At 75.0% G+C, this 57413-nt stretch carries 47 protein-coding genes, 1 tRNA gene, 2 pseudogenes and 1 riboswitch (2 of these 51 running past the window's edge); of the genes and pseudogenes, 19 read left to right on the top strand and 31 right to left on the bottom strand.

Annotation, left to right across the window (positions count from 1 at the left end; translation table 11 throughout):
- The 3 genes from ACF053_RS16280 to ACF053_RS16270 form a co-directional block, all read left to right on the top strand.
- A protein-coding gene (locus tag ACF053_RS16280) for a transcriptional regulator (protein ID WP_391954492.1) crosses the window boundary here: on the top strand, positions 1-587 show its 3' portion. The gene continues 307 nt to the left of window position 1, outside the view; the window shows 587 of its 894 coding nt (coding positions 308-894); the start codon falls outside the window, past its left edge; it ends in the stop codon at positions 585-587.
- Positions 588-626: 39 nt separating this feature from the next.
- A complete protein-coding gene (locus ACF053_RS16275; protein WP_391954491.1) occupies positions 627-1064 on the top strand; it encodes a roadblock/LC7 domain-containing protein in 438 nt (145 codons plus the stop codon).
- A 112-nt stretch (positions 1065-1176) separates the two neighbouring features.
- On the top strand, positions 1177-1548 hold the full coding sequence (locus ACF053_RS16270) for a hypothetical protein (protein WP_391954490.1): 372 nt from the start codon (positions 1177-1179) through the stop codon (positions 1546-1548).
- A gap of 136 nt (positions 1549-1684) precedes the next feature.
- Here the strand turns inward: ACF053_RS16270 and ACF053_RS16265 are convergent, their stop codons facing one another.
- Positions 1685-2248 carry a hypothetical protein gene (locus tag ACF053_RS16265; protein ID WP_058945475.1) on the bottom strand — a complete coding sequence of 188 codons (564 nt, stop codon included), beginning with the start codon at positions 2246-2248 and terminating at the stop codon, positions 1685-1687.
- A 91-nt stretch (positions 2249-2339) separates the two neighbouring features.
- On the bottom strand, positions 2340-3197 hold the full coding sequence (locus ACF053_RS16260; protein ID WP_391954489.1) for a MurR/RpiR family transcriptional regulator: 858 nt from the start codon (positions 3195-3197) through the stop codon (positions 2340-2342).
- Between the two features lie 134 nt (positions 3198-3331).
- On the opposite strand from ACF053_RS16260, the gene ACF053_RS16255 reads away from it, so the two are divergent.
- From ACF053_RS16255 to ACF053_RS16235, 5 genes are all read left to right on the top strand, one after another.
- On the top strand, positions 3332-3733 hold the full coding sequence (locus ACF053_RS16255) for a hypothetical protein (protein WP_391954488.1): 402 nt from the start codon (positions 3332-3334) through the stop codon (positions 3731-3733).
- 332 nt (positions 3734-4065) lie between these two features.
- Positions 4066-4500, top strand: a complete 435-nt coding sequence (locus ACF053_RS16250; protein WP_391954487.1) for a hypothetical protein — start codon at positions 4066-4068, stop codon at positions 4498-4500.
- A 102-nt stretch (positions 4501-4602) separates the two neighbouring features.
- Positions 4603-6057 (top strand): hypothetical protein, encoded by a 1455-nt coding sequence (locus ACF053_RS16245; protein ID WP_391954486.1) that lies wholly within the window; start codon positions 4603-4605, stop codon positions 6055-6057.
- An 11-nt stretch (positions 6058-6068) separates the two neighbouring features.
- Positions 6069-6680, top strand: coding sequence for a hypothetical protein (locus ACF053_RS16240; RefSeq protein ID WP_391954485.1), 612 nt, complete (start codon positions 6069-6071; stop codon positions 6678-6680).
- A gap of 219 nt (positions 6681-6899) precedes the next feature.
- Complete coding sequence (locus ACF053_RS16235; RefSeq protein ID WP_391954484.1) at positions 6900-7742, top strand: histidine kinase; 843 nt, start codon at positions 6900-6902, stop codon at positions 7740-7742.
- A gap of 565 nt (positions 7743-8307) precedes the next feature.
- Here ACF053_RS16235 and ACF053_RS16230 read toward each other — a convergent pair.
- Complete coding sequence (locus ACF053_RS16230) at positions 8308-9693, bottom strand: cystathionine beta-synthase (RefSeq protein WP_058945012.1); 1386 nt, start codon at positions 9691-9693, stop codon at positions 8308-8310.
- A 116-nt stretch (positions 9694-9809) separates the two neighbouring features.
- Here ACF053_RS16230 and ACF053_RS16225 point away from each other — a divergent pair.
- From ACF053_RS16225 to ACF053_RS16215, 3 genes and pseudogenes are all read left to right on the top strand, one after another.
- Positions 9810-10811 (top strand): annotated as a pseudogene (locus tag ACF053_RS16225) (SGNH/GDSL hydrolase family protein); the annotation flags it as partial.
- A gap of 388 nt (positions 10812-11199) precedes the next feature.
- Complete coding sequence (locus ACF053_RS16220; protein WP_391954483.1) at positions 11200-12420, top strand: acetyl-CoA C-acetyltransferase; 1221 nt, start codon at positions 11200-11202, stop codon at positions 12418-12420.
- Between the two features lie 255 nt (positions 12421-12675).
- On the top strand, positions 12676-13599 hold the full coding sequence (locus ACF053_RS16215) for a hypothetical protein (RefSeq protein ID WP_391954521.1): 924 nt from the start codon (positions 12676-12678) through the stop codon (positions 13597-13599).
- 130 nt (positions 13600-13729) lie between these two features.
- On the opposite strand, the gene ACF053_RS16210 is transcribed toward ACF053_RS16215, so the two are convergent.
- Positions 13730-14086 carry a hypothetical protein gene (locus tag ACF053_RS16210; protein WP_391954482.1) on the bottom strand — a complete coding sequence of 119 codons (357 nt, stop codon included), beginning with the start codon at positions 14084-14086 and terminating at the stop codon, positions 13730-13732.
- 99 nt (positions 14087-14185) lie between these two features.
- Between ACF053_RS16210 and ACF053_RS16205 the strand changes: the two genes are divergently transcribed.
- Positions 14186-14416 carry a DUF4287 domain-containing protein gene (locus tag ACF053_RS16205; RefSeq protein WP_058945016.1) on the top strand — a complete coding sequence of 77 codons (231 nt, stop codon included), beginning with the start codon at positions 14186-14188 and terminating at the stop codon, positions 14414-14416.
- A 152-nt stretch (positions 14417-14568) separates the two neighbouring features.
- On the opposite strand, the gene ACF053_RS16200 is transcribed toward ACF053_RS16205, so the two are convergent.
- Both ACF053_RS16200 and ACF053_RS16195 read right to left on the bottom strand, forming a co-directional pair.
- Positions 14569-15447: a Bax inhibitor-1/YccA family protein gene (locus ACF053_RS16200; RefSeq protein WP_391954481.1), complete on the bottom strand. Its 879-nt coding sequence runs from the start codon at positions 15445-15447 to the stop codon at positions 14569-14571.
- A gap of 151 nt (positions 15448-15598) precedes the next feature.
- Positions 15599-15680 (bottom strand) — tRNA-Leu (locus ACF053_RS16195).
- 349 nt (positions 15681-16029) lie between these two features.
- On the opposite strand from ACF053_RS16195, the gene ACF053_RS16190 reads away from it, so the two are divergent.
- The gene (locus ACF053_RS16190; RefSeq protein WP_391954480.1) at positions 16030-16851 is read left to right on the top strand and encodes an ABC transporter ATP-binding protein; all 822 of its coding nucleotides are present in this window, start codon (positions 16030-16032) and stop codon (positions 16849-16851) included.
- 79 nt (positions 16852-16930) lie between these two features.
- On the top strand, positions 16931-19462 hold the full coding sequence (locus ACF053_RS16185) for an ABC transporter permease (RefSeq protein WP_391954479.1): 2532 nt from the start codon (positions 16931-16933) through the stop codon (positions 19460-19462).
- Between the two features lie 207 nt (positions 19463-19669).
- On the opposite strand, the gene ACF053_RS16180 is transcribed toward ACF053_RS16185, so the two are convergent.
- Together ACF053_RS16180 and ACF053_RS16175 are read right to left on the bottom strand one after the other, a co-directional pair.
- A complete protein-coding gene (locus ACF053_RS16180; protein WP_391954478.1) occupies positions 19670-21001 on the bottom strand; it encodes a class I SAM-dependent methyltransferase in 1332 nt (443 codons plus the stop codon).
- Positions 21002-21472: 471 nt separating this feature from the next.
- Positions 21473-22852: an NAD(P)/FAD-dependent oxidoreductase gene (locus ACF053_RS16175; protein WP_391954477.1), complete on the bottom strand. Its 1380-nt coding sequence runs from the start codon at positions 22850-22852 to the stop codon at positions 21473-21475.
- A 465-nt stretch (positions 22853-23317) separates the two neighbouring features.
- Here ACF053_RS16175 and ACF053_RS16170 point away from each other — a divergent pair.
- A pseudogene (locus tag ACF053_RS16170) lies at positions 23318-23510 on the top strand (type II toxin-antitoxin system Phd/YefM family antitoxin); the annotation flags it as partial.
- A gap of 74 nt (positions 23511-23584) precedes the next feature.
- Here the strand turns inward: ACF053_RS16170 and ACF053_RS16165 are convergent.
- The 11 genes from ACF053_RS16165 to ACF053_RS16115 all read right to left on the bottom strand — a co-directional run bounded on the left by ACF053_RS16165 (position 23585) and on the right by ACF053_RS16115 (position 35333).
- Positions 23585-24499 (bottom strand): Ppx/GppA phosphatase family protein, encoded by a 915-nt coding sequence (locus ACF053_RS16165; protein WP_391954476.1) that lies wholly within the window; start codon positions 24497-24499, stop codon positions 23585-23587.
- On the bottom strand, positions 24496-25098 hold the full coding sequence (locus tag ACF053_RS16160; RefSeq protein WP_391954475.1) for a DUF501 domain-containing protein: 603 nt from the start codon (positions 25096-25098) through the stop codon (positions 24496-24498). The genes ACF053_RS16165 and ACF053_RS16160 overlap by 4 nt, the downstream gene beginning before the upstream one ends.
- 30 nt (positions 25099-25128) lie before the next feature.
- Positions 25129-25602 (bottom strand): FtsB family cell division protein, encoded by a 474-nt coding sequence (locus ACF053_RS16155; protein WP_391954474.1) that lies wholly within the window; start codon positions 25600-25602, stop codon positions 25129-25131.
- Between the two features lie 94 nt (positions 25603-25696).
- Entirely contained in the window at positions 25697-26977 is a 1281-nt protein-coding gene (gene eno, locus ACF053_RS16150; RefSeq protein WP_391954473.1) for a phosphopyruvate hydratase, read from the bottom strand.
- 311 nt (positions 26978-27288) lie between these two features.
- Positions 27289-27966 (bottom strand): transglycosylase family protein, encoded by a 678-nt coding sequence (locus ACF053_RS16145; protein ID WP_391954472.1) that lies wholly within the window; start codon positions 27964-27966, stop codon positions 27289-27291.
- A gap of 4 nt (positions 27967-27970) precedes the next feature.
- Positions 27971-28144: riboswitch (cyclic di-AMP (ydaO/yuaA leader) on the bottom strand.
- 260 nt (positions 28145-28404) lie between these two features.
- A complete protein-coding gene (locus ACF053_RS16140; protein ID WP_391954471.1) occupies positions 28405-29460 on the bottom strand; it encodes a transglycosylase family protein in 1056 nt (351 codons plus the stop codon).
- A 113-nt stretch (positions 29461-29573) separates the two neighbouring features.
- Complete coding sequence (locus ACF053_RS16135; protein WP_391954470.1) at positions 29574-30839, bottom strand: cytochrome P450 family protein; 1266 nt, start codon at positions 30837-30839, stop codon at positions 29574-29576.
- Complete coding sequence (locus ACF053_RS16130) at positions 30836-33139, bottom strand: hypothetical protein (protein WP_391954469.1); 2304 nt, start codon at positions 33137-33139, stop codon at positions 30836-30838. Before ACF053_RS16130 ends, ACF053_RS16135 begins: the two co-directional genes overlap by 4 nt.
- Before the next feature lie 48 nt (positions 33140-33187).
- Positions 33188-34171 (bottom strand): nucleoside triphosphate pyrophosphohydrolase, encoded by a 984-nt coding sequence (locus tag ACF053_RS16125; protein WP_391954468.1) that lies wholly within the window; start codon positions 34169-34171, stop codon positions 33188-33190.
- Between the two features lie 9 nt (positions 34172-34180).
- Positions 34181-34831 (bottom strand): SurA N-terminal domain-containing protein, encoded by a 651-nt coding sequence (locus tag ACF053_RS16120; RefSeq protein WP_391954467.1) that lies wholly within the window; start codon positions 34829-34831, stop codon positions 34181-34183.
- Positions 34832-34913: 82 nt separating this feature from the next.
- Entirely contained in the window at positions 34914-35333 is a 420-nt protein-coding gene (locus tag ACF053_RS16115) for a GtrA family protein (protein WP_391954466.1), read from the bottom strand.
- 732 nt (positions 35334-36065) lie between these two features.
- Between ACF053_RS16115 and ACF053_RS16110 the strand changes: the two genes are divergently transcribed.
- Positions 36066-36884, top strand: coding sequence for a hypothetical protein (locus ACF053_RS16110; RefSeq protein WP_058944887.1), 819 nt, complete (start codon positions 36066-36068; stop codon positions 36882-36884).
- 393 nt (positions 36885-37277) lie between these two features.
- Here ACF053_RS16110 and ACF053_RS16105 read toward each other — a convergent pair whose 3' ends face one another.
- From ACF053_RS16105 to ACF053_RS16095, 3 genes are all read right to left on the bottom strand, one after another.
- On the bottom strand, positions 37278-38831 hold the full coding sequence (locus tag ACF053_RS16105; RefSeq protein ID WP_391954465.1) for a serine/threonine-protein kinase: 1554 nt from the start codon (positions 38829-38831) through the stop codon (positions 37278-37280).
- Positions 38828-39526: a hypothetical protein gene (locus tag ACF053_RS16100; RefSeq protein WP_391954464.1), complete on the bottom strand. Its 699-nt coding sequence runs from the start codon at positions 39524-39526 to the stop codon at positions 38828-38830. The genes ACF053_RS16105 and ACF053_RS16100 overlap by 4 nt, the downstream gene beginning before the upstream one ends.
- 119 nt (positions 39527-39645) lie before the next feature.
- Positions 39646-41742 carry a class I SAM-dependent DNA methyltransferase gene (locus ACF053_RS16095; RefSeq protein ID WP_391954463.1) on the bottom strand — a complete coding sequence of 699 codons (2097 nt, stop codon included), beginning with the start codon at positions 41740-41742 and terminating at the stop codon, positions 39646-39648.
- A gap of 233 nt (positions 41743-41975) precedes the next feature.
- On the opposite strand from ACF053_RS16095, the gene ACF053_RS16090 reads away from it, so the two are divergent.
- Positions 41976-42782 carry a DUF4190 domain-containing protein gene (locus tag ACF053_RS16090; RefSeq protein WP_391954462.1) on the top strand — a complete coding sequence of 269 codons (807 nt, stop codon included), beginning with the start codon at positions 41976-41978 and terminating at the stop codon, positions 42780-42782.
- Positions 42783-43077: 295 nt separating this feature from the next.
- Positions 43078-43863 (top strand): hypothetical protein, encoded by a 786-nt coding sequence (locus ACF053_RS16085; RefSeq protein ID WP_391954461.1) that lies wholly within the window; start codon positions 43078-43080, stop codon positions 43861-43863.
- 22 nt (positions 43864-43885) lie between these two features.
- Here ACF053_RS16085 and ACF053_RS16080 read toward each other — a convergent pair whose 3' ends face one another.
- The 4 genes from ACF053_RS16080 to ACF053_RS16065 all read right to left on the bottom strand — a co-directional run bounded on the left by ACF053_RS16080 (position 43886) and on the right by ACF053_RS16065 (position 50310).
- On the bottom strand, positions 43886-44635 hold the full coding sequence (locus tag ACF053_RS16080; protein ID WP_391954460.1) for an N-acetyltransferase: 750 nt from the start codon (positions 44633-44635) through the stop codon (positions 43886-43888).
- Between the two features lie 154 nt (positions 44636-44789).
- Positions 44790-45521 (bottom strand): HNH endonuclease family protein, encoded by a 732-nt coding sequence (locus ACF053_RS16075; RefSeq protein WP_391954459.1) that lies wholly within the window; start codon positions 45519-45521, stop codon positions 44790-44792.
- Positions 45522-45776: 255 nt separating this feature from the next.
- A complete protein-coding gene (gene mfd, locus ACF053_RS16070) occupies positions 45777-49307 on the bottom strand; it encodes a transcription-repair coupling factor (RefSeq protein ID WP_391954458.1) in 3531 nt (1176 codons plus the stop codon).
- Between the two features lie 421 nt (positions 49308-49728).
- Positions 49729-50310 (bottom strand): phospholipase, encoded by a 582-nt coding sequence (locus ACF053_RS16065; protein ID WP_391954457.1) that lies wholly within the window; start codon positions 50308-50310, stop codon positions 49729-49731.
- Between the two features lie 474 nt (positions 50311-50784).
- Here ACF053_RS16065 and ACF053_RS16060 point away from each other — a divergent pair, with 474 nt between their 5' ends.
- Entirely contained in the window at positions 50785-52425 is a 1641-nt protein-coding gene (locus tag ACF053_RS16060) for an MFS transporter (RefSeq protein ID WP_391954456.1), read from the top strand.
- Here ACF053_RS16060 and ACF053_RS16055 read toward each other — a convergent pair.
- The 5 genes from ACF053_RS16055 to ACF053_RS16035 form a co-directional block, all read right to left on the bottom strand.
- Complete coding sequence (locus ACF053_RS16055; protein WP_391954455.1) at positions 52403-52678, bottom strand: hypothetical protein; 276 nt, start codon at positions 52676-52678, stop codon at positions 52403-52405. The genes ACF053_RS16060 and ACF053_RS16055 overlap by 23 nt on opposite strands.
- Positions 52675-53022, bottom strand: coding sequence for a hypothetical protein (locus ACF053_RS16050; protein ID WP_391954454.1), 348 nt, complete (start codon positions 53020-53022; stop codon positions 52675-52677). Before ACF053_RS16050 ends, ACF053_RS16055 begins: the two co-directional genes overlap by 4 nt.
- Before the next feature lie 95 nt (positions 53023-53117).
- Positions 53118-54302: a helix-turn-helix domain-containing protein gene (locus ACF053_RS16045; protein WP_391954453.1), complete on the bottom strand. Its 1185-nt coding sequence runs from the start codon at positions 54300-54302 to the stop codon at positions 53118-53120.
- Positions 54303-54355: 53 nt separating this feature from the next.
- The gene (locus tag ACF053_RS16040) at positions 54356-55003 is read right to left on the bottom strand and encodes an HAD family hydrolase (RefSeq protein ID WP_391954452.1); all 648 of its coding nucleotides are present in this window, start codon (positions 55001-55003) and stop codon (positions 54356-54358) included.
- Positions 55004-55578: 575 nt separating this feature from the next.
- Positions 55579-57413, bottom strand: partial view of an SUKH-4 family immunity protein gene (locus ACF053_RS16035; RefSeq protein WP_391954451.1) — the 3' portion only. The gene runs 880 nt beyond the window's last position; 1835 of the gene's 2715 nt are visible here — the last part of the coding sequence; its start codon lies beyond the right edge, outside the window — the gene reads right to left on this strand; its stop codon occupies positions 55579-55581.

The following is a 57413-nucleotide window of genomic DNA, read 5'->3' as shown; positions in this document are numbered from 1 at the left end:
CCCGGTACGCCGGACCCGGCCGCCCGGTGCCCGCCGCCGCGGTCGAACGCGAGACGCTGCGCCGCCGCGAACTGCTCGACAGCGTCTGGCCGTACCCCGCACTCGACGCCGCCCCGGTCGTCCCGCGCCCCGCCGCGCCCGGCCAGACGGTCACCGCCCGCGGCCGCGCGCTCCTCGCCCGCGCGGACGGGGTGCGCACCCCGGCGCAGCTCGCGTGGGTGCTGGGGCGTCCCGCCTTCCACACGCTGCTGGAGATCCGGCGGCTGGCCGCCGCCGGGCTGGTCGAGACGCCCGATCCCGTGCCGCCCTCCGCACCCACCGGCGACACCACCGCCCCCCAGCCGACCGGATCCCCGGCCCACCGGCCCACCGGCCTCCCCGACGGGCCGCCCGGCCTGCCCGGCGGCCTGCCCACCGGGCTCCCCGCCGCACTTCCCGGCCGACTGCCGCCGGGCTTCCCGGCCCACCGGCCCGCCGCCCCGCCCGCACCCGAGCACGCGCCGCCGAGCAGCCCCACCACCGCGACCGATCCCCCCGACATCGCCCTGCTCCGCCGAGTCCGTGACGCTCTGGAGGCACGCCTGTGACCACCCGCTCCACCCCCCTGCCCTCATGAGGGGGGCGTCATGAGGCGCGCCCTGCGGCAGCGCGCCGAGAGGAGACAACTGATGACGGCCGAACCGTACGTACTCGGCGAGCTGCGCCGGCTGCGCGCCCGCGTCCCCCAGCTGACGGGGGCGCTCGCCGCCAGCGTCGACGGGCTGGTCCTCGCCCAGGACACCGGCGACGTCGAACCGGAGGGCGTCGCCGCCCTGACGGCGGCCGCCCTCGGCGTCGCCGTGCGGCTGAGCGACGCCACGGGTCGGGGCGGGTTCCGCGAGCTGCTCGTCCGCGGCGAGCACGGCTACGTGGCGACGTACGCGGCGGGCGGCACCGCCGTCCTGACCCTCCTCGCCGAGCCCCGCGTCAACGTCGGTCGGCTCCACCTGGAGGGGCGCCGCTCCGGCGCCCGGATAGCGGAGCTGGTCGACGGCGCCCTGGAGCGGCCCGAGACCACGCCCTGACCGCCCCCGGCCCCTGCCGGCCGAACCCCTGCCCCTGACCCGCTGGACCCGCCGGACCCGCCGACCCGCTGAACCCCTCGATCCATCCCCGTAGGAAAGGAAGTGCGCGTACATGAACGCGGAGACCGCCCTCAAGGAAGCCACGACCCTCATCGACGGCGCCATCGGCGCCGCGCTCGTCGACTACACGAGCGGCATGGCCCTCGGCACGGTCGGCGGCGGCAAGGACCTGGACCTGACCGTCGCCGCGGCGGGCAACACCGACGTGGTCCGCGCCAAGGTGCGCACCATGGAGATGCTCGGCCTCAACGACGAGATCGAGGACATCCTGATCACGCTGGGCACCCAGTACCACCTGATCCGGCTGCTCAAGGGACGCGGCACCAACGGCCTGTTCCTCTACCTGGCGCTGGACAAGGGCCGCGCGAACCTGGCGATGGCCCGCCTCCAGCTCAAGCGGATCGAGGGCGAACTGGAGGTCTGAGCCCCGCCCCCGCGCCGCGCGGTCACGGCGCGGCGCGCGGTGCCGGGGCGGCGCGCGCGGTCACGGCGCGGCGCGCGGTGCCGGGGCGGCGCGGCCCCCGCCGCGTCCACAGCGCCCGCCGCCCGCCCCGCCGGGTTCAGCGGCGCCGCGCCCCACCGGGCGCGGCGTCGCCGGCGGCGATCCCCGTCGTCCGGTACGCGGTGACGCGCGGCCCGGCCGGACCGCCCGCGCCCAGCCGGTCGACCGGCACCCACAGCAGCAGGTCCCCGGCGCCCTCGCGGCGCCCGAGCCACGACGCCTTCAGCCACAGCCCGGCGCCCAGGCCGGCGACCAGCAGTCCGACCGCCCCCGGCACCAGGAACGACGAGCCCACGGCCACCGCGAAGGCCAGTAGCAGCCACCACCGCCGGGCCCGCCGCCAGACGCGCACGGTCACGGCCCGGTCCTGCAGGACGTCGGCGCGGGCGGCCCGCCCGGCGGCGTCGGCGAGCCGGACGTACCGGCCCCGCCGGGTGAGGGCGGCCACCGCCGCCGCGACCAGGAACAGCGCGGCCCCGGCCAGCAGGCCGATGCGCCGCCCGGTCAGCCCGGGCACCAGCGCCCCGACGCCGGCTCCGAGGATCCCCGACCACCACAGGGGCGCCGCCCCGGCCCGTACCGCCACGGCCACCCGCGCCAGCGCCTGTCCTCCGCGCGCCACGTCCGTCCTCCTCCTGCTCGGCTCAGTTGAGGTGCGCGCGGCAGGGTACAGCCGGTCGGTGAGATTTCCGTGAGAGGCGCCGGACGGGCGCCTACTCGACGAACAGGCCCCGCGCGGCCGCCCCCGCGTCGAACTCCTCCAGGCGCGCCTGGGCCTCGGGCAGGCCGTCGCACATCGCCTCCAGCAGCGCCCGGCCCAGCAGCATCGGCGCGCACGCCGTGTCGAAGGCGAGCGCCGTGCCGACGGCGGCCGGCAGCAGGACGTCACTGTGCCCGGCGACCGGCGCGAACGCGGAGTCGGCGACGGTCACCACGGCCAGTCCGGCGCCCCGGGCGTACTCCAGCGCCTCGACGACCTCCCGCGGGTGGCGGGGCAGGGCGAAGCAGAGCAGGGCCGTGGCGCCGGCGCGCACCGCGGCGTCGACGCGGTCGGTGAGCATCGAGCCGCCCTCGTCGAGGAGGCGCACGTCGGGGTGGACCTTGGCGGCGAAGTAGGCGAAGCCGCGTGCCTGGGCGGCGGCGGCCCGCAGGCCCAGCACCGGCAGCGGGCGCGAGGCGGCGAGGAGCGCGCCGGCCCGCTCGACGGGCGCGGGGTCGGCGAGGAGTTCCGCGAGGTGGCGCAGGTTCTCGATCTCGGCGTGCACGGCCTGCTGGTACTCGTTGGCGGGCGGGCCCTCGGCGGCGCCGTCCCCGGCCGGGCGGCCGGGCTCGGCGGGCGCGACCTCGCGCAGGTGGCGGCGGAGCGCCGGGTAGCCGTCGAAGCCGAGCGCGACCGCGAAGCGGGTCACCGACGGCTGGCTCACCCCGGCCAGTTCGGCGAGCTCCACGCTGGACAGGAACGGCACGTCGGCGGCGCGGCGCACCATCCAGTGGGCGATGCGCCGCTGCGTCGGCGTCAGCCGGTGGCCGTCGAAGAGCGTCTGGAGCCGTGCGCCCGGGGTGTCGCTCATCCGGACCCCTCCTCCACCTCGAATCCATTCAGTCACACCTGTGACTGAATAGACCATATGCAAGAGGGCGGCCCCCACGAAACCGGGGGCTAACCCCACCGACAGACCCGCCCCCACGGACCTAGCGTGGGGGCATGGACGCCCACGACACGGACCTCAGGCGCGACCTGGACGCCACCCTGCACGCCCGCCGCGAGCTGGGTGACGCGTACGAGACGGCGCTCGTCGAGTCCTTCCTGGAGAAGGTCGACGAGCGGCTCGACGCCTCGATCGACCGCCGCGTGCGGCGCCGGCTGGCCGAGCGCCGGCTGGACGCGGCCCGCGACGACCCGGGCGGCCCGCGGGAGGACGGCGGCGGCTACGGCGAGCGGTTCGGCTTCGCGACGGTCTCCCTCGTCCTCGCCGTACCGCTCTCCGCGATCGGCGCGGCCCACGCGGGCCTCAAGGGGCTGGTGGTCGCCTGGCTGGGCATCGTCGGCGTGAACGCGCTGCACGCCCTGCGGGACCTGCCCCGGCCGTTCGCCGACCGCGGCTAGCGTGTGCCGGCCGCGGCCGGCGTGTACCGACCGGCCCACGTGTGCCGACCGGCCGGCGTGTACCGACCGGCCCGCGTGTGCCGACCGGCCCGCGTGTACCGACCGGCCCTTTCCGGACACCCCCGGGACCCGACCGGCGCGGCCCCACCGACCCCACCAGCCCCTCCACCTTCTCTACCGGATTCTCACAAGTCGGCAATTCCCGCAGCGCACGGCCGAGTTGATACCGGGAACCGCAGCCGCTCCCCCTGCGTGATCTTTTCTGGTGCCTTACGGTGCCGGACATAGAATGCGACGCAAAATCGTGATCGAGCATCGGGGGTCGGCGCACCATGGGGTTCGACGAGGAATGGGCCCAGCTGCGGGCCGAGGCGGCGGAGCGGCAGGACACGGCGATGCGGCTGAACCAGCTGCCGGCCGACCAGGGCGGCTCGGGCGGGACGGGCGGCGGGAAGCTGGTCTCCTCCCCCGCGGAGAAGAACGCGGCGGCCAACACCATCGAGACGCGTCTCGTCCCGGACACCAAGAAGGCCACCGACTTCGCCGACGAGGCCACCTCGACGGCCATCGGCAGCCTGAAGGACTGGCAGACCTCGACGGGACTCAAGACGGTCCAGGAGACCTGGGACAAGCAGGTCAAGACGCTCGTCGGCCGGCTGAACCGCGAGAAGGGCGCCCTGCGCGCCACCGTCGCCACCCTCGGCGGGGTCGACGTCGAACGCCGCCAGCGCATCCAGAGCGTGCCGTCGAGTCTCGACGCGTACTGAGCCGCGCCCTCCGCGCGCGCCGGGCCCCGGCCCCGGCGCGTACCGAGCCGCCGCCGCGCGCCCCCGAACCCGCCCACGCCCCGCCGCCCGTAGGGAAAGAGAATGCTGACGTACCACGACGTCATGTCCGCCGACTTCGGTCCGCTCAACGCCGCAGCGGACAAGTGGCAGAAGATGGCGGACGAGATCCACAAGGTGGAGAACGCCTACCGGGACAGCGTCCAGAAGATAACGATGGGCCAGACCTGGCTCGGTGACAGCGCGACCGCGGCGCACACGAACTTCGCCGCGACCCGTTACGAGTACCAGGCGGCCCAGACCCAGGCGAAGGCCACCGCCACCCTGCTGCGCAACGCCCACCAGCAGTTCACCGAGCTGAAGAAGCAGCTGGAGAACGCGCGCGCCGACGCCGTGAAGGACGGCATGAAGGTGTCGGAGCAGGGCAACGTCGCCTACGACTGGGACAAGCTCACCCCGGCCGAACGCGAGGCCGCCCGCCACGACCCCGACCACGCCTCGTCGGTCCGCGCGAGCGAGCAGTCGTGGCAGGAGTACATCAAGGCGTGCGTGAAGGCCGTCGACGACGCCGACAAGGACCTGAAGAAGGACTTGGAGTCCGCCGTCAAGGACGGGGTCGGCGGCAAGAACGACGAGACGCTCGGCACCGGCTTCAACGGCGACGCCGGCAAGGTCGCCGCCGCCGACGACAAGCAGAAGCAGGAGCGCCTGGAGCTCGCCTCGCTGGCGATGCGCGACGACGAGACGCTCGAGGACTGGATGCAGCGCCTCCAGCGCGACGGCGTCGAGAAGCTCACCGGCAGCAAGCGGCTCGCCGACCTCTTCGCGGGCGTCCAGAAGGGCACGGTCACCGCCGGCGCCTTCGCCCTGGCCCTGGGCACGGGCGCCAAGAACGGCTGGAAGCTCTTCAAGTACGCCAAGGACGGCACGAGGGTCACCGCGCCCGGCACGGGCATCGCCAGCCGCATCAACGAGCGGATGATGCTCTCCTCCTCGGGCTTCTGGAGCAAGCTGCCGCCCAACGTCGTGGGCGCCCTGACGGGCTCGGAGGAGGCGGCCGCGCTCGGCGGCTACATGACCAAGGGCGGACGCTTCTTCATCCCGACGGCGGCCGAGGCCAACCTCGCCCGGGTCGCCGCCAACGGCGGCCTCGCCAACGCCGCGAAGGCCGCGGGCTGGATCCGCGGCGCGGGTGTGGTGGGCGCCGCGGCGGGCACCGCCTTCGGCATCGCCAACCTCAGCACGTACACCCCCGAAATGATCAAGGAGGACCCCGCCAAGTTCGCCACCGACCTCAGCGGGACCACCTTCAACGCCTCCCTCACGGTCCTCGCCGTGGCCCCGAACCCGATCACGGCCGGTGTGGCCATCGGTACGGGCCTCGTCTACGCCGGCTGCCTCGTGTGGGACAACCACGAGGCCATCGGCAAGGGCCTGGAGAAGGCGGGGGACTGGGTCGGGGACAAGGCCTCGGACATCGGGGACGGCATCGCCAGCGGCGCCAAGAAGCTCGGCAGCGCCCTCAACCCGTTCGACTGACGAGGGAGACCATGCACACCGCCATCACCCCGTTCACGCTCTCCCCGTGGAAGGCGCGCGAGCCGGGCGGCCGTCGGCAGCACGGCTGGCAGGGCACGTCCCCGGAGCTCGGCGGGATCCGGGTCGTCTGCCCGGCGTCCCCGCACGCCACGGGGGTGATCGTGGCGCAGGTGACCGGTGGGCGGGTCCCCGTCGCCTCGTTCGAGACCCGCGGCATCCACACCGAGGTCGTCAGCAGGCCCACCCTGAACCGGGCGACCTGCCGGGTGGGCGACGGGCTGGTGGCCCTGGAGCGCAACCGGTGGGCGCTGACCCACCGGGGCCGCTCCCTGCGCCTGCGGTACCTGGGCGACGACTACCGGCTGACGGCGATCGACAAGCGCGCGTACCGGCTGACCCGGCGGCCGGACGCCGAGGACCCCGGCGCGGTCCTCACGGTGCGGCAGTCCGGCATCGCGGGCGGCCGGAAGCTGACCGTCCGGGCGACGGGACGGGTACTGCCCGCCGACGTGTCCCTGGCGGTCCTGTTCTCCGCCGTCGACCGGTCGGTCCTCACCCGCCGGGGGGCCGTGCGGGCCGGGATCTCCCGGATGTTCGGGTTCTGGGCGGAGACGACGTACTGACGACGTACCGAAGAACGTCCCGGCGCGGGCGGACCCGACAGGACCCGACACGATCCGACCGCGAACCGACGCGGCCGCCCCGATCCGATCGACCCGGCCCCGACCGGACCCGACCGCCCGGACCGCGAGCGACCGACCCGACCTGACCGGCCGGCCCACCGGCCCCACGAACGCGCTCCCGCCGGCCGCGGCGAGCGACTGACTACCAAGTGAGTGTGTATGCCTTCCTTTGACGTTTCCCGGTCCCGCTTCCGGCTCTCCGACGAGCACCTCATCGTGCTCGGCGAGCTCGGCTCGGGCGCCGAGGTCCCCGGCGAGTTCGCCGAGGCCCACAAGGAGCTCGTGGCCTGCGGCCTGGTCGACGCGGAGGACCGGCTCGCCCAGCCGCTCCTGCCGCTGGTCAGGACCTTCCTCTCGCCCGGTGTGGTCGTCTCCCTGGAGACGGCCGGCCGCCAGGGCAAGCTGGAGCACGGGATGTTCATCGGCGAGGAGGACGTCGTCGCCTTCGAGGCGTGGCCGGGGAACCCGGAGTCCGAGTACTCCCTCGTCGAGCCGAAGACCCTGGTCTGGAAGCTCGCCGACATGGTCGCCCTGCGGCAGTCGCGCACGGCGCGGGAGACGGCCCTCACGGCCGTCGACACCACGGTGGCGACCGTGGACGCCGGCTTCGCCGCGCTGGAGCGCGCGGCGACCGCCCCGACCGGGGACGAGGAGCGGCGGATCGTCCGCGAGGCCCTCGGCGCCGGTGGCGCCCTCGCCGAGCCGGCCCTGTCGCTCCTCGCCGAGCTCATGTCGGAGCTGCGGGCGAGCTGGCGGATGACCGCCGCCTGGCGGGGCCGCCACGACGGGCGCGACGGCGTCGAGGGCCGCGGGTTCGCCGTGTGGGACTGCGGTCCGCTCGGCTACTGGCTGCGCGAGCTGCCCGAGGAGCCGCTCCCCGCCGACCAGGTCACGCCCGGCAGCCCCTTCCGGCTGGTCCGCACGGACGCCAGGACGGTCTGGAACCGCATCACCGACCTCCTCCCCGACCAGTCGGAGCTGCGGGCCGCGGCGACCCGCTGACGGCCCCGGCCGCCACCGGTACGGCGGACGGCGCCCGACAGGCGGACGGCCCGGCGCACCCACCCGGCGGACCCGCCCACGGCCCCGCAGCCGCCGGTACGGCGGACGGCGCCCGACGGGCAGACGGTCCGGCGGACCGGCGGACCGGCGGACCCGCCCTGCGGACCGGCGCACGGCCCTGCGGCCCGCCACCGGTGCGGCGGCGGGCCGCCCGCCGCGGCGCGCCGCGCACGGCGGCACGGACGGCCGGCACCGGCGAAACGGTGCCGGCCGAATCGGTGCCGGAAACGACGGGGAGCCGGTCCCGTGGGACCGGCTCCCCGTCGACGTCTGCGCGGGGACCGCCGCACCCCCGTGACCGGGGGGCGGGACGACGGCGGTCCCCGCGGGGGACACGGGCCCGGGTCAGGGCCGGTCCCCGCGTCCGCGGCGTCCGTGGAGACCCGGGAGCCGCTCCGGGAGTCCGTGACGCCGACACCCCCTACGGTGCCCTGTGCGTGTTAAGCGGGTGCTGCCGGTACGTGACGTGCTCGTACCGTTCGCGCGAACCCCCTGTGCGCGGGGGTCACTTGCCTTCGCGGGCCAGGAACGCGAGCAGGTCCTGCCGGCTCACGACGCCCGTCGGCTTCCCCTCGACCAGCACGATCGCCGCGTCGGCCCGCCCGAGGACGGCCATCAGGTCCTCGACCGGCTCGCCCGAGCCGACCTGCGGGAGCGGGGAGCTCATGTGCTTCTCCAGCGGGTCGTTCAGCGACGCGCGCTGCGCGAACAGCGCCTCCAGCAGCTCCCGCTCGACGACCGAGCCGACGATCTCGGCGGCCATCACGTCCGGGTGGCCGGCGCCCGGCTTCACGATCGGCATCTGCGACACGCCGTACTCGCGCAGCACCTCGATCGCCTCCCCGACCGTCTCCTCCGGGTGCATGTGCACCAGCTTCGGGATGTCGCCCTCCTTGTGGCGCAGCACGTCGCCGACGCGCGCCGACGGACCGGCGTCCTCCAGGAAGCCGTAGTCGGCCATCCACTCGTCGTTGAAGATCTTCGAGAGGTAGCCGCGGCCGCTGTCCGGCAGCAGGACGACGACGACGTCGTCCGGGCCGAGGCCCTCGGCGACGCGCAGCGCCGCGACGACCGCCATGCCGCAGGAACCGCCGACGAGGAGGCCCTCCTCCTTGGCGAGGCGGCGGGTCATCTGGAACGAGTCCTTGTCGGAGACGGCGACGATCTCGTCCGTGACCGTGCTGTCGTAGGCGGACGGCCAGAAGTCCTCACCGACGCCCTCGACCAGGTACGGCCGGCCGGAGCCGCCCGAGTAGACCGAGCCCTCCGGGTCGGCGCCGACGACCTTCACGCGGCCGCCGCTGGCCTCCTTCAGGTAGCGGCCGGTGCCGGAGATGGTGCCTCCGGTGCCGACGCCCGTGACGAAGTGCGTGATCCTGCCCTCGGTCTGCTCCCACAGCTCGGGGCCGGTCGTCTCGTAGTGCGAACGGGGGTTGTTCGGGTTCGAGTACTGGTCCGGCTTCCAGGCGCCCGGCGTCTCGCGGACGAGGCGGTCGGAGACGTTGTAGTAGGAGTCGGGGTGCTCCGGGTCGACCGCCGTGGGGCAGACGACGACCTCGGCGCCGTACGCCCGCAGGACGTTGATCTTGTCCGTGGACACCTTGTCGGGGCAGACGAAGATGCACTTGTAGCCCTTCTGCTGGGCCACGATCGCCAGGCCGACGCCGGTGTTGCCGGACGTCGGCTCGACGATGGTGCCGCCGGGCTTGAGGTCGCCGCTCTTCTCGGCGGCCTCGATCATGCGCAGGGCGATGCGGTCCTTGACCGAACCGCCCGGGTTGAAGTACTCGACCTTGGCCAGGACCGTGGCCTGGAGGCCCGCGGTGACGCTGTTGAGCTTCACCAGCGGGGTGTTGCCGACGAGGCTGATCATCGAGTCGTGGATTTGCACCGTAAGTCTCCGGGGTCTCCGTAATGGTCCAGCCAGCGTAAGCCGAGTGGATGCGTAGGCGGGCACGGTTCCGGGGCAGTTAGCTCACAGACGGCACGGAGGAGGTGGGCGCCCCTATGTCGAGGGCGAGCGTGGCACGGCGGATCGCGGCGGGCGCGGCGTACGGCGGCGGCGGCATCGGCCTGCTCGGGGCCGCCGCGATGGGGGTGCTCGTCGCCGAGGTGCAGCTGGCGAAGCGCTCGGTCGGCGGCGGGTTCGCGCCGCTGCCCCCGACGGCGGACGGGCTGTACGGCCGGGCCTTCGACGGGGTGCCGCTGCGGTTCGCGCTGCTGGGCGACTCCACGGCCGCCGGTCAGGGCGTGCGGCGGGCCGGGCAGACGCCGGGCGCCCTGCTCGCCTCCGGGCTGGCGCAGGTCGCCGAGCGGCCGGTGGAGCTGCGCAACGTCGCCCTGCCGGGCGCGCGCTCCGACGACCTGGAGCGGCAGACCACCCTGCTGCTGTCGCGGCCGGAGTGGGTGCCCGACGCCTGCGTGATCATGGTCGGGGCGAACGACGTCACCCACCGGATGCCGCCCACGCAGTCGGTGCGCTACCTGTCGGAGGCGGTGCGGCGGCTGCGGGGCGCGGGCACGGAGGTCGTGGTCGGCACCTGCCCGGACCTGGGCACCATCGAGCCCGTGTACCAGCCGTTGCGGTGGCTGGCGCGGCGGCTGTCGCGGCAGCTGGCGGCGGCGCAGACGATCGTCGTGGTGGAGCACGGGGGCCGGACGGTGTCGCTGGGCGACCTGCTGGGGCCGGAGTTCGCGGCGAACCCGCGGGAGATGTTCGGCGCGGACAACTACCACCCGTCGGCGGAGGGGTACGCCACGGCGGCGATGGCGGTGCTGCCGACGGTCTGCGCCGTGCTGGGCGTGTGGCCGGAGCCGGAGCGGCTGGAGGCGGACCGGCGCGAGGGCCTGCTGCCGGTGGCGCAGGCGGCCGCCGAGGCGGCGCAGGAGGCCGGTACGGAGGTCACGGGCGCCCGCGCCCCGTGGGCCCTGCTGAAGCACCGCAGGCGCCGCCGGCTGACCGAGTCGGCCGCGCCCGCCCGGCCCGCGCACCCCGACCCGCACGACGGCCCCGGCCCCCACGGCGGCCCCGACCCGCACGACGGCCCCCACCCGCACGGCGCTCCCGGCCACCCCGGCGGGAACGACGACCGTGCCGGCCGGGGCGGCACGGGGCGGGCCGGGAACGGCCACCGCGGCGGGACGGGGCGCGCCGGGCGCGCGGTGGGCGGCGGGCGGGCGCCCCGACCGCCCCGGCCGCCGGCGGCCGGGACCGGCACGGAGGCCGGGGTGGAACCACCGGCGGAGACCGGCACCTGGACGGATGCGGGCCCCGACACGGACCGCGACTGAGCGGGCGCTTAGAAATGCGGTGGGTGTCACACCCCGCGAGCGGTGACCCCGGCTCTACGTAGGGGTAACTTCCCTCTCAGTCGCCCACACGTCACCTGGAGCCGTGATGCCCGAAGCCGTGATCGTCTCTGCCGCCCGCTCCCCGATCGGCCGGGCCTTCAAAGGCTCGCTGAAGGACCTGCGGCCCGACGACCTGACCGCCACGATCATCCAGGCCGCGCTCGCCAAGGTCCCCGAGCTCGACCCGCGCGACATCGACGACCTCATGCTCGGCTGCGGCCTGCCCGGCGGCGAGCAGGGGTTCAACCTCGGCCGCATCGTCGCCGTGCGGATGGGCATGGACCACCTGCCCGGCTGCACGCTCACCCGCTACTGCGCCTCGTCCCTGCAGACCACGCGCATGGCCCTGCACGCCATCAAGGCGGGCGAGGGCGACGTCTTCATCTCCGCGGGCGTGGAGACGGTCTCCCGGTACGTGAAGGGCAACTCCGACAGCCTGCCCGACACGCACAACCCGGTCTTCGACGAGGCCCAGGCCCGCACCGCGTCCCGCGCCGAGCACGGCGGCGACGAGTGGCACGACCCGCGCGAGGACGGCCTCGTGCCGGACGCGTACATCGCGATGGGGCAGACCGCCGAGAACCTCGCGCTCCTCAAGGGCGTCTCGCGCCAGGAGATGGACGAGTTCGGCGTGCGGTCGCAGAACCTCGCCGAGCAGGCCATCAAGAACGGCTTCTGGGAGCGCGAGATCACCCCGGTGACGCTCCCGGACGGCACCGTGGTGAGCACGGACGACGGCCCGCGCGCCGGCGTGACCCTGGAGGGCGTGCAGGGCCTGAAGCCGGTCTTCCGCCCCGACGGCCGCGTCACCGCCGCGAACTGCTGCCCGCTCAACGACGGCGCCGCCGCCCTCGTGGTCATGTCGGACACGAAGGCGCGGGAGCTGGGCCTGACCCCGCTCGCCCGCGTCGTCTCCACCGGTGTCTCCGGCCTCTCCCCCGAGATCATGGGGTACGGCCCGGTCGAGGCCAGCCGGCGGGCGCTCAAGCACGCCGGGCTCACCATCGACGACATCGACCTGGTGGAGATCAACGAGGCCTTCGCCGCCCAGGTGATCCCCTCCTACCGCGACCTCGGCATCCCGCTGGAGAAGCTGAACGTCAACGGCGGCGCCATCGCCGTCGGCCACCCCTTCGGCATGACCGGCGCCCGCATCACCGGCACGCTCATCAACAGCCTGCAGTTCCACGACAAGCAGTTCGGCCTCGAGACCATGTGCGTCGGCGGCGGCCAGGGCATGGCGATGGTGATCGAGCGCCTCTCCTGACCCGGCGCCCCTTCCGGACCCGGAGCCCTTCCGGCCGCTCCGCGTCCCGGCCGTGACCGAATCTCCCCCAGGATGTGACCTATCTCCCGGGGGAGATTCGTTTATGCAGGTCACGGTTGTGGGAGCGGGAAACATCAGCCTGAGAAACCTGTCCATTTCGTGACGTAATGCACTGACACCGGGCCCACGGGCAGGACAAGCTGATGTAGGAAGTGCGGGGGATCGATTGAAACCGGGAGTAAGTCAGTGAGCGCCATGTCTCTCGCCCTGCTGCTGACCACGGCCACCGCCACGGCCGTGGGCGCCGCCGCGCTGTGTGCCGCCCACGGGCTGCGCCGGCAGATCACCGCCCTGCGCACCGACCTGGCCGCCGCCCGCACCGCGGCGGGAGCGGCGCCCACGGTGCCGCACGCCCGCTCCGCCGACGCCACCATGGCGGAGGAGATACGCACGGCGGTCGCCGAGGCCCTGGCCGAGGAGCGCGAGCGAGAGCTGGCCGAGGCGCGCGCCTTCTGGGCCGCCCAGGAGGCCAGGGACGCCACCGACTCCCCCGCCTCCCTGCTGGGCGGCGCGGGCCCGCTGGGCGCCGCGGGCGACGACGGCCCGTACTTCGTCCCCCGCCAGGCCGACTTCGCGGGCCTGGACGCGCTGGACCTGGACGCCGCCGAGTACGCCGACGCCCCCGACTTCGCCGACGCCGACCCCGCCGGGCTGCCCGACCTCCTCGGCGAACTGCCCGGGTTCGCCGCCGCGGGCGAGTGCCCCGAGTACGCGGAGGACTCCCCGGAGCTGGCCGCGGCCCGCCGCCGCCACCCCTCGCACCCGGACTTCGTGCCGGTGCAGACGCCGGTCGTCACCGACCACGAGCGGACCGTGGCGCGACTGGAGGAGCTGGCCGCCGCCCGCACCGCGCTCACCGACGTACGGCCCGGCCCGCTCGGCACGCTCGACGTGTACGTCTTCGCCGACGGCACCACGCTCTGCATGACGCCCGGCCACCGGGAGACCGCCGAGCGGCTCGCCGCGGCCCTGCGCGGCGGCGCGGCGCCCTTCCTGCTGGGCGGCTCGGGCATCTCCGGCGCGTACGCGCTGACCTTCTCCTGCGGCGACGTCGACGGTGAGGGTGACGGCGGCGGCAACGTCTACATCCTCGCGGACCGCGTCATCGCCTCCCTGTAGCCCGCGGGACCCGGCCCCCGCGCCGTACCGCCCCACGGGCCCGTCGCCGGACCGCCGCCCGGACCGCGAGCCCCTGCCGTCCGCGGGGCCCCTGCTCCCACGAGCCCGCCCCGCGCGCGGCAGCCGCCCCTCACACGGCGAGCCGGGCCGCCGCGTCGCGCACCAGCGCCACGGCGTCGTCCCACTCGGCCCGCAGGGACTCCCGGCGGGCGGCGTCGTCCCGGGCGGCCGCCACGGCCGCCCGCCACGCCTCGACGAAGTCCGCGCCCGCGACGGCGAGCTGGTCGCCGACAGCGAAGACGCCCGCGTCGGGCATGCGCCGCGGTGCGCCGGGGGCGGCCTCCAGCCGGTGCGCCCGCACCGCCAACTCCCCGGCCAGCGCCAGCCCGCCGGCCGCCGCGCCCTGCCGGAGCCTGCTCTGCGGGGCGGACCGCAGCCGGTCGCAGAGTCGGCCCACGGCCTCGGTCAGTTCCGTCGTCTCGTGCACGCCGCGACCCTATGCGCCGCGGCGGCACTGTTGCCAACGGACGAACAGTCGGGCACGGTGACGTGAAGGAGCACTCGCGCACAGCGTCCGGAGGCGCCGATGTCCCACGTCTTCTCCGCAGAGACCCACCGAAACCTGCTCTCCCGCATCCCCCACTGCACCGGCCGTGAAGTGGCCGACTGGCTGCGCACCGTCGAGGAAGGCCCCTCCCTCGTCCGTTTCGAGGAGAAGGTGAGCTGGCTCCGGAGCGAACACGACCTCGCCTACGGCCACGCCAAGGCGATCATCCACGAGTACGACCTGAGGCGCGCGGCCCGCAAACTGGTCTGACGGGCCCGCCCGGCCCCGCGCCCCGACGGGCGCCGGCGGCCGACGGCCCGACGTACCGGGAAAGCCGGGAGGGCCCGCCCGGACCGAGTCCGGGCGGGCCCTCCTTCGCGTGCCGCGTGGCACGCACCGCGTCGTGCGCGACCGACTCCCGGTCAGTCGTCGCCGGCGAAGATCGACACCAGGCGCAGGAACTCCAGGTAGATCCACACCAGGGTCATGGTGAGGCCGAAGGCCGCCAGCCACGACTCCTCGCGCGGGGCGCCGTAGGCGACGCCGTCCTCGACCTGCTTGAAGTCCAGGGCCAGGAAGCACGCGCCGAGGACGATGCCGATGATGCCGAAGACGATGCCGAGGCCGCCGCTGCGGAAGCCCAGGCCGTCACCGCCGCCGAAGACGGCGAACAGCATGTTCACCGCCATCAGCAGGACGAAGCCGATCGCGGCCGCCATCACGAAGCCGTAGAAGCGGCGGTTGACGCGGATCCAGCGCTTCTTGTAGGCGATCAGGACACCGGCGAAGACCGACATCGTGCCGAGCACCGCCTGCGGCACGGCGCCCGCCGCGACGTACGTGGTGACGGCGCTGGAGATGACGCCCAGGAACACGCCCTCGAAGGCCGCGTACCCCAGGATCAGCGCCGGCGACGCCTTGCGCTTGAACGACTGCACCATCGCGAGGACGAAGGCCACCAGGGCCGCGCCGATGCCGATGCCGTACGACTTGTTCAGGTTCGCCGGGTCGACCGGCAGCAGGAACCAGGCGAGTGCGGCGGCGACGAAGACCGTGCCGAGCGTGATGGCGGTGCGCGACACCACGTCGTCGATGGTCATGACGCCGGAGCGGGCCGGGGCCTGCTGCGGCATGCCCGCCTGCACACCGGGCTGGGCGTACGGGTCGGTCGCGTACGGGTTCGTCGCGTACGGGTTCGTTCCGGCGGCGGGGCCCCCGGCCTGCTGCTGCGCGTTGAAGCCCGCGTAGCCGTTGTCGCGGCTGAACCCCCGTCGCGAGAAGACCGGGTTGCTGCTCCTCATCTCACTCCTCCATGGCCGCCGTGCGCGGCCTTGACACAAGAGTAATGGGGGAGCAAAGGAAACACCCTAGTGCTCGGGGAGGATCTTTGCGCCTCCGGATATCGATCACGCATCGCCACGTGTCGGGCCGGGGGCTCTCCCGAGCGGTGAGTGCCCGGAGCCGGACTCGAACCGGCACGGCCCGAAGGCCAGCGAGGTTTAAGCTCGCCGTGTCTGCGTTCCACCATCCGGGCAAGTGCGCGGCTCCGCGTCAGCACAGGAGCCTATCCGGGGCACGTCCCCCGAACAGCCGACGAGTGGCCCGATGTTGTCTTATTTTATTGAGGTCTGAGGGGGCGTCAGCACGTCCGCGCGGCGCTGCGCCAGCACGGGCGCCGGGTTCGCACCCGCATATGCCCCTCCCACGGAATGACGGAAAGTCGCCGTCCGTCCACACCGCGTCCCCACCCACCGGGGGCGCCCGCGGCCCTCTCAGGGGTGCCGTCATACCTCAGGAGGAGAGGCGGGCCCCGCCGTCAGACTCCAGACGGCCCCGGGAACGGGCACCCGGACGGACGCCCCGCGGGGGTGCCGGAGCCGACGATGGGACGGTCCCGACGAACACCATGCGTGACAGGAGCCCTCCACGTGATCCCCTCCCCGACGACCGCACACCGCGCCACCACCGCGGTGGCCGCCCGCGCCACGGATCTGTCCAAGGTCTACGGACAGGGCGAGACCCGCGTGGTCGCCCTCGACCGGGTCACCGTGGAGTTCCCGCAGGGCGAGTTCACGGCGATCATGGGACCGTCCGGCTCCGGCAAGTCGACGCTCATGCACTGCGTGGCCGGCCTCGACAGCTTCACCAGCGGTTCCGCCCGCATCGGCGAGACCGAACTGGGCTCGCTGAAGGACAAGCAGCTCACGCAGTTGCGCCGGGACAAGATCGGCTTCATCTTCCAGGCGTTCAACCTGCTCCCGACGCTCACCGCGCTGGAGAACATCACCCTCCCCATGGACATCGCGGGCCGCAGGCCGGACAAGCAGTGGATGGACCGGGTCATCGACATGGTCGGCCTGTCCGGGCGGCTGGGCCACCGGCCCGCGCAGCTCTCCGGCGGCCAGCAGCAGCGCGTGGCCGTGGCCCGCGCCCTGGCCTCCCGGCCCGAGATCATCTTCGGTGACGAGCCCACCGGCAACCTCGACTCCCGCTCGGGCGCCGAGGTCCTGGGCTTCCTGCGCAACTCGGTGCGCGAGCTCGGCCAGACCGTCGTGATGGTCACGCACGACCCGGTGGCCGCCTCCTACGCCGACCGGGTGATCTTCCTGGCGGACGGGCGCATCGTCGACGAGATGCTCGCGCCGACGGCCGACGGGGTCCTGGACCGCATGAAGGAGTTCGACACCAAGGGCCGGACCAGCTGACCGGGGCGCCGTGACGGCTTCCGCACCGCCCCGTACCGCCCCGCCCGCCACCGGCCCTCCACACCAGGACACCCACCTCATGTTCCGTACCGCCTTGCGCAACGTGCTCGCGCACAAGGCCCGGCTGCTGATGACCGTGCTCGCCGTCATGCTCGGCGTGGCCTTCGTCTCCGGCACCCTGGTCTTCACCGACACCCTGAACCGCGCCTTCACCAACCAGTCCGCCAAGAGCTACGACGACGTCGCCGTCGCCGTCACCTCCTACGGGGGCGGCGACGACCCGAAGCAGGAGCCCGGCGTCTCCCGGGCCACCCTGGAGAAGATCGAGCGGTTGGACGGGGTCGCCACCGTCACCGGGCGCGTCGACGGCTTCGCCGGCGTCCCCGACCCGAACGGCAAGCTCATCGGCGCCGAGTGGTCCAACAAGGGCGCCAACTTCGCCCCGGGCGCGGACGGCCGCGACCCCGCGTACACCTTCGTCGACGGCGCCGGCCCCCGCGCCGACGGCGAGATAGCCCTGGACCGCGACACCGCCGAGGAGGGCCGGTACCAGGTCGGCGACACGGTCCGCGTCGCCACCAACGGCCCGGTGAAGGAGTACCGCCTCGCCGGTGTCTTCACCACCGACGACGGTGCCGTCAGCGCCGGCGGCAGCCTCGTGCTGTTCGACACCGAGGTCGCCCAGCGGCTCTTCCTCGAGCCGGGGTACTTCAAGGACGTCACCATCACCGCCGCGCCCGGCGGCCAGGACACCCGGATCCTCGACGCGGTCGAGCCGCTGCTGCCGGAGAGCGCCGAGGCGCAGACCGGCAAGGCCCTCGCCGACCAGCAGGCCAAGGAGATCGAGGAGGGCCTGAGCGCCTTCAACCAGATCCTGCTGGGCTTCGCGGGCATCGCGCTCTTCGTCGGCGTCTTCCTCATCGCCAACACCTTCACCATGCTCGTCGCGCAGCGCACCAAGGAGGTCGCGCTGATGCGGGCCGTCGGCGCGTCCCGCAAGCAGGTCACCCGCTCGGTGCTGACGGAGGCCGCCATCGTCGGCCTCATCGCCTCCACCGCCGGCTACCTCCTCGGCGTCGGCCTCGCCGTGGGCCTGCGCTCCGGCATGGCGGCCTTCGACCTGAAGGTGCCGGACGGCCCGCTCGTCATCGGCCCCACCCCGGTCCTCTCCGCGCTCGGCGTCGGCCTGTTCGTGACGATGCTCGCCGCGTGGCTGCCCGGCCGCCGCGCCGCGAAGATCCCGCCCGTCGCGGCCATGAACAGCATGCACGCGGCCCCCAGCCAGAAGTCCCTGGTGGTGCGGAACACCATCGGCGGCGTGCTGGCCGCGGTCGGCGCCGGCGTGATCGTCTACGGTGCCGTCTCCGGCGGCGACACGGGCCGGATGCTCATCGCCGCGGGCGCCTTCCTCACCCTCATCGGCGTGATCATGCTGATCCCGCTGCTGTCGCGGCCGCTCATCGCCGCCGTACGGCCGCTGATGGTCCGGCTCTTCGGGGTCTCCGGCAAGCTCGCCGGGCAGAACGCCGTCCGCAACCCGCGCCGCACCGGCGCCACCGCCTCGGCGCTGGCCATCGGCCTGACCCTGGTGACCGGCCTGTCCGTGCTGGGCGTCACCGTCGGCCGGTCCATCGACAAGATGACCACCGACCAGATCACCGCCGACTACATGGTCCGCATGGCCGGCGGCGGCGACCTCGACCAGTCCGCGCTGACCGCGCTGGAGAAGGCCCCCGGCGTGACCGCCGTGTCGCCGCAGCAGGCGGCGTACCTGGAGCTCGACGGCGAGTTCGCCGCCGCGTCGGCCGTCACCCCCGGCGACATCGAGAAGGTCCTGAACGTCGAGCGGGTGGACGGATCGCTCGCCTCGCTCGCCCAGGGCCGGATCGCGGTCGCCGAGAAGACGGCGAAGAACCGCGGCTGGAAGGTCGGCGACACCCTGCCCGTCACGTTCGACGACGACAAGAAGGGCAAGCTGACCGTCGGCGCGATCTACGCGGACAGCGAGTTCCTCTCCCCCGTCCTCGTCGACGCGAAGGTCGTGCGGCAGCACGACGCCAAGCCGTACATCCCCTCCATCTACCTGACGATGGAGGGCGGCCAGAGCGCCGCGAACGAGAAGGCGCTCATCGACGCCCTGGGCGACAACCCGGCGATCACCGTGATGGACAAGCAGGACATCCGCGACGAGTTCGGCGGTGTCATCAACATGATGCTGAACATCATGTACGGCCTGCTGGCGATGGCGCTGATCATCGCGGTCCTCGGCGTCGTCAACACGCTCGCCATGTCCGTCTTCGAACGCCAGCAGGAGATCGGCATGCTCCGGGCGATCGGCCTCGACCGCCGCCGCGTGAAGCGGATGGTCCGCCTGGAGGCCGTGGTCATCTCGCTCTTCGGCGCGGTCGTCGGCATCGGGCTCGGTTCGTTCCTCGGCTGGGCCATCGGCGAGACGATCAAGGGCAGCCTGCCGGACTACGCGCTGGTCCTGCCCTGGGACCGGATCGCGATCTTCCTGCTGCTCGCCGGCGTGGTCGGCGTCCTCGCCGCCATGTGGCCGGCGCGCAGCGCGGCGAGGCTGAACATGCTGAACGCCATCAAGTCCGAGTAGCCGGCGGGCCCGGACGCACCGGACACGCGCACAAGGGCCGGACCTCCACCCGGAGGCCCGGCCCTTCGCCGTCCGCCGCGCGGGCCCCGGCCGGGGCGGACGCCGGGGCCGGGCGGACGGTGGGGCCGACGGGCCCCGGGCCCGGGCCGGGGCGGACGCCGGGGCCGGGCGGGGTCGTCTCGGGTGTGCGACGCGGCGACCGCGGCGCTAGGGGGTCCAGGCGCGGGTGCGCAGGGGCAGGCCGGAGGTCCCGCCGTCGGGTGTGCGGACGGCGAGGACCTGGTTGACGCCGATCCGGTTGCGCTCGAAGGCGAGTGCGGACGCGGCCATGTAGAGGCGCCAGACGCGGGCCCGGCCGGGCGACGTGAGGCGTACCGCCTCGTCCCAGCGCTCCTCCAGGTTCGCCACCCACCGGCGCAGGGTGAGGGCGTAGTGCTCGCGCAGCGCCTCCACGTCGCGCACCTCGAAGCCGGCCTCCTCCAGGGCGGTGGTGGTCCGCCCGAGCGGGGCCAGCTCCCCGTCGGGGAAGACGTACGCGTCGATGAAGGGGTCGAGGCGGTAGCGCTGCCCCGGCGTGTCGGGGCGACGGGCGATCTGGTGGTTGAGGAGCCGGCCGCCGGGTCGGAGCAGGGCGTGCAGCGTGCCGGCGTACGCGCGGTAGCGGATGTCGCCGACGTGCTCGGCCATGCCGACGGAGGAGATCGCGTCGTACGGCCCGTCGTGGACGTCCCGGTAGTCCTGCACCCGGATGTCGACCCGGTCGGCGAGGCCCTCCTCGGCCACGCGCTTGCGGGCGTGCGCGGCCTGCTCGGAGCTGAGGGTGACGCCGACGACGGTGGCGCCGTGGTGGCGCGCGGCGTGCAGGGCGAGGGAGCCCCAGCCACAGCCCACGTCGAGGAGCCGGTCGCCCTCCGCGAGGGCGAGCTTGCGGCAGACCAGCTCCAGCTTGTCGCGCTGGGCGTCCTCCAGGGTCCCGCCGGGGGTCCAGTAGGCGCACGAGTAGACCATGGAGGGACCCAGGACCAGGGCGTAGAAGTCGTTGCCGACGTCGTAGTGGTGGCTGACGGCCTGCCGGTCGCGCCGCCGGGTGTGGAGGGGGCCGCTGCGGCGCCGCACCTCCTCCGGGGGCGGCGGGGGCGGCGTCCAGGTCCCGGACAGGTCCAGCAGCTCCCGGACGGCGGCGCGGGCGTGCGGATCGCGCGCGGTGCGCAGGGCCGCGAGCGCCCCGGCGAGCGCGCCGCCGGGGCGCTCGTCCCGGTCGGGGCGGCGCTCCCACAGCGGCCCGGCGAGCCGGCCGAGCACCTCGTAGAGGTCGCCCTCCACGTCCAGCTCCCCGGCGACCCAGGCCCGGGCGAGGCCCAGTTCGCCCGGGGCCCACAGCAGCCGCCGCAGCGCCCTGCGGTGACGGACGACGAGGACGGACCCGCCGGGGAGGGGCGGGCCCGCCTCGCTGCCGTCCCAGGCGCGGATCCGCACGGGCAGCGGGACGCCGAGCAGCTCCCGGGCCAGCGCGGCGAACCGCGCAGCGGTGTCGGACATGGACACACCTCCGTGACGTGGGGCCGGACACGCTCGGCACCACGTAAGCACCGGAGGTGGCGGAAGAGGAGTCCGGATACCACCCCGTGTCGTGGGCGGTCAGCGCACCCGCGACGCGGGGCGCGCGCCGTGCGCCCCGGCGCACGGCCGGCGCGGGGCGCCCCCGGCCCGGCTGCCCCCCCCCCAGCGTCGCCCCCGTGGTCGCTGCCGTCGTCCCCGTCGTCCCTGCCGTCGTCCCCGTCGTCCCCGCCGTCGTCCCCGTCGTCCCCGCCGTCGTCCCCGTGGCCCTCGCCTCCTGACGCCGGTCCGCCCGGTCGTCACGGGCATCGCTCCGGTGCGGCGGACCGCCGCACCGCGTCCGGGGGCGGCGGACCGCCCCCGGACGCGGCGAGGGGCCGCCCGCACCACGGATGGCGGGCGGCCCCTCGACGGGACTGCGACGGGACGGCGACCGGCCGGGGCCGGCCGGGGTCAGGAGGCCTTGGCCTTCTCCTGCTTGGGCGCGGCGGGCGCCGGGGCGGGCTTGGCGGCCTCGTAGAACTCCTCGCGCGGCGACTCGATGGCGCCGAGCGAAACGACCTCGCGCTTGAGGAACATCGCGAGCGTCCAGTCCGCGAAGACGCGGATCTTCCGGTTCCAGGTCGGCATGGCCAGACCGTGGTAGCCGCGGTGCATGTACCAGGCGAGACGGCCCTTGAGCTTGATCTTCATCTTGCCCATGACGATCATCGCGACGCCCTTGTGCAGGCCGAGACCCGCGACGGCACCCTTGTTGGCGTGCTCGTACTCCTTCTGCGGGAAGCCGCGCATGCCGGACACGACGTTGTCGCCGAGGACCTTCGCCTGGCGCAGCGCGTGCTGGGCGTTCGGCGGGCACCAGGCGTTCTCGTTGCCGGCCTTGCGGCCCACGAGGTCGGGGACCTGGGCGTTGTCGCCGGCGGCCCAGATGTAGTCGGTGCCGGTGACCTGGAGGGTCGGCTGGCAGTCGACGTGGCCGCGGGGGCCGAGCGGCAGGCCGAAGCGGGCCAGCGCCGGGTTCGGCTTCACACCGGCGGTCCACACGATGGTGTTGGAGTCGACCTCCAGGCCGTTCTTCAGCACCACGTGACCGTCGACGCAGGAGTCCATGGACGTCGAGAGGTAGACCTCGACGCCGCGGCCCTCCAGGTGCTCCTTGCCGTACGCGCCGAGCTTCGGGCCGACCTCGGGGAGGATCTTGTCGGCGGCGTCGACCAGGATGAAGCGCATGTCCTCGCGGGACACGTTCTTGTAGTACTTGGCCGCGTCGCGGGCCATGTCCTCGACCTCGCCGATGGTCTCCGCGCCCGCGAAGCCACCGCCGACGAAGACGAAGGTCAGCGCCTTGCGGCGGACGTCCTCGTCGGTCGTCGAGTCGGCCTTGTCGAGCTGCTCCAGCACGTGGTTGCGCAGCCCGATGGCCTCCTCGATGCCCTTCATGCCGATGCCCTGCTCGGCGAGGCCGGGGATCGGGAAGGTGCGGGAGACCGCGCCGAGCGCGATGACCAGGTAGTCGAACGGCAGCTCGTACGCCTCGCCGACGAGCGGCGCGATCGTGGCGACCTTGCGGTCCTGGTCGATGGTGGTGACCCGACCGGTGAGGACCTCGGCCTTGGGCAGCACGCGTCGCAGCGGGACGACGACGTGCCGCGGCGAGATGCTGCCGGCGGCGGCTTCGGGGAGGAAGGGCTGGTACGTCATGTACGAGCGCGGGTCGACGACCGTGACGGTCGCCTCGCCGTAGCGCATCTTCTTCTGGATGCGTCGAGCTGCGTACAGGCCTACGTACCCTCCGCCTACTACGAGGATCCTGGGACGCTCCGTGGTGCTCATGCCATCGAGTATCCACCCCTCGGACGGGGGGTGCTCGTGCGCCCCTTCACAAGGTTCCGGGATACCTCTGCTACACTGCGCCGCCCACGTGATCCAGGTCATGTCGTCGACCGGGAACCAGGGTCCGGCGGGGGACGTTGTTCACCCCCTCATCACCCCCTGTGAACTGGACCGGAGAGCCCTCCGTAACGGTGGAGGACCGCCTTTGTTCACATGGCTGAAACTCGCCTGGGGCTACGAAAGATGGGGAGCGAAAGAGCCCTGACGGGCCTCTGTAAGGGCCGAACCCCCCTCAGACCACCCCCATCAGGGCTCTTTTCCTTGTGAAGAACTTCACGAAGTTTCTCCGATCATCCGCCGAACGGGTGTCGTGAGCGCCCCCGTCGCACCGGCGACCAGGCGATTTCTCCCGGGTGCCACCGCGGACGCGACGCCGCACCCTCCGGTCGACACCCACGTGCGAACGTGCGAACCGAGAACACCGTGACGGTACGGGAAGCACGCGCACACCTCGCCGACCACATCGACCGGGCCGAGGAAGGCGCCCCCACCCTCATCACGCGCAACGGCGCCCCGGTGGCGGCCCGTGGTCCCGATCTCGGACTGCGAAGCGCCGGAGGAAGCGGCCGACGTGCTGTCGGCGCGCGAGGCCGAAGCCTGGTCGGCAAGGTGGGCGACCGGCGGGACGCCTACCGCAGTCTGTGACGTCCCGTCCGGTGTGTGCTGCGCCGCCTACACCAGCGACCAGGCGATCCCGTCGAGGATGTCGTGCTCGCTCACCACGACCTCGGAGGCGCCGACGTACTCCATGACCTCCCGCAGGACCAGGGCACCGGCGACGATGACGTCGACCCGGCCGGGGTGCATGACGGGGATCGCGGCGCGCTCGTCGTGGGTGGCCGCCAGCAGCCGGTCGGTGACCTCCGCGACCCGCTCGTAGGAGACGCGCGAGCGGTGGATCGCCGCCGAGTCGTACTCCTCCAGGCCCAGCGCGACGGCGGCGACGGTGGTGACCGATCCGGCCAGGCCCACCAGGGTGCGCGGCTCGCGGAGCGGGACGGTGGCGCCGGCCAGCTCCAGGGCGGCCCGCACGTCCGCGCGGATCGCCGCCACCTCGGCCGGCGACGGCGGGTCCGTCCGCACGTGCCGCTCGGTCAGGCGGACGCAGCCGACGTCGACGGAGCGCGCCGCCCGCACGTGGGCGCGGCCGACGACGAACTCCGTGGAGCCGCCGCCGATGTCGACGACCAGGTACTCGTCGTCGCCCTCCAGTTCGCGGGTGGCGCCGGTGAAGGAGAACTCGGCTTCCTGGTCGCCGCTGACGACCTCCGGTTCCACACCGAGGATGTCCACGACGCCCCGGACGAACTCCTCGCGGTTCTCCGCGTCCCGGGAGGCCGAGGTCGCGACGAAGCGGACCTTCTCGGCGCCCAGTTCACGGATGACGGCGGCGTACGCGCGGCAGGCGGCGAAGGTCCGCTCCAGTGCCTCGGGGGCGAGCCGGCCGGTGCGGTCGACGCCCTGGCCGAGCCGGACCACGGTCATCCGCCGGTCCAGGTCGACGAGGGTGCCCGCGTCGGGGTCGACGTCCGCGACGAGCAGGCGGATGGAGTTGGTGCCGCAGTCGACGGCGGCGACCCGGGTCACCGGCCGCCCTCCGCGCCGCCACCGGCGGTGTCCGCCGCGTCCGCCGACGCGCCGCCGGCCCCGGCCGCCGCGCCCCCGGGCTCCCGGTCGGCGCCGACGCACGGGCCCTTCGCCCACCACTCGGGGAGCATCGCGAGCGCCTCGTCCCCCAGGGGGTTGACGCCGGGTCCGGCGACCAGCGAGTGCCCGACCAGGACGTGCAGGCACTTCACCCGGTCCGGCATGCCGCCGGCGCTGGGGAAGCCGGCGAGCACCTCGATGGCGTCGCGGCGCGCGAGGTAGTCCTCGTGCGCGGCGCGGTAGGCGGCGGCCAGCTCGGGGTCGCGCGCCAGGCGCTCGGTCATCTCCTTCATGACGCCGTTCGCCTCCAGCGTGCCGATCGCGGAGTTCGCGCGGGGGCACGTGAGGTAGTACGTCGTCGGGAACGGCGTGCCGTCCGGGAGCCGGGGCGCGGTCTCGACCACGTCGGGGTTGCCGCACGGGCAGCGGTGCGCGATGGCCCGCAGGCCGCGCGGCGGGCGGCCGAGCTGGTCCTGGAAGGCCGCGACGTCGGCCTCGGTCGGCTCGGTGCGTTCGGTCTGCGGAGGGGGCGTTTCCATGCCTGCCTTGATCCTGGTGGAACTACGGGGCTATCGGTTCTCCTGGTCGGCGCGGTCCACGCCGTCCCAGACGTTCGAGTACCAGGGCCGGCCGGTGCCGCCCTGGTCGGGGCGGTGCTCGCGCGCCGCCTCGGGGTCGTTCATGGTGAAGGCCGTCTCGCCGGGGAGCACGTAGTGCAGGTGCCGGCGGGCGAGCTGCCGGACGTAGGCGTCGTCCTGGAGGCGGGCCTTCTCGTCGCGCAGCCGCTCGACCCGGGCCGCCGCCTGCTCCGCGAGCCGTTCCTGCTCGGCGATCTCGCCGCGCTGCGACACGTACTGGCGCATCGGGTAGGCGAGGGCCACGACCATGGAGCAGACCACGAGGGCGAGGAACGCGGCCCGGCCGGTCAGCCGGGAGCGGCGCGCCTGCCGGCGGTTCTGGGAGCGGTAGACGCGGGCGGCGGTCTGCTCGCCGAGCAGTCGCAGCCTCGTCGCGGTCGAGAACCGGTCCCGGTCCTGGCCCATCGGCTCGCCCCTCCTCACGTACGACGTACGACGTCCCCGGACACGGTACGGGACCGTGGCCGGGGACGTGCGCAACTGCGGCGTCGGGCGGGCGTCAGCCCTTGAAGCGCGGGAAGGCGCTGCGACCGGCGTACACCGCGGCGTCGTCGAGGATCTCCTCGATGCGCAGCAGCTGGTTGTACTTGGCGACGCGCTCGGAGCGGGCCGGGGCGCCGGTCTTGATCTGGCCGCAGTTGGTGGCGACGGCCAGGTCGGCGATGGTGACGTCCTCGGTCTCGCCGGAGCGGTGGGACATCATGCACTTGAAGCCGTTGCGCTGGGCCAGCTCGACGGCGTCGAGGGTCTCGGTGAGGGAGCCGATCTGGTTCACCTTGACGAGCAGGGCGTTGGCCGCGCCCTCCTCGATGCCGCGGGCGAGGCGCTCGGGGTTGGTGACGAACAGGTCGTCACCGACGAGCTGGACCTTCGTGCCGAGCTTCTCGGTGATGGTCTTCCAGCCGTCCCAGTCGTCCTCGAACAGCGGGTCCTCGATGGAGACAAGCGGGTACGCCTCGACGAGCTCGGCGTAGTACTCGGTCATCTCGGCGGCCGTGCGGGACTTGCCCTCGAAGGCGTAGGCGCCGTCCTTGTGGAACTCGGACGCGGCGACGTCCAGGGCGAGCGCGATGTCGCGGCCCGGGGTGTAGCCGGCCTGCTTGATCGCCTCCAGGATGAGGTCGAGCGCGGCGCGGTTCGACTCCAGGTTCGGGGCGAAGCCGCCCTCGTCGCCGAGGCCGGTGGACAGGCCCTTCTCCTTCAGCACCTTCTTGAGGGTGTGGTAGACCTCGGTGCCCCAGCGCAGGGCCTCGGAGAAGGACTCCGCGCCGATCGGCGCGATCATGAACTCCTGGATGTCCACGTTGGAGTCGGCGTGCGAGCCGCCGTTCAGGATGTTCATCATCGGCACCGGCAGCAGGTGCGCGTTCGGGCCGCCCAGGTAGCGGAAGAGCGGGAGGTCGGAGGCCTCGGAGGCGGCGTGCGCCACGGCGAGGGAGACGCCGAGGATGGCGTTGGCGCCGAGGGAGGACTTGTCCGGGGTGGCGTCCAGGTCGAACATCGCCTGGTCGATGAGGCGCTGCTCGGTGGCGTCGTAGCCGACGAGCTCCGGTCCGATCTGCTCGATGACGGCGAGCACCGCCTTCTCGACACCCTTGCCGAGGTAGCGGTCCTTGTCACCGTCGCGGAGCTCGAGGGCCTCGAACGCACCGGTGGAGGCACCGGAGGGGACGGCAGCACGGCCGGTGCTGCCGTCGTCGAGGCCGACCTCGACCTCGACCGTGGGGTTGCCTCGGGAGTCCAGGATTTCCCGGGCTACGACGACGTCGATGGACGGCACGAGCATCTCCTTCTGGGATGTGACGCGTGGAGTGCAGGGGCTTCACCCTTGCGGCAAGAGCCTAACCGGCTCCGGGGCCGGTGCCCGCGACCGCCCGCCTCCTGGGACGAAAAAGGGCACAACCACCCATGAGTCGGGACGAACTGACAGCGTCCCTACTGATGAGTAATCACGCTGAGCGGGTCGACACTCATCCGTCCTGGCCCGGTTCGCCCCGTTTCGTACGGGAGTCGTGACGACGGAGGGCCCCGGTCCGACCCACCCCCGGGTGGAGGGCGCGTCGGGCCGGGGCCGGTCGCCGCGGGAGGGGGTCAGCTCAGGTGGAGCTGCTGGCCCGGGTAGATCAGGTCGGCGTCGGAGACGATGTCCCGGTTCAGGTCGAACAGCTTCTTCCAGCCGCCCGTGACCTTCTCGGCCGTGGCGATGGAGCCGAGCGTGTCGCCGGCCTTGACGCGGTACTCGCCGTCGCCCTTCTCGACCTTCGCACCGGTCGGGGTGGTGACGGTGCCGGAGGACTTCGGGGCGGCCTTGGGCGTCGCGGCCTTCGGCGCGGTGCGCTGCTCGCTGCGCGTGGTGGGCTCCTCGGCGGTGCGCTCGGCGGCGGCGCCGTCGTACGCGGCACCGGACAGGCCGACGCCGCAGCTCGGCCACGCGCCCTTGCCCTGGCCGGCGAGGACCTTCTCGGCCACGGCTATCTGCTGCGACTTGGAGGCCTTGTCGGCGGTCTGGGCGTACGCGGTGCCGCCGTAGGCCGCCCAGGTGGAGGCGGAGAACTGCAGGCCGCCGTAGTAGCCGTTGCCGGTGTTGATCGACCAGTCGCCGCCGGACTCGCACTGCGCGACGCGGTCCCACTCGGCGGCGGTGGCGGCGTTCGCGGTCGTGGCGCCGAGCAGCGGGGCGGCGACGGCGGCACCCGTGATGCCGGCGAAGGCGGCGAAACGGACGGCCTTGGACGGGCGGCGGTGCTTGCGCTTGCCGGAAGAAAGCATGGTTGTGTCTCCTCACCGACGCCTACGAGGTGAGCTGTCGGGTTCGGGCCTGGTGAGTGCCCGGCCGTGCGCTGGGTGGCGCACGGCTTCACCCCTAGCCGGTCCCGGCCGTCCTCGGACGGCCCGGCCCCGGCGCTTACCTTGGGTCCCCCGCTCCTGCCCACGGCGCTGGAAGCGTCGACTGTTCCCGTCGCCGGCGGCAGGATTCGGCGTTACCGGTCGGACGGGGCCCGCGGTGGCGAGCTGGTCTCGACGGTAATCACAGACCGCCCCGAAGTTCAAAGGGGGACATCCGGGTCAATCTGCCCCTACTTGCCTGTCCCTTACGGGTGTTTGCGCAGGTAGGGGCCGAAACGGACGGACCGGGCGGCGGCGACGCACCAGTTGGGGTGAAGAGACTCTTGTCTCACTTCCGAGAAACGGACATTCAGCCCGTAACTACCCCTCGGACGGGGCGAGATCGAGGCTCTGGCCAGGGACGATGAGGTCCGGGTCGGTGCCGACGGCCTCGCGGTTGGCGTCGTAGAGGGCCGTCCAGCCGCCGGGCACCTCGTGCGCGTCCGCGATGGCCCAGAGGTTGTCGCCGGGCCGGACCGTGTACGTGCCGTCGGCCGCGAGACCGTCGGCGGTACGTGCCGTGGCGTCACCCCGCGAGGTGGGCGTACCCGTTCCGCGCCCTTCGACCGCGGCGCCGGCGTCGACGGAGCCGTCACCGGGGACCGGGGCCGTCGGACCGGCCGCGCCCTCCTCCTTGGCCGGCTCGCCGCGGTGCTTGCCGGTGCCGGACGCGGGGGTCGGGACCCCGCCGTCGACGGGGGCCTCGCCGGGGGCCGTCGGGGACGGCTCGGCGGTGGACCCGCCCGGGGCGGTCGGCGTCGCCGCCGGCGCGGTCGGCGACGCGGTGGCGCCGGAACCCGCGGGGGCGCCGGTCTCACCGGAGCCGGTCTCACCCGAGCCGGGCGCGCCGGAGCCGGTGGCGGCCTCGGTGCCGGTCGCGGGCCGGTCCGCCGTGGAGGGCGTGCCGGCGTCGGGGGCGGGCTCGGCGGACGCCTCGGGCTCCTCGGCGCTCGCCGACGGGGCGGGCGAGGTGCCGGGGTCGGTCTCCGTGGTGGAGCCGCCGCCGACGGTCAGGCCGGCGATGGGGGCACAGGTCTGCCAGGCGGCGGCGCCCTGCGCGGCGAAGACCTTCTCCGCGACGGCGATCTGCTGGGCGCGGCTGGCGAGGTCGGCGCGGGGCGCGTAGGCCGTGCCGCCGTACGCCTGCCAGGTCTCCTGGGAGAACTGGAGGCCGCCGTAGTAGCCGTTGCCGAGGTCGGCGCTCCACATGCCGCCGGTCTCGCACTCGGCGACCCGGTTCCAGGTCTCGGCGTCGGCCGCGGACGCGGTGCCCGCGCCGAGCAACGGCAGGGCGATCGCGGATCCGGTCACCCCCGCGGCGACGACGAGGGCGGGGGCCTGACGGGGTCGACGGTGTCGTCCGTTCCCGGAGCGCATGCGTTCAACCTTTCGCGTGACTGCTGAGGTGACGGTGAACGTAGCGGCATTCGAACGCCAGTCACAAGTCGATGCAGGGGAGATTACGCGAAGATCACAGTCATGACGGAGTGTCAGCTTGCTTCGGGGGTGAACTCCACCGGCAGCGTGCGCAGTCCCCGCATGATGAGTCCGCCGCGCCAGCGCAACTCCTCCGGGGGGACGGCGAGGCGCAGGTCGGGCAGGCGCGTCAGCAGCGTGGCGAGCGCCGTCTGCCCCTCCAGCCGGGCGAGCGGCGCGCCCAGGCAGTAGTGGATGCCGTGCCCGTAGCCGAGGTGCTGGTTGTCGCTCCGCGCGAGGTCCAGGGTGTCCGGCCGGTCGAACCGCTCGGGGTCCCGGTCGGCGGCCGCCAGGACGACCAGGACCGGCTCGCCCACCTCGACGCGCTGCCCGCCGAGGGTCAGCGGCTCGGTCGCGAAGCGCCAGGTGGCGAGCTCCACGGGCCCGTCGTACCGCAGCAGTTCCTCGACGCCGGTCTCCAGCAGTCCGTGTTCCCCGGCGGCCAGCGACCGCTGGAGGCGGGTGCGCTGCACGTCGTCGCGGAGCAGGGCGTACGTGCCGTTCCCGATGAGGTTGACCGTGGTCTCGAAACCGGCGAACAGCAGGATGAAGGCCATCGCGGCGGCCTCGTTCTCGGTGAGGTGCTCGCCGTGGTCGGAGGCCCGGATGAGCCCGGAGATCAGGTCGTCGTCCCCGCCCCGCCCCAACCCCTCCCGCTTGCGGTGGATCAGGTCGACGAGGTAGGCCCGCATCCGCTTCACGGCCCGCGCCACCCCGCCGCGCGGCCCGCCGCCGTGCCGGATCATCTGCCCGGCCCAGTCCCGGAAGTCGTCCTGGTCCTCGGCGGGCACCCCGAGCATGTCGCAGATGGCGTGGATGGGGAGCGGGAAGGCGAAGTCGTGGATGAGGTCGGCCTCGCCCTTCGCGGCGAAACCGTCGATCAGCCGGTCCGTCAGCTCCTGCACGCGGGGCGCGAACTCCGCGACCCGGCGCGGGGTGAACGCCTTCGACACGAGCCGGCGCAGCCGCGTGTGGTCCGGCGGGTCGATGTTGAGCAGGTGCGTCATCAGCTCGGCCTTGCGCTCGCCGGGGATGCCCGTCTTGCCCTTGGCGTGCGCCGGCTCGGCGTGGTGCGCCGGGTTCTTGCTGAGCCGCTGGTCGGCGAGGGCCTGCCGGGCGTCGGCGTACCGGGTGACCAGCCACGCCTCCACCCCGCTCGGCAGCCGCGTCCGGTGCACGGGTGCGTGCTCCCGCAGCCAGGCGTACGCCGGGTACGGATCGGTGGCGAACTCCCAGGTGAAGAGCTCGGGGGGGACGGCGGGGTCGTGGGGAGCGTTCACCCCCCGACGGTATCCGGCCCCTCGTCGAGGGCCCGCACGGCACCCGGGTGCCCGGCGTCGGCGGCCTTCCGCATCCAGGCGGCGGCCTCCTCCGGCTCGTACTCGGCCAGCAGGCGGGCCATCCGGTAGGCGCCGTAGGCGTCGCCGAGCTCGTGGCCGCGCGTGTACCAGTCGACGGCCCCGGGGCGGTCGTGCTCCTGCTCGCACATGACGCCGAGGTGCGTCGCGGCCGCGCCGAGCCCCTGGGCGACGCACTCGTGGAGGAACAGCTCGGTGGCGTTCCGGCTGCGGAACCGGTCCGGGGCGCGCTCGACCGGCCGGGCGGTGTCCAGCGCGTCGGCGGCCCGGCGCAGCCACAGCTGCGCGAGCAGCTCCTCGCCCCGGTAGCGGTGGAGCGCCCCGAGGCTCCCCGCGACGGAGGTGCGACCCGCGACGAGCGCTTCGCTGTAGCGGTCGAGGGCCCGTGCGTCGTCGCCCTCGGCGAACAGCAGGTCGCCCAGCCGGTGCGCCGCCTCGGGGTCGCCGCCGGCCGCTCCCTCGTTCAACCAGCGGTGTGCCCGGTCCACGAGCAGCAGGCCCAGCCGGGTCGCCGCGGTGGCGTCGCCCGCCTCGGCGGCCTGCTGGAGGTACGGCTCGGCCGCGCGGAGTTCGCCCCGGTCGGCGAGGAAGCGGCCCAGTTCGGCCGCGGCGGGACCGTGCCCGGCGGCGGCGGCGTTCCGCAGCCATTCCACCGAGCCGGTCAGCCGCGCGAGGCGGTGCATCGCCACGGCGTCCCCCGCCTCGGCGCGCGCCCGGTAGTGCCGGCCGGCCGCCTGCGCCACGGCCTCGTGGTCGTGCGCCAGGGCCAGGTCCCACACCGCGTCCGGCACCGGGGGGAAGCCGTCGTCCGCGAGCGCGTCGGCGACCAGGGAACCGTACGCCCGCCATCCGTCGTCCTCCTCGACGAGCAGTCCGGCCACGCCGAGGCGGGGGCGGGCCGCCCAGGCGAGGACGTCGTCCAGGTCGCCCGCGTCGTCGGGCGCGTGGTGCCGGTACGCCGCCCGCAGCAGCTCCGGGGGGACCGGGTGGTGCAGTCCGCACCGTGCCAGGTCGATCGCGGCGCGCACCAGCAGGTGGCCGCGCGGGTGGCGCGTGGGGCGCTCCGCGCGCCGCCACTCCTCCCACAGGTCGGGGCCGACCGCCAGGTAGGCGGTGACGGCCCGGCCCTCGCACCAGTACAGCGCCGTCTCCAGCCGCCCGTCGTCCCGGGCGACGAGCCTGCCGGTCTCGGCGAGGCTCCACTCGGCGCCCAGCTCCACCGTCCGCGCCCGGCTGAGGACCCGCGCGGGGCCCGGGGCGCCGAAGCGGTGCTCGTCGTACGCGGCGTCGGACATGGTCGCGAGCACCGGCACGCCCCGGGCGGTCAGCCGGGCGAGGAGCGGGGCGTCCAACCCGTGCGGCCCGAGGTGGCGTTCGAGGTCGTCCAGCCACAGGACGCACCGCCCGCCGCGGGCGGCCATCCGCTCGGGCAGGTCCCGCAGGTCGCTACCGGCCGGGGGCACGCAGACCCGCCGGTCGGGCAGGACGCGGCGCAGGGCGGCCCAGGCCGTGGTGGTCTTGCCGGACAGGGGTTCGCCCGTGACGAGCACGAGGCCGCCCTGCCCCGCCGGCCCGGTGAGGAGCCGGTCCAGTTCGGTGTCGGCGTCCCGCTCGACGTACGGGCCGTCGTGCCGGGCGCCGAGGGCGAGCGGGTCGGCCGTGGCCGCGTCGAGCCAGACCGCCGGGTCGGGGGCGGGCGGCGGGCCGTAGTGCAGGGCGCCGATGGTGCCGGCCTGGATGACGGTGGCGGCGGTGCCGCCGGAGACGGTGTTGCGCACGTCGTGCGCGGTACCGCCGGGTCCGGGCCCGGGCCCGGACCCGGTGGGTGCGGGGCCGGTGGGGCCGGATGCGCCCGGGGCGTGCGGGCCCAGCGGGGCGTGCGGGTCGGACGGGTCGTGCGGGCCCGAGGGGTCCGACGGGGCGTGCGGGTCGGCCGGGCCGCGGTCGCCGGCACCGCCGCCGCACTCCTCGACGAGGGCGCGGATCCGCCGCGGGGCGCGGGGGTCCCGCTTGGCGGCGTGGCGCAGCCAGTGCTCCAGCCCGGCGCGGACGATCCGGTCGTCCGTGCCCGAACGCAGCTCCTGCTCGATGAGCACGAGTCCGCCCGCGTCCCCCAGGTCGTCCTCCGTCAGTCTCGCCCTGACCCGGGGCCACGCGGCGCCGCGCATGATCCCCAGCAGGGCGGTGACGTCGGCGGCCGTGAGCCTCTCCCCGTACGCCATCACGCGCCCTCCCCCGACTCGCCCGCCCCGTACGCCCGGTGGGCCACGTTACCCAGCCGGCCGGGCCTCCGCCGCGCGGATGGCGTCCCGGTAGGTACGGGCCGCGGCCCGCAGCGCGGCCTCCGGGTCGACCCCCTCGGCCTCGGCCCGCACCGCCATGGCGAGGAGTTCGTAGCCGATGCCGGGACCGGTCGGCGTCGGGACGTCCAGACCGGCGGTGCGCACCCGGCCGGCGAGCTTCGACGCGAGGGCGAGGCCCGGCTGGCCGAGCGGTACCCCGTCGGTCACGGAGGTCCGCTGCTTCTCGACGGCCTTCGTGCGGAGCCAGTGCTCCTTGACCTCCTCCGGGGTGTCCGCGGTGGCGTCGCCGAAGACGTGGGGGTGGCGGTGGACGAGCTTCTCGACGAGGGTGCCCGCCACGTCGTCGACGGAGAACGGCCCGTCCTCGTCCTCCTCCGCGATGCGGGCGTGGAAGACCACCTGGAGGAGGACGTCGCCCAGCTCCTCGCGCAGCTCCTCGCGGTCGCCGTCCTCGATCGCCTCGACCAGCTCGTACGCCTCCTCGATGGCGTACTTGGCGAGGCCGCGGTGGGTCTGCCGGGACGACCAGGGGCAGGCGCGGCGGATGCGGTCCATCACCTCGACCAGGTCGAGGAGGCGCGCGCCGGGCAGGTCGTACGAGCCGGGCAGCAGCTCCAGGTCCGGCATGGCGACGCGGCCGGAGCCGGCGAGGCGGGCCAGGCCGTCGGTCAGCGCCCGGTCGCCCTCGCCGGCGGCCAGGACGACCACCGTGCGGCCCCCGGCGCACGCCTCGACCAGCTCCTGCGCGGTAGGCGCGGCGACGGCGACCTCGACGCCCGCCTCGCGCAGGTACGGCAGCTGCGGGTGGCGGTCGTCGGGGCAGAGCACGCGGTCGGCGGAGCGCAGCGCCTGCCAGGCGGGCCAGGACAGCACGCCGGGGGCGACCCGGTGGCTGGTGGTGAGGAGGACGACGCGGCCGGTGGCGGGGGTGTCTGCGTGCTCAGCGTTCACCCCTCGAACCTACAGGCCCTCCGGAGCCGCCCCCTGGTCCCGGGTGACCTGGCGGAGCCAGGGGGCCTGGTAGCGGCCGAGCTGGATCTTCGCGTCGTCCCAGGTGCCGTACCGGGGGTTCACGTCGATGTCGAGGGACTTCGACGCGGCCGTGAACAGGTCGGTGAGCTTCTTCTGGCCCTCCGGGGTGTTCGAGGCGCCGTGCCGGTCGGCGATCTTGTTCATCAGGACGTTGCGGCGGACGACGGCGTCGATCTCGTCGGGGGCGATGCCCTGCTGCTGGAGCAGCATCGCGGCGAGCTGCGCGTCCCCGCCGTACTGGCGGGCGGCGGCACGCCGGGTCTCCTGGACCTCCTTGCGGCTGACCGTGATCCCGGCGTCGGCGGCGACCTGCTCCACGACCCGGTCGAAGATCATGCCGTTGAGCTTCTCGCGGCTGAGGTCGCCGGTGGCCCGGATCAGCTGGTCGGCCTGGGGGGACGCCTCCTGCGCCGTGCGGACCTCCCGCACCTGGGCCTGGAGGGCGGAGGTCTCGATCCGGTCCCCGCCGACCACGGCCGCCGCGCCGGGGTGGGCGTCACCGCCGCAGGCCGTCAGGAGGGGCGCCGCGACGACCAGGGCGGCGGACAAGGAGAGCGCGGTGCGACGGCGGCGGTGCAAAGGGGCCTCCCGGCGTGGGTCGTACGTCAGTGTCAACGACCTTGCGGTGATCGATGGTATGCAGTGGCCGTGGCCCGGGCCACTACTTCGGAGCCACTTCTGCCAACGAGTCACGGTCGCGCGGGGTCTCGGGCCGCAGCATGATCGTCCGGGACAGGACGAACGTGACGGGGATGGCGGCCGCCGCGGCGAGCAGGGGCGCGTACCGGCTGGACAGCCCGGCCACGTCCACCAGCAGGTAGACCCCGGCGGTCGTGATCACGAAGTTCGCCGCGTTGGTGAGCGGGAAGAGCAGGAACTTCCGCCAGGTGGGCCGGGTGCGGTAGGTGAAGTGGCTGTTCAGGAAGAACGAGCCGGTCATCGAGAGCAGGAACGCCGCGACGTGCGCCCCGACGTAGGGCAGGCCGAGCGTCAGGAACAGCAGGTAGAAGCCGTAGTAGGTGGCGGTGTTCACCACGCCCACCAGGGCGAACCTGACGATCTGGCCGCTGACGCCGGTCATCTGCGGGTGGACTCCCCCGGGGACGGTCGGGTGCGCGGCGCCGTGGTGGTCACCTGCACCGGGAAGTGCGGGCGCCGCTTCACCTCGTGGTGGATACGGCCCACATACTCCCCGATCCCGCCCGGCATGACCATCCGCACCCCCGGCGCGTGCGGTGACCGCCACCAGCAGGGTGACGTACCGGGGCGTGTCGACGCCGTTCGGCGGGGCGTCCCCGAGGATCCGCGCAGCGTGGAGGCAGACACCGGCCCGCCGCGGCCGTGGCCCGGCTGCGGGCGGGCGGCGCGGTGGACCTCGGCGTCGACGGCGGCGGGGTGTGCGCCGTCCTGCCGCCCGGCGCGCGCGGGGTGGCGGTGCCCGCCGCGCCCCGGATCGCGGGGTGGCGGTACGGGGCGGGCCGGTGGGCGCGTGCCTGGGGCTTGGTCGCCGCGGAGGCGTCCGGCGGGGCGACGGTGACGTGCGTCGTCCCGCCGGCGCGGCGGTCGGAGCGGTCGCGGTGTTCGCGGCGGCCGGGGCCGCGGGCCCACGCGGCGGCCGGGGCGGTCACGGGGGCCGGGGCGGCGGCCGGGGCGGTCACGGGGGCCGGGGCGGTCGGGGCGGTCACGGTGGCGGCGCTTCCCGGGCTGGTCGTGCGCCTCCGGCGTGCGGGTCACCGGCGCGCCACCGAGACTTCACCCGTGCACCACCGGGACGTGACCCGCGCGGGTGCCGCCGGGGCGTAGCTTGCCCCGCATGCCCCCTCTCCTGAACAACCCGCTGACGCGGCGCCTGTTGCGGCCCGCCGTCTCGCTGGTCGAGCAGCGCATGGACCGGGTCACGGCCGCGTTCCAGAAGGACCTCGACGCCCTCCACCACGAACTGGCCGACCTGCGCCGGCAGAGCTACGGGCTCGGACTGCTCCTCGACCACGCCGGGCGCGACGCGCACCGCATGCCGACGCCCACCCAGGTGGACCGGCTCGTCGGCGAGGTCCGGGACGTCACGGGGCTGCCCGCCGAACGCGTCCGCGGCGACGTCACCGTCGCCTACCGGCACCTGGTGGCGCTGGAGGCGCTCGGCGCGGGCGGTGTCGGTGGATCGGTCTCCGACGTGTGCGGCCGGCTCGCCGCGCTGCCGGTCCTCGCGCCGGCGCGGGGCGGTGAGCTGGAGGTGCTGGAGGTCGGCACGGTGCACGGGCTGTTCGCGGCGGCCCTGCGGCGGATGCTGCGGCGCGACGGCGTGGAGGCGCGGCTGACCGTCGTCGACCCGCTGGACTCCACCCCGACCCGTGAGGACGTCGTGCGCGGCAACCTCGCGCTGGGCGGCGGCCGTCCGGGCGACGACACCGGGACGCGGCTCGTACGGGGCGCGCTCGGCGACCCGGCGGTGCGCGAGCGGGTCGCGGACCGGCGGTACGGGGTGGTCGTCGTCAACGACGGGGTCGACGCGGCCGCGGTGCGGGAGCTTGCGGGCCCGGGCGGCGTCGTCGTCCTCGCCGCCGACGTGCCGGGGCCGGGCCTCGCGGCGCTGGGCCGCGTCGCGGAGTCGGCGTACTTCCGGTCGGCCGCCTGAGCGACGCGACGCACTTCCGGTCGACGGCCCGGGTGAGGCGGCCCACCTCCAGCGGCCGCCTGAGCGACGCGGCGGCCCGGACGGGGCCGGTCCCCTGCGCGGGGCTGTGGCCGGGGCAGTCGCCCCGCGGCGCTGTGGCCCGGCGTGGCGGTCGCCGCGCCGCGGCGCGACGAACCGGTCGGCTGCCCGGGCGTCACCGCTGCCCGGGCGGGAGGCGAACCCCCGGGCGGGATCGGCCCCCTGGGCGGGACCGGACCCCCGGGCGGGACCGGACCCCCGGCCGGGGCGGTCGCCTCCGGCGGGGCGGTCACCTCTACCGCGGTGGTCGCCTCCGGCGGGGCGGTCGCCTGGCCCCCTGCCGCCCCGGGCCGTCCCGGCGGGTGGCCGGCACGCTCAGGCGCCGCGCACCTGCTGCTGGTGCTGGAGCGCCCGGCGCAGCTCGGCGGCGAGCGGGTGGTAGGGGCCGTAGGTGCGCTCCGTGTCGTACAGCAGGTCCTGCAGGTGCCGGTGGGCGGCCGAGTGGTCGCCCGCGGTGAGCAGCAGGTGCCCGATGCGGTGGCGGATGTCGAAGGCGCGGCCGGCGTCCCCGCCGGGCTGCCGCCGGGCGTCCTCGTGGTGCGGCAGGATCGCCCGGTACTCGGCGAGGGCCGCCGTCGCCTCGCCGAGCTGCTCCAGGCAGAGCGCCGCGTCGTAGCGGTACTGCAGGGCCTGCGGGTCGGCCGGGCCCGCCTCGGCGGCCCGGTCGTCGGCGAGCCGGCGCAGCTCGGGCAGCGCCCGCCGGTACTGGCCGTCGTCCATGAGGGTGGAGGCGTACTGCCGGCGCAGGATGCGCACGACCGCCGAGTGCTCGCCGTGCTCGGCGGCGGCGGCCGGGAGGATCGCGCCGAGGACGTCCACGGCCTGGGTGATGCGGCCCTCGCCCAGCAGCCGCTTCACCTCGTCGACGGCGGCGGCCACGTCCGGGCGGCCGGCGGGCGCGCCGGCCGGGGCGTGGGCGGGCGGCGGCGGCACGTGCGGCGGGGCGGCGGGCGCGGCGGACCGGTCGGGCCAGGGCGCGAACGGGCGGAGGAAGGGGCGCGTGGGGTCCATGGCGCCGACGGGGCCCGCACCGGGCGCGGGGAGCAGCGGGGCGAGCGCCTCGTACACCTCCTGCGCGCCGGACGGGCGGTGCGCGGGGTCCTTGGCGAGGAGGCGCAGCACCAGCGCCTCCAGCGGTTCGGGGACCTCGGGGCGCAGCCGCCGGACGGGCTGGGGCGGCTCGTAGAGGTGGCGGTGCAGGACGCCGAGGGCGGTCGACCCGGCGAACGGCACGGTCCCGCTGAGCAGTTCGTGGAGGAGCACCCCGAGGGCGTACAGGTCGGTGTACGGGCCGACGGCGCCGCCCATGGCCTGCTCGGGCGCCATGTAGGCGGGGCTGCCGATGGGCGAGCCGGTGTGCGTCAGGCGCGTGGTGTCGGTGTCGACGACGGACGCGACGCCCAGGTCGAGGACCGTGACGGTCCCGTCGGGCTTCACCATCACGTTCCGCGGCTTGAGGTCGCGGTGGACGATCGGCACGGCGTGGACGGCGGCGAGCACCGCGCACAGCTGCGCGGCGACGGCGACGGCCCAGGTCCACGGGTACGGCTCGTGCTCGGCGAGGTGGTCGGCGAGGTCGGCGCCCTCCACGTACTGCATGACGAGGTACAGGTCGTCGCCGTCGCTCCCGGCGTCGTGGACGGTGACCAGTCCGGGGTGGGCGACCTGCGCGGTGACCCGGCACTCGCGGACGAAGCGGCGGCGCATCTCGTCGGCCCCGGTGGCGGCGGCCATGTGGTCGGGCCGCAGCAGCTTGACGGCGACCCGGCGGTCGAGGCGCCGGTCGTACGCCGTCCACACCTGGCCCATGCCGCCCTGGCCGATGAGCGTGGACAGTTCGTACCGGTCGGTGATGACCCGTCCGTTCACTTGCCGTCTTCCCTGCGGAGGAGGTCGCTCAGCTCGTCCAGCTCGGCGCGGACCTGCTGGATGCGCGGCGGCGCGGCCTGCGGCCGGGGCTGCGCGGGGGTCTGCGGCTGCGGGTGCGGTGGGTGCTGCGCCGGGGCCTGCGGCTGGACCTGCGGCTGCGGCCGGTGCTGCTGGGGCTGGTGGGGCTGGTGGTGCAGTGGCTGGTGCGCCGGCGGGGCGGTCAGGGGGCCGGGCGCCTGCGCCCGCGGTATCCCCCCGTAGGGCCCCGGCTGCGGCAGGGCCTGCGGCTGCGGCGGGTGGCCGTACCCGTACCCGTGACCGGTCTGCGGGTACGTCGTCCCGTACGGCGAGCGACCCGCGCCGTCCGCGCGGCGCGGGTCGTGGTGCCGGATGTCGGCGTGGAGGAAGTACCCGGTGAAGAGGGCCGCGTTCAGCAGGAGCCCGCCCACCGACAGGTTCGCCTGCAGGGTCTCGATGTCCTCGGGGACGAACGCCAGGCAGGTGACCGAGGCGACGACGGAGACGCCGAACAGCCACCAGTCGCGCGTCCGGCGCGTGACCACGGCGAGCCGCAGGGTCGTCGCTCCGGTGAGGAAGCCCAGGCTGAGCAGCGGCAGCACGGCGAACAGGACGCGCGGCACGACGACTCGGGCCGTCGTGGGCCGCTGCGGTGGCACGGGGCCGGGGCCGTACATGGCTGCTCCTGGGGGCCGGGCGGTCGTCGCGTCGGACGCGCGGACACGCGGGTTCGGGGACGAGCGTATACAGCCGCACCGGCGGCCACCCCGGGGTCGCGCGGATCGCCCGCCCGGTCTCACGCCTCGATCGTGCCGTCCGTCAGCCCGTCGTACAGGCCGCGCACCAGGCGCTCCCCCAGCCGGCCCACCTCCCGCAGCGCGTCCTCGAACTCGGCGAGCGCGCGGAACCGCTCGCCGTGGCGCCGCTGTTCGGCCAGCGGGAGCCGGGGCAGCCGCAGCCGGCGCACGTCGAGCCGGGTCGCGGTGGACGCGTAGCTGCTGGCCCGGCGCTGGTTGGCGGAGCCGCGCAGGAACCCGGCGAGGAACCACGGGTCGAGGGCGGCCGGGTCGGGGCGCAGCAGGTGGAGGTTGCGGCCGAGGGCGGCGCCCTCGGCCGCCCCGTCGACGACGCGGGCGACGGAACCGCCGCCGAGGACGGGGACGACGACGTCGCCGGCGCGCAGCAGCACCGGCTCCTCGTCGGCGGGGCCCTCGGGGAGTGCGCCGGTGGGCTCCTGGCCGGTGAGGACGTCCTGTTCGGTGAGGACGCGGGGCCGGCCCGCCGGGCCGGGGCCCGGGGCGGGGGCGGTGGTGCCCGCGTGGAGGCGCAGGGCGCCGGCGCGGGCGAGTTCGCCGACGGTGACGCCCGGCGGGCGGGGCGGCGGGGCGGGGTGGCCGGGGGCGGGCGGGGCGGCCGGCTCGGCGGGCGGGTTGAGCCGCGCGGTGCGGCGCAGCTGGTCGGCGAGGCGGTCGCGTACGGTCGCCAGCTCCGCGGCGCCGCCGCCCGCGGCCGGGGGCGGCAGGTGGCGGGCGGGCGCGAGGTCCACGTCGTCGTCGAGGAGGTCGATGACGGGCAGGGACCGGCTCGCGCCGGGCCGCTCGACGGCGGTGCCGTGCCGGGCGAACGGCGTCCAGGCGTCGAGCACGGCGGTGTGGACGGCCTGCCAGTCGAGCCGGTCGCGGCCGGCCGCGCCGTGCTCGCTGGTGTCGACGAGCAGCAGCTCCGGTGCCGGGCCCCCGCCCGCGGCCGGGCCGCCGGGGCGGCGCAGCACCCACAGGTGGAGCGGCACGCCGTACGGGGGCGCGGCGCCGGCCGGGAGGGCGACGACCGCGCGGAGCGCGCCGCGGCGCAGCAGGTCGGCGCGGATGCGGCGGCCGGAGCGGCGGGACGCGGCGGCGGGCGGCATGAGGAGGACGGCGGTGCCGCCGGGGCGGAGCCGGGCCAGGGCGTGCTGCACCCAGGCGAGTTCGGACTCGGTGCGGGCGGGGAAGCCGTACTCCCAGCGCGGGTCGTAGGCGAGCTCGTCGTGGCCCCAGTTGCGCTCGTTGAAGGGCGGGTGGCAGACGACGGCGTCGGCGGCGAGGTGCGGGTGGGCGTCGGCGCGCAGGGCGTCGCCCGCGCGGGCGTGCACCCCGGCGCCGGTGTGCAGGGCCAGGCGCAGCGCGGTGAGCGCGGCCAGGTCGGGGTCGGCCTCCTGCGCGTACAGGGCGGCCGGCCCTTCGACGGCGCGCAGCAGGGCGCCGGTGCCGGAGGCGGGGTCGAGGACGGTGGCGCCGCCGGAGCGGTCGGCCGGGGCGGCGAGGGCGGCCATGAGGGCGGCGGGGCCCGGCGGGGTGAGGGTGTACTGGCGGGGGTTGGCGTCCAGGTGGCGGCCGAGCAGGAACTCGAAGGCGCCGGGGGCCCCGCCGGGTTCGGCGGCGGCCAGCTCGGCGGCGGCGCGCAGCAGGGGCAGGGAGGGGCCGAGGCCGTCGGCGGTGGGGGTGGGAACGGCGCGCTCGGGGCCGAGGCGGGCCGTCAGGGCGTCGTCGAGGAGGGCGGGCAGCACCGCGGCGAGGCGGTCGCCGGGCGCGGCGGCGGCCTCCCGCCAGACGGCGGGGGCCTCGTGGACGAGCAGGAGGGCGCACCCGGCGTGGACGAGGGCGGTGGGGGCCCCGGCCGGGTGCCCGGCGGCCTGCTGCCAGACGCGTTCCCGCAGGGGTACCTCGGCGAGCTTGCCCTGGGCGCGCAGCCACCGCTCGACGTCGGCGAGGGCGAAGGACGGGCTGGTCTCCGTACCGCCGACCGGTTTGGGGAAGTCGGCGTGGCGGCGGCGCCAGTTGCTGACGGCGGCCCGACCGACCCCGGCGAGCCTGGCGATGCCGGCGGCGGTGACCTCAGTTGCGTTGTCCGGCACGTGGCCGCTCCCTCCGTCCGCGGTGTGCACCGATCTTACGGGCCGCTCGGTACACACTCTCCCACAGCGTGATCCGACACATGACGCGTGAACGGTGTTGACTCGGTTCACAAGCTTCTGCTGTGATTGACCCGTCGCCACACGGGGTTGCCACCGCGCCCCGACCACCGGCGCGTCGTCGTGCCCGTCTCCTCGCCATCCCCTCGTCTCCTCGCCCCGGAGGGCTCCCACCCATGTCCCACTCCACGCAGCAGCCCCAGTACGGCACCCCCGCCCCGGCGCCGGCCTCCCCGGCACGCAACGGGCTCGGCACCGCCGCCCTGGTGCTCGGCATCATCGGCACCGTCTCCGGCTTCATCCCGTTCTTCTTCTGGCTCGCGGGCATCCTCGGCCTCATCGCCCTCGTCCTGGGGCTCTCCGGCCGGGGCCGCGCCAAGCGCGGCGAGGCCACCAACAAGGGCGTCACCACCGCGGGCGCGGTCCTGGGCCTGGTGGCACTGGTCCTCTCCGCCGTCGGCGCGTTCCTCACCTTCAAGGCCGTGGACGAGGCCGTCACCAAGCTCGACAAGGAACTGTCCTCCACGGCGCCCAAGGAGACGGCCGGCGGCGGGGCGAAGGGCGACGCCGCCGGCGCGTCCGCCACGCCGGTGCCGGAGGTGCTCGGAGCGGACGAGACCGTCGTCTACGACGACGACCTCCAGATCACCGTCTCGGCGGCCGCCGTGTACACGCCCACCGAGGCGGCGGACGGCCACACCGAGGGCAACACCGCGTACCGGGTCACCGTCGTCGTCGAGAACGCCGGCAAGGAGAAGTACGACGCCGACACCGCCTTCCTGGAGGCGCGCGCCGGCAAGGACGGCGTGACGGCCGGGCAGGTCCACGACGAGGGCCTCGACGGGATCAGCGGGACGGTCGCGCCCGGCAAGAAGGTCACCGGCACCTACGCCTTCGACGTGCCCGCCGGCGCGAAGTCGCTGACCGTCGAGGTCACGCCGGGCATGGACTACGAGGCCCACCAGTGGGAGCTCACGCTCTGAACGACCCGGCCCGGACCGGGCACCCGCGCGGCCCGGCCGGCCCGACCGACCGGGCCCGCACGCCCACCCGGCCCGTACCGCGGTACCGGCCACCCGGCCCGTACCGCGGTACCGGCCCGGTGCCGACGCCGGCCCGCCCCGCCCCCGGGTGGCGGCGGGCGGCCGCACGTCCCCGCCCCCGGTCCCGACCGCACCGCAGCCCCGGCCCAGCCCCGGCGCCAAGCCCGGCCGCCACGGCCCCGGCCCCGGCCCCGGTCGTACCGTCTCCCCCGCCCCCGCGCCTGGAGAACCGCCGATGCCCGCCCCCCGCCCGAAGGTCGCCCCCGCGGTCGCCCTGGCCCTCGGGCTCGCCGCCCTCGCCGCGCTCTCCCCCACCGGTTCCGGCCCCGTGGGCGGGAGCGCCGGGACGACCGTCCCGTTGGCGGGGCTCACCGGCCCCGAGGTGCTCCACCGGGCCCTCTCGGCGACGAGGGCGGCCCCGTCCCTCCGGCTGGACGTCACCAGGCGCCGGGACGGCGGGAGCTCCACCCGGGCGTTCCTCGCGGTCGGTGCCGACGGACGGTGCGCGGGCACCCTGACCGTCGGCACCACCGGGACGATGGAGCTGATCCGCACGGGCGACGAGGCGTACGTGCGCTTCGACGAGGCGTACCTGCGCGTGGAGCGCGCGGGCGGCGGGCGGGGCTCGCCGCAGCGGACCGAGCGGGTCCTCACGATGCTCGGTGGCCGCTGGCTGCGCACGGACCCCGCCGACCGGGGCCCGGTGGACGGCCCCGACCCGTGCGACCTGGACGCGCTCCTCGCCGGCGTGGAGGCGGGCGCCGGCTCCGCCCGCCGCGCCGGCCTGACCACCGTCGACGGCCGCAGGGCGCTGAAGCTGACCGCCTCTGCCGGCGGGGCCACCACCACCGCCTACGTCGCCGCCGAGGGCGAGCCGTACCTGCTGAGGGCCGAGACCCGGGGCGGGGCCGCGCCGGGCACGGTCTCGGCGGTCTCCCTCCGCGCCTCCGACGGCCCGGTCGCCGCGCGCCCGCCCGCCCCCGCCGACGTCGTCGACCTCCGTACGGGCGGCGGGTCCTGACCGGCCGTCCGCCGGCCCGGCGTCACAGCGGGTGGCGCACCCACACGTTCGGTTCGACGTACACGGCGAGCCCCTGCGACGCCTCGCAGCGCACCGGGACGAGCGCGCCCGCCACCTCCACGGGCCCGTCGACGTCGAAGGGCAGCCCCGTCCACTCCCGCCACCGCTCCACGCTGTCCGTGATGGTCATGGACGCCGGGGCGACCGAGTCGACGACGCCGCCCGCGCGGACGTGGACCCGCAGCCACGGGTCGTGCGGCAGCCCGTCCTCGGGCCGGGTGCGGAAGGCGTACTCGGCCATCGGCGTGTGCGGCTCCAGGTGCTTGCCGTTCGGTCGTACCGGCGCCACCACCTCGGCGAACCCGGCCTCCCGCGCGGCGTCCCGCATCGCGCCCAGCATCACCGACGACAGGCCGTGCCCCAGCAGGTCCCGGGCGATGGAGATCTCGATGGCGCTGACCGTGTCCGGCGTCCGGCCGGCCCGCCGGTCCTGCATCGCCCACAGCAGCACCTGGTCCCAGCCCTTGGCGGGCAGCGTCCCGCCGCGCCCCTCGGCCCGCAGCGCGAACGGCACGCTGAACGCCCGCGCCACGACCCGCCCCGCCCCGTCGACCGCGACCCGCACGAACTCCGGGATCTCGTCGACCATCCAGCCGTAGGCGACGTCGGAGACCGGGTCGTGCATCATGAACGGCTGCCACGTGTGCGGCATCCGCCACATGGCGTCCATCAGGTCGGGGCGTTCGGCGAGGCTGTGCGTCGTGACGTCCATGCGGGCAGGCTAGACATCCGCGCCCGTCCCGGACCAGCGCTTTTCCGGCGTGCGGAGGGGGACGCGGCTCAGGAGGCGCGGCTCAGGAGCGTGAGGCTCAAGGGCGCGCGGTTCAAGAGCGTGCGTTCAAGGGCGCGCGACTCGGGAGCGAGGCTCAGGGGAGCCGCTCGCCGGGGCAGCCGTTCAGGACGCGCTTCATCGCGTCCCGCTCGGCGGCGGTGACCCACACGCCGTACTTCTTCTTCACCGCGACCTGCCGCGCCACGTACCGGCAGCGGTACTCGCGGGAGGGCGGGAGCCAGGTGGCGGTGTCGCCGTCGCCCTTGCGGCGGTTGGCGGACGCGTCGACGGCGAGGAGGTTGAGCGGGTCGTTGGCGAAGCGCAACCGCTTCCCGGCGTCCCACTGCCGGGCGCCCTTCTGCCAGGCGTCGGAGAGGGCGACCACGTGGTCTATGTCGACCTTCCGGTCGCCGCGGGCGAAGACGATCCGCCGGCCGGTGTACGGGTCCTGCGGCAGCACGCCGCGCGCGACCCTGCAGCGCTCCCCGTCCTGGTACCGGACGTCGGTGGCGTCCCGGGTCAGGATGTCCTCGCGGGTCCCGCAGCCGTTGCCGTCCGTGTCGGCCCAGGCCCGGCCGAACTCCTCGCGGGCGTAACCCGTCTTCGGGGCGCGGCCCTTCACGGTGAGCGTGTCGACGGCGGCCAGCGCCGGCCCGCCCGCCCCGCTCCCGCCGCCCGGCGCCCCGCCGCCGGCGTCCGGTGGCTGCGGGGTGCAGCCGGCGGCCAGGGCGGCGGCCGCCAGGACGGCGGCGGGCAGCGTCCTGCGGCGGGTCCGGCGGACCGGGCGGGCGGGGTGCGCGGGCGGGGTCACCGTACGGGCGGACATGGGCGCATCCTAGGGGCTGCCCGGTCCCGCGACCCGGTGCGGGGCCCCGGTGCCACCGGGCACCGGACCCCGCCGCCCTCCGGGTGCCCGGCCCACCCCTGCGGCGCGAGGGCCGCCGGGCCCACTCCGCGTACCGGAATCCCACCGTGCGTACCGGAATCCACCGCGCACCGGCCTCGGCACCGGCACCGCTGGCCCGACCGGGCGAGGCCGGGGGCGGCCCCGGCACCGGAACCGCCCGTCGGCCGGGTGAGCCTACGAGCCGAGGATCGTCGTCAGGAACTCGCCCGTCCACGCCAGCAGTTCGCGGCCCACCACCGGCTTGCCGCCGATCGTGCCCGAGGTCGGGCGGGGCACCAGGATCTGGTGGGCGGACGCCTTGATGACCGTGCGCGGGTGGAGGCGCTTGAGCCGCAGCTCCTGCGACTCGCGCAACTCCACCGGCGCGAAGCGGACGTTGCTGCCCTGGAGGACGATCTCACCGACCCCGCAGGCCCGCGCCAGCATCCGCAGCCCGGCCACCAGCAGCAGGTTCTCCACCGGCTCCGGCAGCTTGCCGTACCGGTCGGTGAGCTCCTCCCGGACCGCCTTGATGTCCTCCTCCGAGTTCGCGGAGGCGATGGCCCGGTACGCCTGGAGGCGCAGCCGCTCGCCGGGCGCGTAGTCGTGCGGGACGTGCGCGTCGACCGGCAGCTCGATCTTGACCTCCAGCGGCGGCTCCTCCTCCACGCCGCCCTCCAGCGAGGCGCGGTAGTCCGCGACCGCCTCGCCGACCATCCGCACGTACAGGTCGAAGCCCACGCCCGCGATGTGGCCGGACTGCTCGCCGCCCAGGAGGTTGCCCGCGCCGCGGATCTCCAGGTCCTTCATGGCGACGTACATGCCGGCGCCCATCTCGGTGTGCTGGGCGATCGTCGCGAGCCGCTCGTGGGCGGTCTCCGTCAGGGGCTTCTCCGGCGGGTACAGGAAGTAGGCGTAGCCGCGCTCGCGGCCGCGGCCCACGCGGCCGCGCAGCTGGTGCAGCTGCGACAGGCCGAAGTTGTCGCCGCGCTCCACGATGAGGGTGTTGGCGTTGGAGATGTCGATGCCGGACTCGACGATCGTCGTGGAGACGAGCACGTCGAACTTCTTCTCCCAGAAGTCCACGACGACCTGCTCCAGCGCCTGCTCCGACATCTGGCCGTGGGCCGTGGCGATGCGCGCCTCGGGGACGATGTCGCGGAGCCGGGCCGCCGCCCGGTCGATCGACTCGACGCGGTTGTGGATGTAGAACACCTGGCCCTCGCGGAGCAGTTCGCGGCGGACGGCCGCGCCGATCTGCTTCTCCTCGTACGGGCCGACGAAGGTGAGGACCGGGTGCCGCTCCTCCGGCGGGGTGGTGATGGTCGACATCTCGCGGATGCCCGTGACGGCCATCTCCAGGGTGCGCGGGATCGGCGTCGCGGACATCGTCAGCACGTCCACGTTGGCGCGCAGCTTCTTCAGCTGCTCCTTGTGCTCGACGCCGAAGCGCTGCTCCTCGTCCACGATGACCAGGCCGAGGTCCTTGAACTTCGTCTCGGACGAGAACAGCCGGTGCGTGCCGATGACGACGTCGACGGAGCCCTCCCGCAGCCCCTCCAGGGTGGCCTTCGCCTCCGCGTCCGACTGGAAGCGCGACAGGGCCCGCACGACGACGGGGAACTGCGCGTACCGCTCGGAGAAGGTGCCGAAGTGCTGCTGCACGAGGAGCGTCGTCGGGACGAGGACGGCGACCTGCTTGCCGTCCTGGACGGCCTTGAACGCGGCCCGGACGGCGATCTCCGTCTTGCCGTAGCCGACGTCGCCGCAGACCAGCCGGTCCATGGGGACCGTCTTCTCCATGTCCTCCTTCACCTCGGCGATGGTGGACAGCTGGTCGGGGGTCTCCACGTACGGGAAGGCGTCCTCCAGCTCGCGCTGCCAGGGCGTGTCCGGCCCGAAGGCGTGCCCGGGCGCGGCCATGCGCGCCGAATACAGCTTGATCAGGTCGGCGGCGATCTCCTTGACCGCCTTCTTCGCCCGCGCCTTCGTCTTCGTCCAGTCCGCGCCGCCGAGCCGGTGCAGCGTCGGGGCCTCGCCGCCGACGTACTTGGTGACCTGCTCCAGCTGGTCGGTGGGGATGTACAGCCGGTCGCCGGGCTGGCCGCGCTTGGCGGGGGCGTACTCGACGAGGAGGTACTCGCGGGTGGCGCCCTGCACGGTGCGCTGCACCATCTCGACGTACCGGCCCACGCCGTGCTGCTCGTGGACGATGTAGTCGCCCGCCTCCAGGGTGAGCGGGTCGATCGTCTTGCGGCGGCGGGTCGGCATCCGTTGGCCGTCCTTGCCGGCCGCCTTCTGGCCCGACAGGTCGGTCTCGGTGAGGACGGCGAGGCGCAGCGCCGGGTCGACGAAGCCGTGGTCGATCGAGCCGCACGCCACGTGCACGACGGCCGGCGAGATGTCGGTGAGGTCGCCGTCGAGGCGGGCCGCGATGCCCTCGCCGCCCAGCACCTCGACCGTGCGGGCGGCGGGTCCGTGCGCCTCGGTGACGTAGACGGCGCGCCAGCCGTCGGCGAGCCATCCCTTGGTGTCGGCGAGGGCCCGCGCGGTGTCGCCCCGGTACGACTCGGGGGCGTGCATGCCCAGCTTGATCGTGTCCGCGTCGAGCTCCTCGTCGGCGGCGAACGGCGACACCGACCACCACATGACGCCCAGGTCGCGGGCCCGGTCCCGGACGTCCGCGATGCCCCACAGGGAGGCCGCGTCGACGTCGATCGGGGCCTCGCCGCCGGTGGCCGTCGCGGCCCAGGAGGCGTGCAGGAACTCCTGCGAGGTCGCGACGAGGTCGGCCGCGCGGGTGCGCACCCGCTCCGGGTCGCACACGACGGCCATGGCGCCCTTCGGCAGGACGTCGAGCAGCAGCTCCATGTCGTCGACGAGGACCGGGGCGAGGGACTCCATGCCCTCGACGGCGATGCCCTCGGCGATCTTGCCGAGCAGCTCGCCCAGCTCCGGGTGCTCCTCGGCGAGGGCGGCGGCACGGCGGCGCACCTCGTCGGTGAGGAGCAGCTCGCGGCAGGGCGGTGCCCACAGGCCGTGCTCGGCGACCTCCAGGGACCGCTGGTCGGCGACCTTGAAGTACCGGATCTCCTCGACGTCGTCGCCCCAGAACTCGACGCGCAGCGGGTGCTCCTCGGTGGGCGGGAACACGTCCAGGATCCCGCCGCGCACGGCGAACTCGCCGCGCTTCTCGACCAGCTCCACACGCGCGTAGGCGGCGGCCGCGAGGCCGGCGACCACCTCGTCCAGGTCCGCCTGCTGCCCGGTCCGCAGGGCGACGGGCTCCAGGTCGCCCAATCCCTTGACCTGCGGCTGGAGCACGGAACGCACGGGCGCGACGACCACCGAGACGGGGCCCGCGGACGGGTCGTCCGCGGACGGGTGGGTGAGGCGGCGCAGCACGGCGAGGCGGCGGCCGACGGTGTCGGAGCGGGGGGACAGCCGCTCGTGCGGGAGGGTCTCCCACGAGGGGTACTCCACGACGGTGTCCGGGTCCAGCAGGGAGCGCAGAGCCGCCGCGAGGTCCTCGGCCTCCCGGCCGGTCGCCGTCACCGCCAGCACCGGGCGGCCGGCGTCCCTGGCCAGCGCGGCCACCGCGAAGGGCCGCGCCGCCGGCGGGCCGACCAGGTCGACGTGGCCCCGGTGTCCGTCGGCCGCGGCCTTGACGGCCTCGGCGAGGGCGGGGTCCTTGACGACGGCGTCGAGCAGACCGTGCAGGCTCATGGGGCTTTCCGTCCCGTGTCTTCGTAGGGGGCTGGGCAGCACGAAGGACCCGACACGAACGACGGGCCGGGGTCTCTTCAGCCTACGCCCGCCCGCTGACACCCGCGCCGGGAAACCGGCACGGGGGCCGGCGGGCGGTCCGGGATCACCGGATCGCCCGCCGGCCCCGCCCGACCGCCCGACCGCTCCCCCTCGGGTCCCGCTCGCCCCTGACCGGCCACCCGGCCGGGGCGACGGTCCGGGCGGCGCGACAGCGCGGGGCGTCCGGGCGGCCGGGGCGACGGTCGGCGCGGGTCCGTGGGGCCCGTCGACACCCCCACCCCGCCGTCGTCCCGCACCCCGCCGTCGGCGCGGGTCCGTGGGGCCCGTCGACACCCACCCCGCCGTCGTCCCGCACCCCGCCGTCACCCCGGACCCCGGCTCAGCCGAGGGCGCGCACCGTCGCGTAGTACTTGTCCGCCGTCTTGAGGCAGGACGCCTTCGCCTTCTTCCGCGCCGCCGGGGTCAGCGGGTCGGCCCAGAAGAACCTGCCGCACACCTGCTTCATGTCCTGGAGGAACACCCCGTCGATCCGCTTCTTGTGCTGGCTGCGGAACTTCGACACGCCCACGAGGCTCTTGTAGTTGCGGTAGCCGAAGTCGTGCCGGTGGCACGGGAACGTGAAGTCGTACCCGCCCGGGATCTTCTCCGGCGCCTTCGAGCAGCCGTCGGTCGACCAGTCGAAGGCGTAGGGGTTCTTGCCCTGGCGGTACTGCCCCAGGCCCGCGAACCACGCGTCGAGCGACGCCTGCCCCTTGACGGTCAGCTTCCCCAGCCTCTTCACCCGGTCGGCCTTGCCGGCCATGGGCGCCTTCGCCGCCATGGGAGCGGCGACCACCGCGGTGGTGGAGGGCCCGGTCGAGGCCCCCTCCCCGGCGGGTGCGGCGGCGGCCGGGACCACCGAGGTGAATCCGACGACGCCTGCGAGCACGATGCCCCCGAGGGCGCTCTGCACCTTGTTCACTCGACTCTTTCCCCGTGCCTTTCCGTATGGGCGGGCCGCGTTCCCCCGCGACCCGCGTGCAACAGCGGGAACACTACGACAGCGGACACAGATCCGTGTATGACACACAGGAATGTTCTCCGGGCCCTCGGCGGAGCTCCACATTCCACCACCCGACCGACCCACGGCCCTCGCCCGACCGCCCCGGCCCCCTGCCCCGACCGGCCGGCGGCCCGCGGTCGGGCCGGCACGCGCCCCCGGCCGGGGCCGGTCACCGGACCGGTGGCCGGCCCGGTGCGCGTCCCCCCGATCGGACGTACGGCCAACCCGGCGCGGACGGCTCCTCCGCGAGGTCCCCACCCCCGTGGGGGACCCCGGGGAGGAGCGGCCCTCCCCCTTGGGTACCAGGGGGCGCCCGGCCCTCCCAACCTGTTTTCCGGGGGCCGCCCGGTGAGAGGGTGTCGGGTGAGACGGCCGCACGGGGAAGGGACGCAGGTGGCGGAAGGCGCGGACGGTACGGGCAAGGACGGCATAGGCACGGACGGCGGGGGGCCGGCACCGGCCGCCACCCCGGCCACTGCGGCCACCCGGGCCGCCGGGGCGCCCCCGCCCGGCGGGAAGGCCCTGCGCCGGGGCCCGGTGGTGGCGGCGATGATGATGTCGGTGGCGCTGGCCGCGCTGGACGGCACGGTGATCGCGACGGCGGTCCCGCAGATCGTGGCCGACCTGGGCGGCTTCTCCCTCTTCTCGTGGCTGTTCTCCGGCTACCTCCTCGCCGTCACCGTCACGATCCCGGTGTACGGGCGGCTGTCCGACACGTACGGCCGCAAGCCGGTGCTCCTCACGGGCATCGTCCTCTTCCTCGTCGGCTCGCTGCTGTGCGCGTCGGCGTGGGACATGGCGTCGCTGATCGCGTTCCGCGTGGTCCAGGGCCTGGGCGGCGGCGCCCTCCAGGGCACGGTGCAGACCATCGCGGGGGACCTGTACCCGCTGAAGGACCGGCCGCGGATCCAGGCGCGGCTGTCGGGGGTGTGGGCGGCGTCGGCGGTGGCCGGACCGGCGGTGGGCGGGCTGCTCACCACGTACGCCGACTGGCGCTGGATCTTCCTGGTGAACCTGCCGGTGGGCGCCCTCGCCCTGTGGCTGACGGCCCGCTACCTGGTGGAGCCCGGCCGTACCGGTGCCGCTTCCGGTGCGGGTAGCGGTGCCGGTGCCGGTGCGTCGGGGCGGGCGCGGGTGGACTGGCCGGGCGCGCTGCTCGTCTTCGCGTCCGGGGCGGTCCTGCTGACCGCGCTGGTGCAGGGCGGGGTGGCGTGGCCGTGGCTGTCGGCGCCGTCGCTGGGACTGCTGGGCGCGGGCGCGGTCCTCGTCGCCGTGACGGTCGCGGTGGAGCGCCGCGCCGCGTCGCCGATCGTGCCGGGCTGGGTGTGGCGGCGGCGCCCGATCGCGGCGGTCAACCTGGCGCTGGGTGCCCTCGGGCTGCTGATGGTGGCGCCGTCGGTGTTCCTCCCGACGTACGCGCAGGCGGTGCTGGGCCTCGGGCCGGTGGCGGCCGGGTTCGTGCTGTCGGTGATGATCCTGAGCTGGCCGGTGAGCGCGTCGCTCTCGCACCACGTGTACCGGCGGGTCGGGTTCCGGCAGTCGGCCGTCCTCGGCATGACGCTGGCGATGCTGACGCTCCTCGCCTTCCCGCTGCTGCCGTACCCGGGTTCCCCCTGGCAGCCGGCGCTGCTCATGCTGCTGCTCGGCGCGGCGCTGGGCCTGTTCCAGCTCCCGCTGATCGTGGGCGTCCAGTCGACGGTCGGCTGGTCGGAGCGGGGCACGGCGACCGGGTCGGTGCTGTTCTGCCGCCAGATCGGTCAGAGCGTGGGCGCGGCGCTGTTCGGCGCCGTCGCCAACGCGGTGCTCATCTCCCGCCTCGGCACCTCGGGCGGGGACCTCGACTCGGCGGCACGCGCCCTGGACGACCCGGGCGCCCTCACCCCGGCCGCGTCGGAGACCCTGCGCCGCGCGGTGGACGCGGCGGTCGAGTACGTCTACCTGGGCGCGGCGGCGGCCGCGGCGCTGGCCGTCGCGGCCCTGCTCCTCCTGGCCCCGCGCCGCTTCCCGGTCCTCACGGACCCGGACGACGACTGACCGCGCCAGAGCCGGAGCCGGCGCCGGGCGGCGGCATCGGCATCGGCATCGGCATCGGCACGAGGGTCCGGGCCCGGGCCCGCCACGAGGTGTCCGCGTAGGCGGCGGTCAGCGTGTACCAGCCGCCCCGGTCGGGCGGACCGACGACGACGGCGACCTTCATCCGGGCGGTGTCGAACACCCGCGCCCCGTCCGGCAGCGGCACCCCGCCGCCCGAGGAGGGCACCCCGCCGGCCGCCGGTCCGCCGCTCACCACCGGCCCCCCACACCGGCGGAGCCGGCGGCGTACCGGGCGAGCATGTGGGCGCCCTTGGCGAGCAGCCGCAGGTGCGCGGCCGGGTCGTGCACCGGGTCGGCGGCGACGGCCCGGGCGTGCGCCACGGTCGCGACGGCGACGTCCCGCGCCCGCCCGTCGACCAGGTTCCGGGCGTACGCGTCGGCCGTGTCGGCGTACGCCCGGACGTACCCGCGCAGCCGCTCCCGCACCCCGTCGGCGACCACGCCGGTCGGCCGCACGGCGGCGAGCCGCAGGGCGAGTTCGACGTCCTCGGCGAGGGCCGATGCGGCGATCGCCGTCGTAGAGACTGTCCGATGCACGAAAAGCTCCCATCTGTCTTCCGCCCGGTAGGGACAGATGGTGCCGCCCGTGATGCCTCTCAAGTGCCACATCTTGTGTCACCCCGCCCACGCCGTCAGAGGGCGCCGATCCACTCCACGAAGGAGGTGAGCGAAGCGGCGTCGGAACGCTTCAGTCTCCGCAGGGTGACGGCGACCTCTCGCGCCCAGGGGTGCTCGCGGGTGTGCTGTGGAGCGATGGCACGTGCCGTCCGCAGGGAGTCGAAGGCGTGATTCATTCGTCCCGACCACAGTTGGGCCCGTGCGAGCTCGATATAGAATCCGGACCGCCTCTCGGCAGGCAAGTCCCTCGGGGGTGACCATCCACGCAACAGGCTGAGGGCGTCGGCAGCGTGGTCCCCGCCCAGGCCGACCGCGACGGACATGCGGTGAACGCGCACGGAGGCAGGCCCGAAGGCTGTGCCCTCGTACACGCCCTCGCGCAGTCCCTCAGCCAGTCGTTCGGCGTGCATGAGGTGAGCACCTGCTGCGTCAGCGTCACCAAGGCGCCCGGCGACGACCGCCGCCCGCATGTGAAGAGCTCCGAGTGCCGCGCCGTTGCGTGGGTCCGCAGCGATCGGCGCCTCATCCATGGCGACGTGCAGGGCGCGTAATCCACTCCGGTGCGCACGTGCCATGAAGAACGTCTCGGTCCGCACGTAACCGACCGTGGCCGAGACCACCGGGTCATCCGCCTGCGGTGCAGCCCATCGCATCAAGTCGATGAGCCGGGCGGACAGGTCCCGGGCGCCGTACTTGTATGCCACGGCGTCCGCCGAGCGAGCCACGGACACGAGGAGGCGCGCCGCCCGCTTCCGATCCGGTTCGGCGGGCAGTCCGTGCAGCGCGGTGAGCGTCTCCGTGATGAGCGCGGGTGCTGCGACGGCGAGCCGTAGGTACTGGGCCCCGAGCCGCCACGCCTCGGCATCCGCTGCAGCCCGCTCCAGTGCGGTGAGCGACCGGTGCGGGCCGGTCGCGGGGATGTCATACGCGGCGATGGCCGCCGACAGGGCCGGAAACGTCGCCCGAACACGGCCGTCAACACGCGTCGAGTCAGTGAGGAGTCGGCTCACGTCCAGTTGAAGTGCGGCTGCCACAGCATCGAGGGCGTCGTCGCTGAGCGTGCGACTACCCTGCTCGACCTTCCGCAACATGCTGAGGGACATGTGCGCCGCTGCCGCCAGCTCCGGCTGCGACATGCGGCGCGCGCGTCGGGCGACGGCGATGCGGCGCCCGACCTCCCCGCTCGAATCCAGGGACATGGCGGCACCGTATCGGCCGGACCGGCTGCCGGTGGTCGCACACCCGGAGAGAGTCAGTTCGACGCGGCGATGACGGTCACCAAGTCGTGCAGGGTGTCGATCGAGTGGTCCGCCGTGGCCCGCACCGTAGGGTCGTCGGCCCAGAAGTGGCCCCACGGTCCCCGGCGCAGGTGCGCGGTACGCAGGCCGGCGGCCGCTGCCGGGTGCACGTCGTTCACCGGATGGTCCCCCACGTAGAGCGTCTCGCCGGGTGAGACCCCAGCCACCTCGACAACCCGCGCGAAGAACTCCCGCGACGGTTTGGCACAACCCCACTCGCCGCTGGTCGCGATGGCGTCGGCGGGCAAACCGAGTTCCCGCAGCATCTCTCCTGCCTTCGGCGTCTGGTTGCCGGCGACCACCACACAGACCCCGGCCTTCCGAAGGGCGGCGAGCGCCGGGCGCACATCGTCGTAGAGGTCGTCGTCGTCGATGCGCTCGCCACGACCGGCCGCCTCGCGGGCCCGGTACTCGGCGTCGACATCGATCCCGGGACGCAGAAGCCTCAGGGCATCGGCGTTGTCCCGTCCCCGCACGACGACGGCGCCCACGAGCGCCGACAGGGTGTGGCGCGGGACCCCGAGCCAGTCGGCCCAGCACGCCCAGTACCGGTCGTCCCGTACGAGGGTCTCCCCGATGTCGAGCGCTACAGCACGGATCATGCGACCAGCCTAGGGGGGAATCTCACGCCGGATGCGGCGATGGCGGCCGTCGTCGCCGTAGCTCGCCGCGCAGGCCCCCGAGCCCCAACCCCACGAACCGCGTCAACGGGCGGCGCACCGGCCACGCCACCGCAACGCGCCAGCATCCAGCCACCGTTGGCCCGGAGCGTCGCCGCCTCGGTACCGTCGCGTGATACGCAGGTGACGCAGAGCCACGGCCGCGTACAGCGGGCAGCGGACAGCGACGGGGGCACCGATGGCGTGGGACGAGTGGGAGCAGACCAAGCGGGACGCCGTGACGCGCATGCGGCTCGACCAGCTGCCGCCGGACGCGCGCGGGACGGCCTCGGTCAACGCGGACCTCGTCGTGCACGACCAGGTCCTCGGCGGCCTCGGTGACCTCGCCCGGCGGCTCCGCGACCGCGTCGCATGCGACGGCGACCACGCCCGTACCGCCACCGCCGACGCCGCGCTCGAACTGACCGCCGACGGCCTCGGCCTCGGTCGCGCCCTGCACACGCTGCGGGGAAGGGGCCCGGCCGCGTGGTGGTGCGGCCGGGGCCCTTTCCGTGGGGTTACAGCAGGCCGTCCCACATCTGTTCCAGCAGGACCGACCACCAGCTCTCCGGGGACGACAGGGCCGCCGGGTCCAGCATGGCCAGCTGGGCCTGGAAGTCCATCGTCCAGCGGCCCGCCTGTTCCGGGGTGAGGCCGAAGCGCAGGCGCCACATGCGGCCCAGGAGGGCCAGGCAGCGGGTGAACTCGGGCAGGCCCGTGTTCACGAACTGCGGCGCCACCGGCCGGCCGCCCGGGCCCGCCTCCACCGGGACGGCCACGATGTGCGCCGTGCCGTACTGGACGCAGAGCGCGCGGCCGAAGTCGGAGCCGAGCACCAGGTACGAGCCCGCGTCCGCCGCCGGCTGGACCTGCCGCTGGGCGGCCAGTTCGGCGAGGGTCGGGACGACCGGCTGGGCGGGCTGCGCCCAGAAGAACGGCCCGAAGTCCGCCGGGAGGCCCGCCCACACCAGGGTGCGCGCGACCAGTTCCGGTACGCCCTGGCGGGACACGGCCCGCTGGTCGAAGCGGAGGATGCCGTGCGGTCCGAAGGCGCCCGCCAGTTCCTGCGCGATGCCCTCGGGCGGGATCGGCGGGGCCGGCTGCACCGGCGGCAGCGGGGCGCGTACCGGGGCGGGGCGGGCGGGCCCGTCCGCGACCTGGTGCAGTTCGCCCTGGTGGGCGATCAGCTGCCGCATGCCCTGCTGACGGCTCGCGTGGTCGTGCCCGTACGGGGCGATGGACGTGATCCGCGCCTGCGGCCACGTCTCCCGGATCATGCGGGCGCAGTAGCCACCCGGCAGTTCGCAGGAGGCGAGTTCGGTGTGGAGTTCCAGCACCTGCTGCGGCGGCACGTTCATGGCGCGCAGCTCGTGCAGGATCTGCCACTCGGGGTGGGGCGTGCCCGGCGCGGAGCGGCGGATGATCTGCGCCTCGGAGCCGTCGGGAGCGCGGTAGCGCAGGACGACCTGGTAGCCGGGGCCCACCGCGGGCAGACCGGTCGGCTGGGGCTGCGGGTAGCCGTACGCGGGCACGCCGGGGGGCGGTACCGGGCCGGGAGCGCCCGGCGGCGGTACGACTCCGGGCGCACCCGGTGCGCCGGGCGGGCCGGGGGGCGCCGGCGGACCGCCGGGCCCGGGGTGCGCCAGCATCGTCGCGGCCTGGTGCACGCCACCGGGCGGCGTTCCGCCGGGGACTCCGGGGGCACCCGGGGCTCCGGGCGGGCCGGGGGGTGCGAGGGGGCCGCCCGGGCCCGGATGGGCGAGCATCGTGGCCGCCTGGTGGGCGGAGCCGCCACCCGGGGGCGGGGTCGCCCCGGGCGGAGCCGGGGGTCCGGGAGGCCCGGGAGGTCCGGGGCGGCCGGGGCGTCCCGGCGGGCCGGGAGGCGGGGGCGTACCCGGGGCGCCGGGTCCGGGGTGCGCCAGCATCGTCGGCGCCTGGTCCACCGTGCCCGCTCCGGGCGGCGGCGTGGCGCCCGACGGCCGGGGGAAGTCCGGACCGAGGGGGGACATCAGCTGCGTGGGCACGTACCCGCCGGCGGCGGGCGGCGGGGTCGCCGTGGGCGCCGGGGGCCGCGCGCCGGGGGTGCCCGGGGCGCCCGGCGGCGGGGTCGACGGACCGCCGCCGCGCGTACCGGCGCCGGGCGCGGGCGGCGTGACGACCGCCTTGCCGGTCGTCACGTCCGCGATGTCGGCGGCGCGGACCGCGTCCGGACCGAGCGCGGGCGAGACGGCGGTGCGCGGCAGCTGGCTGCCGCCCTGCATCAGCGCGGTGGGCGCGTCCGCCGGTACGGACGGGGGCGGGGTGTCGTCGTCGTCCGCGCCGGACAGGGGCGGGGCGAAGACCGTCGCCGGGA

This window comes from Streptomyces kanasensis, from assembly GCF_043077165.1.
In the GTDB taxonomy this organism is placed as follows: domain Bacteria; phylum Actinomycetota; class Actinomycetes; order Streptomycetales; family Streptomycetaceae; genus Streptomyces; species Streptomyces changanensis.
Note: the sequence above shows the minus strand (reverse complement) of the source record. Positions and strands in the feature narration are given on the sequence as shown.

Excerpts from the sequence above, each read along its gene's own strand:
- ACF053_RS16275 (WP_391954491.1), top strand. The coding sequence starts at position 627 with ATGAGGCGCGCCCTGCGGCAGCGCGCCGAGAGGAGACAACTGATGACG.
- ACF053_RS16270 (WP_391954490.1), top strand. The coding sequence starts at position 1,177 with ATGAACGCGGAGACCGCCCTCAAGGAAGCCACGACCCTCATCGACGGC.
- ACF053_RS16260 (WP_391954489.1), bottom strand. The coding sequence starts at position 3,197 with ATGAGCGACACCCCGGGCGCACGGCTCCAGACGCTCTTCGACGGCCAC.
- ACF053_RS16255 (WP_391954488.1), top strand. The coding sequence starts at position 3,332 with ATGGACGCCCACGACACGGACCTCAGGCGCGACCTGGACGCCACCCTG.
- ACF053_RS16250 (WP_391954487.1), top strand. The coding sequence starts at position 4,066 with ATGGGGTTCGACGAGGAATGGGCCCAGCTGCGGGCCGAGGCGGCGGAG.
- ACF053_RS16245 (WP_391954486.1), top strand. The coding sequence starts at position 4,603 with ATGCTGACGTACCACGACGTCATGTCCGCCGACTTCGGTCCGCTCAAC.
- ACF053_RS16240 (WP_391954485.1), top strand. The coding sequence starts at position 6,069 with ATGCACACCGCCATCACCCCGTTCACGCTCTCCCCGTGGAAGGCGCGC.
- ACF053_RS16235 (WP_391954484.1), top strand. The coding sequence starts at position 6,900 with ATGCCTTCCTTTGACGTTTCCCGGTCCCGCTTCCGGCTCTCCGACGAG.
- ACF053_RS16220 (WP_391954483.1), top strand. The coding sequence starts at position 11,200 with ATGCCCGAAGCCGTGATCGTCTCTGCCGCCCGCTCCCCGATCGGCCGG.
- ACF053_RS16215 (WP_391954521.1), top strand. The coding sequence starts at position 12,676 with ATGTCTCTCGCCCTGCTGCTGACCACGGCCACCGCCACGGCCGTGGGC.
- ACF053_RS16205 (WP_058945016.1), top strand. The coding sequence starts at position 14,186 with ATGTCCCACGTCTTCTCCGCAGAGACCCACCGAAACCTGCTCTCCCGC.
- ACF053_RS16200 (WP_391954481.1), bottom strand. The coding sequence starts at position 15,447 with ATGAGGAGCAGCAACCCGGTCTTCTCGCGACGGGGGTTCAGCCGCGAC.
- ACF053_RS16190 (WP_391954480.1), top strand. The coding sequence starts at position 16,030 with ATGGGACGGTCCCGACGAACACCATGCGTGACAGGAGCCCTCCACGTG.
- ACF053_RS16185 (WP_391954479.1), top strand. The coding sequence starts at position 16,931 with ATGTTCCGTACCGCCTTGCGCAACGTGCTCGCGCACAAGGCCCGGCTG.
- ACF053_RS16180 (WP_391954478.1), bottom strand. The coding sequence starts at position 21,001 with ATGTCCGACACCGCTGCGCGGTTCGCCGCGCTGGCCCGGGAGCTGCTC.
- ACF053_RS16175 (WP_391954477.1), bottom strand. The coding sequence starts at position 22,852 with ATGAGCACCACGGAGCGTCCCAGGATCCTCGTAGTAGGCGGAGGGTAC.
- ACF053_RS16160 (WP_391954475.1), bottom strand. The coding sequence starts at position 25,098 with ATGGAAACGCCCCCTCCGCAGACCGAACGCACCGAGCCGACCGAGGCC.
- ACF053_RS16155 (WP_391954474.1), bottom strand. The coding sequence starts at position 25,602 with ATGGGCCAGGACCGGGACCGGTTCTCGACCGCGACGAGGCTGCGACTG.
- ACF053_RS16145 (WP_391954472.1), bottom strand. The coding sequence starts at position 27,966 with ATGCTTTCTTCCGGCAAGCGCAAGCACCGCCGCCCGTCCAAGGCCGTC.
- ACF053_RS16140 (WP_391954471.1), bottom strand. The coding sequence starts at position 29,460 with ATGCGCTCCGGGAACGGACGACACCGTCGACCCCGTCAGGCCCCCGCC.
- ACF053_RS16130 (WP_391954469.1), bottom strand. The coding sequence starts at position 33,139 with ATGGCGTACGGGGAGAGGCTCACGGCCGCCGACGTCACCGCCCTGCTG.
- ACF053_RS16115 (WP_391954466.1), bottom strand. The coding sequence starts at position 35,333 with ATGACCGGCGTCAGCGGCCAGATCGTCAGGTTCGCCCTGGTGGGCGTG.
- ACF053_RS16110 (WP_058944887.1), top strand. The coding sequence starts at position 36,066 with ATGCCCCCTCTCCTGAACAACCCGCTGACGCGGCGCCTGTTGCGGCCC.
- ACF053_RS16100 (WP_391954464.1), bottom strand. The coding sequence starts at position 39,526 with ATGTACGGCCCCGGCCCCGTGCCACCGCAGCGGCCCACGACGGCCCGA.
- ACF053_RS16090 (WP_391954462.1), top strand. The coding sequence starts at position 41,976 with ATGTCCCACTCCACGCAGCAGCCCCAGTACGGCACCCCCGCCCCGGCG.
- ACF053_RS16085 (WP_391954461.1), top strand. The coding sequence starts at position 43,078 with ATGCCCGCCCCCCGCCCGAAGGTCGCCCCCGCGGTCGCCCTGGCCCTC.
- ACF053_RS16080 (WP_391954460.1), bottom strand. The coding sequence starts at position 44,635 with ATGGACGTCACGACGCACAGCCTCGCCGAACGCCCCGACCTGATGGAC.
- ACF053_RS16075 (WP_391954459.1), bottom strand. The coding sequence starts at position 45,521 with ATGTCCGCCCGTACGGTGACCCCGCCCGCGCACCCCGCCCGCCCGGTC.
- mfd (WP_391954458.1), bottom strand. The coding sequence starts at position 49,307 with ATGAGCCTGCACGGTCTGCTCGACGCCGTCGTCAAGGACCCCGCCCTC.
- ACF053_RS16045 (WP_391954453.1), bottom strand. The coding sequence starts at position 54,302 with ATGTCCCTGGATTCGAGCGGGGAGGTCGGGCGCCGCATCGCCGTCGCC.
- ACF053_RS16040 (WP_391954452.1), bottom strand. The coding sequence starts at position 55,003 with ATGATCCGTGCTGTAGCGCTCGACATCGGGGAGACCCTCGTACGGGAC.